The sequence below is a fragment of the Streptomyces aurantiaciflavus genome (genome assembly GCF_049808595.1).
In the GTDB taxonomy this organism is placed as follows: domain Bacteria; phylum Actinomycetota; class Actinomycetes; order Streptomycetales; family Streptomycetaceae; genus Streptomyces.
The window spans coordinates 1-57,671 of record NZ_JBNCAQ010000006.1 but is presented as its reverse complement, the minus strand read 5'-3'; the positions used below and the strand labels follow the sequence as shown (position 1 = coordinate 57,671).

45 protein-coding genes, 3 tRNA genes and 1 pseudogene (1 of these 49 running past the window's edge) are annotated in these 57,671 nt (G+C 71.9%); 22 read left to right on the top strand and 27 right to left on the bottom strand.

What is annotated here, in order from left to right; genetic code table 11:
* The 4 genes from ACPT94_RS08315 to ACPT94_RS08300 all read left to right on the top strand — a co-directional run.
* Positions 1-385: the 3' portion of an Hsp20/alpha crystallin family protein gene (locus ACPT94_RS08315; RefSeq protein WP_425245525.1), read on the top strand. It extends 38 nt beyond the left edge of the window; 385 of the gene's 423 nt are visible here — the last part of the coding sequence; its start codon lies beyond the left edge, outside the window; it ends in the stop codon at positions 383-385.
* A gap of 166 nt (positions 386-551) precedes the next feature.
* Positions 552-944: a DUF2267 domain-containing protein gene (locus ACPT94_RS08310; RefSeq protein WP_425245524.1), complete on the top strand. Its 393-nt coding sequence runs from the start codon at positions 552-554 to the stop codon at positions 942-944.
* A gap of 497 nt (positions 945-1,441) precedes the next feature.
* Positions 1,442-2,002, top strand: a complete 561-nt coding sequence (locus tag ACPT94_RS08305) for a DoxX family protein (RefSeq protein ID WP_425245523.1) — start codon at positions 1,442-1,444, stop codon at positions 2,000-2,002.
* 80 nt (positions 2,003-2,082) lie between these two features.
* A complete protein-coding gene (locus ACPT94_RS08300; RefSeq protein ID WP_425245522.1) occupies positions 2,083-2,556 on the top strand; it encodes a hypothetical protein in 474 nt (157 codons plus the stop codon).
* Positions 2,557-2,619: 63 nt separating this feature from the next.
* On the opposite strand, the gene ACPT94_RS08295 is transcribed toward ACPT94_RS08300, so the two are convergent.
* The 5 genes from ACPT94_RS08295 to ACPT94_RS08275 all read right to left on the bottom strand — a co-directional run bounded on the left by ACPT94_RS08295 (position 2,620) and on the right by ACPT94_RS08275 (position 6,873).
* Positions 2,620-2,931, bottom strand: a complete 312-nt coding sequence (locus ACPT94_RS08295) for a hypothetical protein (protein WP_425245521.1) — start codon at positions 2,929-2,931, stop codon at positions 2,620-2,622.
* 126 nt (positions 2,932-3,057) lie between these two features.
* On the bottom strand, positions 3,058-3,906 hold the full coding sequence (locus ACPT94_RS08290; protein ID WP_425245520.1) for a hypothetical protein: 849 nt from the start codon (positions 3,904-3,906) through the stop codon (positions 3,058-3,060).
* On the bottom strand, positions 3,903-4,616 hold the full coding sequence (locus ACPT94_RS08285; RefSeq protein ID WP_425245519.1) for a ParA family protein: 714 nt from the start codon (positions 4,614-4,616) through the stop codon (positions 3,903-3,905). The genes ACPT94_RS08290 and ACPT94_RS08285 overlap by 4 nt, the downstream gene beginning before the upstream one ends.
* A 182-nt stretch (positions 4,617-4,798) precedes the next feature.
* Entirely contained in the window at positions 4,799-5,371 is a 573-nt protein-coding gene (locus ACPT94_RS08280; RefSeq protein WP_425245518.1) for a helix-turn-helix domain-containing protein, read from the bottom strand.
* Positions 5,368-6,873, bottom strand: a complete 1,506-nt coding sequence (locus ACPT94_RS08275) for a transcriptional regulator (protein ID WP_425245517.1) — start codon at positions 6,871-6,873, stop codon at positions 5,368-5,370. The genes ACPT94_RS08280 and ACPT94_RS08275 overlap by 4 nt, the downstream gene beginning before the upstream one ends.
* A 1,184-nt stretch (positions 6,874-8,057) precedes the next feature.
* On the opposite strand from ACPT94_RS08275, the gene ACPT94_RS08270 reads away from it, so the two are divergent.
* Positions 8,058-11,258, top strand: a complete 3,201-nt coding sequence (locus ACPT94_RS08270; RefSeq protein WP_425245516.1) for a glycosyl hydrolase family 95 catalytic domain-containing protein — start codon at positions 8,058-8,060, stop codon at positions 11,256-11,258.
* A 210-nt stretch (positions 11,259-11,468) separates the two neighbouring features.
* Here ACPT94_RS08270 and ACPT94_RS08265 read toward each other — a convergent pair.
* Positions 11,469-11,987 (bottom strand): annotated as a pseudogene (locus tag ACPT94_RS08265) (aldehyde dehydrogenase family protein); the annotation flags it as partial.
* Complete coding sequence (locus ACPT94_RS08260; RefSeq protein WP_425245515.1) at positions 11,984-13,288, bottom strand: MFS transporter; 1,305 nt, start codon at positions 13,286-13,288, stop codon at positions 11,984-11,986. The pseudogene ACPT94_RS08265 and the gene ACPT94_RS08260, both read right to left, overlap by 4 nt.
* A 142-nt stretch (positions 13,289-13,430) precedes the next feature.
* Here ACPT94_RS08260 and ACPT94_RS08255 point away from each other — a divergent pair, with 142 nt between their 5' ends.
* Positions 13,431-14,654: a PucR family transcriptional regulator gene (locus ACPT94_RS08255; RefSeq protein WP_425245514.1), complete on the top strand. Its 1,224-nt coding sequence runs from the start codon at positions 13,431-13,433 to the stop codon at positions 14,652-14,654.
* Here the strand turns inward: ACPT94_RS08255 and ACPT94_RS08250 are convergent.
* Positions 14,644-16,512, bottom strand: a complete 1,869-nt coding sequence (locus ACPT94_RS08250; RefSeq protein WP_425245625.1) for an alkyl/aryl-sulfatase — start codon at positions 16,510-16,512, stop codon at positions 14,644-14,646. The genes ACPT94_RS08255 and ACPT94_RS08250 overlap by 11 nt on opposite strands.
* A gap of 380 nt (positions 16,513-16,892) precedes the next feature.
* Between ACPT94_RS08250 and ACPT94_RS08245 the strand changes: the two genes are divergently transcribed.
* On the top strand, positions 16,893-17,408 hold the full coding sequence (locus ACPT94_RS08245; RefSeq protein WP_360341187.1) for a VOC family protein: 516 nt from the start codon (positions 16,893-16,895) through the stop codon (positions 17,406-17,408).
* 68 nt (positions 17,409-17,476) lie between these two features.
* Here the strand turns inward: ACPT94_RS08245 and ACPT94_RS08240 are convergent, their stop codons facing one another.
* Positions 17,477-18,307 (bottom strand): endo alpha-1,4 polygalactosaminidase, encoded by an 831-nt coding sequence (locus tag ACPT94_RS08240; RefSeq protein WP_425245513.1) that lies wholly within the window; start codon positions 18,305-18,307, stop codon positions 17,477-17,479.
* 269 nt (positions 18,308-18,576) lie between these two features.
* Here ACPT94_RS08240 and ACPT94_RS08235 point away from each other — a divergent pair, with 269 nt between their 5' ends.
* Positions 18,577-20,628: a phosphocholine-specific phospholipase C gene (locus ACPT94_RS08235; protein ID WP_425245512.1), complete on the top strand. Its 2,052-nt coding sequence runs from the start codon at positions 18,577-18,579 to the stop codon at positions 20,626-20,628.
* A 337-nt stretch (positions 20,629-20,965) separates the two neighbouring features.
* On the opposite strand, the gene ACPT94_RS08230 is transcribed toward ACPT94_RS08235, so the two are convergent.
* The gene (locus ACPT94_RS08230; RefSeq protein WP_425245511.1) at positions 20,966-21,913 is read right to left on the bottom strand and encodes a DMT family protein; all 948 of its coding nucleotides are present in this window, start codon (positions 21,911-21,913) and stop codon (positions 20,966-20,968) included.
* Positions 21,910-22,707, bottom strand: coding sequence for a phosphatase PAP2 family protein (locus ACPT94_RS08225; RefSeq protein WP_360341175.1), 798 nt, complete (start codon positions 22,705-22,707; stop codon positions 21,910-21,912). The genes ACPT94_RS08230 and ACPT94_RS08225 overlap by 4 nt, the downstream gene beginning before the upstream one ends.
* A 192-nt stretch (positions 22,708-22,899) precedes the next feature.
* On the opposite strand from ACPT94_RS08225, the gene ACPT94_RS08220 reads away from it, so the two are divergent.
* Positions 22,900-23,514 (top strand): TetR/AcrR family transcriptional regulator, encoded by a 615-nt coding sequence (locus tag ACPT94_RS08220; RefSeq protein WP_360341172.1) that lies wholly within the window; start codon positions 22,900-22,902, stop codon positions 23,512-23,514.
* A gap of 147 nt (positions 23,515-23,661) precedes the next feature.
* On the opposite strand, the gene ACPT94_RS08215 is transcribed toward ACPT94_RS08220, so the two are convergent.
* Positions 23,662-24,672 (bottom strand): DUF2510 domain-containing protein, encoded by a 1,011-nt coding sequence (locus tag ACPT94_RS08215; RefSeq protein WP_360341169.1) that lies wholly within the window; start codon positions 24,670-24,672, stop codon positions 23,662-23,664.
* Positions 24,673-24,958: 286 nt separating this feature from the next.
* On the opposite strand from ACPT94_RS08215, the gene ACPT94_RS08210 reads away from it, so the two are divergent.
* Entirely contained in the window at positions 24,959-27,682 is a 2,724-nt protein-coding gene (locus tag ACPT94_RS08210; protein ID WP_425245510.1) for an ATP-binding protein, read from the top strand.
* Positions 27,683-27,732: 50 nt separating this feature from the next.
* Here the strand turns inward: ACPT94_RS08210 and ACPT94_RS08205 are convergent, their stop codons facing one another.
* The 8 genes from ACPT94_RS08205 to ACPT94_RS08170 form a co-directional block, all read right to left on the bottom strand.
* Positions 27,733-28,524, bottom strand: a complete 792-nt coding sequence (locus tag ACPT94_RS08205; protein WP_360341163.1) for an SDR family NAD(P)-dependent oxidoreductase — start codon at positions 28,522-28,524, stop codon at positions 27,733-27,735.
* A 127-nt stretch (positions 28,525-28,651) separates the two neighbouring features.
* Positions 28,652-29,773, bottom strand: coding sequence for a bifunctional 3-oxoadipate enol-lactonase/4-carboxymuconolactone decarboxylase PcaDC (pcaDC, locus tag ACPT94_RS08200; protein WP_360341160.1), 1,122 nt, complete (start codon positions 29,771-29,773; stop codon positions 28,652-28,654).
* A complete protein-coding gene (pcaB, locus tag ACPT94_RS08195; protein ID WP_360341157.1) occupies positions 29,770-31,077 on the bottom strand; it encodes a 3-carboxy-cis,cis-muconate cycloisomerase in 1,308 nt (435 codons plus the stop codon). The genes pcaDC and pcaB overlap by 4 nt, the downstream gene beginning before the upstream one ends.
* On the bottom strand, positions 31,074-31,679 hold the full coding sequence (gene pcaG, locus ACPT94_RS08190) for a protocatechuate 3,4-dioxygenase subunit alpha (RefSeq protein WP_360341154.1): 606 nt from the start codon (positions 31,677-31,679) through the stop codon (positions 31,074-31,076). Before pcaG ends, pcaB begins: the two co-directional genes overlap by 4 nt.
* Before the next feature lie 6 nt (positions 31,680-31,685).
* The gene (gene pcaH, locus ACPT94_RS08185; protein ID WP_360341151.1) at positions 31,686-32,459 is read right to left on the bottom strand and encodes a protocatechuate 3,4-dioxygenase subunit beta; all 774 of its coding nucleotides are present in this window, start codon (positions 32,457-32,459) and stop codon (positions 31,686-31,688) included.
* 218 nt (positions 32,460-32,677) lie between these two features.
* The gene (locus tag ACPT94_RS08180; protein ID WP_425245509.1) at positions 32,678-33,880 is read right to left on the bottom strand and encodes a thiolase family protein; all 1,203 of its coding nucleotides are present in this window, start codon (positions 33,878-33,880) and stop codon (positions 32,678-32,680) included.
* 10 nt (positions 33,881-33,890) lie between these two features.
* Positions 33,891-34,535 carry a CoA transferase subunit B gene (locus tag ACPT94_RS08175; RefSeq protein WP_360341143.1) on the bottom strand — a complete coding sequence of 215 codons (645 nt, stop codon included), beginning with the start codon at positions 34,533-34,535 and terminating at the stop codon, positions 33,891-33,893.
* Positions 34,535-35,317, bottom strand: coding sequence for a CoA transferase subunit A (locus ACPT94_RS08170; RefSeq protein ID WP_360341140.1), 783 nt, complete (start codon positions 35,315-35,317; stop codon positions 34,535-34,537). Before ACPT94_RS08170 ends, ACPT94_RS08175 begins: the two co-directional genes overlap by 1 nt.
* Before the next feature lie 224 nt (positions 35,318-35,541).
* On the opposite strand from ACPT94_RS08170, the gene ACPT94_RS08165 reads away from it, so the two are divergent.
* The gene (locus tag ACPT94_RS08165; protein WP_360341137.1) at positions 35,542-36,006 is read left to right on the top strand and encodes a MarR family winged helix-turn-helix transcriptional regulator; all 465 of its coding nucleotides are present in this window, start codon (positions 35,542-35,544) and stop codon (positions 36,004-36,006) included.
* A gap of 56 nt (positions 36,007-36,062) precedes the next feature.
* On the opposite strand, the gene ACPT94_RS08160 is transcribed toward ACPT94_RS08165, so the two are convergent.
* Positions 36,063-37,244, bottom strand: a complete 1,182-nt coding sequence (locus ACPT94_RS08160; protein WP_425245508.1) for a DUF3048 domain-containing protein — start codon at positions 37,242-37,244, stop codon at positions 36,063-36,065.
* Between the two features lie 278 nt (positions 37,245-37,522).
* On the opposite strand from ACPT94_RS08160, the gene ACPT94_RS08155 reads away from it, so the two are divergent.
* Positions 37,523-38,713: a zinc-dependent alcohol dehydrogenase gene (locus ACPT94_RS08155; protein ID WP_360341131.1), complete on the top strand. Its 1,191-nt coding sequence runs from the start codon at positions 37,523-37,525 to the stop codon at positions 38,711-38,713.
* Positions 38,714-38,744: 31 nt separating this feature from the next.
* Here ACPT94_RS08155 and ACPT94_RS08150 read toward each other — a convergent pair whose 3' ends face one another.
* The gene (locus ACPT94_RS08150) at positions 38,745-39,821 is read right to left on the bottom strand and encodes an ATP-dependent DNA ligase (protein ID WP_360341128.1); all 1,077 of its coding nucleotides are present in this window, start codon (positions 39,819-39,821) and stop codon (positions 38,745-38,747) included.
* Positions 39,822-39,895: 74 nt separating this feature from the next.
* Between ACPT94_RS08150 and ligD the strand changes: the two genes are divergently transcribed.
* Complete coding sequence (gene ligD / locus ACPT94_RS08145) at positions 39,896-40,921, top strand: non-homologous end-joining DNA ligase (protein ID WP_360341125.1); 1,026 nt, start codon at positions 39,896-39,898, stop codon at positions 40,919-40,921.
* Here ligD and ACPT94_RS08140 read toward each other — a convergent pair.
* Together ACPT94_RS08140 and ACPT94_RS08135 are read right to left on the bottom strand one after the other, a co-directional pair.
* Positions 40,908-43,121: an OmpL47-type beta-barrel domain-containing protein gene (locus tag ACPT94_RS08140; protein WP_360341122.1), complete on the bottom strand. Its 2,214-nt coding sequence runs from the start codon at positions 43,119-43,121 to the stop codon at positions 40,908-40,910. The two genes, ligD and ACPT94_RS08140, sit on opposite strands and share 14 nt — an antisense overlap.
* Entirely contained in the window at positions 43,121-45,634 is a 2,514-nt protein-coding gene (locus tag ACPT94_RS08135; RefSeq protein WP_360341119.1) for a ThuA domain-containing protein, read from the bottom strand. Before ACPT94_RS08135 ends, ACPT94_RS08140 begins: the two co-directional genes overlap by 1 nt.
* A gap of 189 nt (positions 45,635-45,823) precedes the next feature.
* On the opposite strand from ACPT94_RS08135, the gene ACPT94_RS08130 reads away from it, so the two are divergent.
* Together ACPT94_RS08130 and ACPT94_RS08125 are read left to right on the top strand one after the other, a co-directional pair.
* Positions 45,824-46,813 (top strand): multicopper oxidase domain-containing protein, encoded by a 990-nt coding sequence (locus ACPT94_RS08130; RefSeq protein WP_425245507.1) that lies wholly within the window; start codon positions 45,824-45,826, stop codon positions 46,811-46,813.
* Between the two features lie 222 nt (positions 46,814-47,035).
* On the top strand, positions 47,036-48,079 hold the full coding sequence (locus ACPT94_RS08125; protein ID WP_360341113.1) for a LacI family DNA-binding transcriptional regulator: 1,044 nt from the start codon (positions 47,036-47,038) through the stop codon (positions 48,077-48,079).
* A gap of 82 nt (positions 48,080-48,161) precedes the next feature.
* Here the strand turns inward: ACPT94_RS08125 and ACPT94_RS08120 are convergent, their stop codons facing one another.
* On the bottom strand, positions 48,162-48,953 hold the full coding sequence (locus ACPT94_RS08120) for a VOC family protein (RefSeq protein ID WP_360341110.1): 792 nt from the start codon (positions 48,951-48,953) through the stop codon (positions 48,162-48,164).
* Positions 48,954-49,223: 270 nt separating this feature from the next.
* Here ACPT94_RS08120 and ACPT94_RS08115 point away from each other — a divergent pair, with 270 nt between their 5' ends.
* From ACPT94_RS08115 to ACPT94_RS08090, 6 genes are all read left to right on the top strand, one after another.
* Positions 49,224-49,469, top strand: coding sequence for a WhiB family transcriptional regulator (locus tag ACPT94_RS08115; RefSeq protein ID WP_425245506.1), 246 nt, complete (start codon positions 49,224-49,226; stop codon positions 49,467-49,469).
* A gap of 61 nt (positions 49,470-49,530) precedes the next feature.
* The gene (locus tag ACPT94_RS08110; protein WP_425245505.1) at positions 49,531-51,156 is read left to right on the top strand and encodes an IS200/IS605 family accessory protein TnpB-related protein; all 1,626 of its coding nucleotides are present in this window, start codon (positions 49,531-49,533) and stop codon (positions 51,154-51,156) included.
* Positions 51,157-51,171: 15 nt separating this feature from the next.
* Positions 51,172-51,244, top strand: a tRNA-Cys gene (locus tag ACPT94_RS08105).
* A 9-nt stretch (positions 51,245-51,253) separates the two neighbouring features.
* Positions 51,254-51,325: transfer RNA gene (locus tag ACPT94_RS08100), tRNA-Asp, on the top strand.
* A 38-nt stretch (positions 51,326-51,363) separates the two neighbouring features.
* A complete protein-coding gene (locus ACPT94_RS08095; protein ID WP_360341104.1) occupies positions 51,364-52,878 on the top strand; it encodes an SDR family oxidoreductase in 1,515 nt (504 codons plus the stop codon).
* Entirely contained in the window at positions 52,875-54,146 is a 1,272-nt protein-coding gene (locus ACPT94_RS08090; protein ID WP_360341101.1) for a ribonuclease inhibitor, read from the top strand. The genes ACPT94_RS08095 and ACPT94_RS08090 overlap by 4 nt, the downstream gene beginning before the upstream one ends.
* A gap of 107 nt (positions 54,147-54,253) precedes the next feature.
* Here ACPT94_RS08090 and ACPT94_RS08085 read toward each other — a convergent pair whose 3' ends face one another.
* Together ACPT94_RS08085 and ACPT94_RS08080 are read right to left on the bottom strand one after the other, a co-directional pair.
* Entirely contained in the window at positions 54,254-56,056 is a 1,803-nt protein-coding gene (locus ACPT94_RS08085; protein WP_360341098.1) for an AAA family ATPase, read from the bottom strand.
* 21 nt (positions 56,057-56,077) lie between these two features.
* Positions 56,078-57,484, bottom strand: a complete 1,407-nt coding sequence (locus ACPT94_RS08080) for a vWA domain-containing protein (protein ID WP_425245504.1) — start codon at positions 57,482-57,484, stop codon at positions 56,078-56,080.
* A 90-nt stretch (positions 57,485-57,574) separates the two neighbouring features.
* Here ACPT94_RS08080 and ACPT94_RS08075 point away from each other — a divergent pair.
* A tRNA-Trp gene (locus ACPT94_RS08075) sits at positions 57,575-57,650 on the top strand.
* Positions 57,651-57,671 lie beyond the last annotated feature (21 nt).

The window sequence follows — 57,671 nt, the reverse complement described above, 5'->3', positions numbered from 1 at the left end:
ACCCACCCAGCAGGCGCTCGGTACGAGATCCTGGCCCACCGCCATGCCGATGGAGGCATACCGCGCGGATGGCGCATTCGTGGTCCACTTCGACATCCCGGGCGTCGACCCCGAGGCCATCGACCTCGACGTCGACCGGAACATCCTCACCGTCCGCGTTGACCGCCGCTCGCCGGCACCGGATGCGGCACAGTTGATCGCAGCCGAGCGCCCGACCGGGACGTACAGGCGCCAGCTGTTCCTCGGCGACAGCCTCGACACCGAGCGGATCGACGCCTCGTACGACGCCGGGGTCCTTACGCTCCGCATCCCGGTGGCCGAGCAAGCCAAGTCGCGGAAGATCCAGATCTCGGGTGGCGAGCCTCCGAAGCGGATCGACGCCTGAAACGGGCTGCACCGGCTCCCGGTAGGAGCCCTCGCTTTGTACTGCCGGGGCCGGCAGCCGGCCCCCCTCCTGCATGCACCGTCTGACATCGTCGTCGGCGCCTTTGGCCCGGAGACCGGCGAACAGAATGAAGGAAGGGATACCGGAGATGCGATGGAGTGAACTCGTGGAGGAAGTGCGCGAGCGCGGGGGGTACTCCACCACCAAGGAGGCCGAGCGGATCATAAAGATCGTGCTCTCCACACTGGGCGGGCACCTGACCGGTCCCGCGAAGGCCGATCTGGTCAAGCGGCTGCCTGTCGAGGCCGCCGCGGTCATTGCCGAGCAGGTACCCGTCATCAAACCGCTGACCGGTGCGCAGTTCGTCGACAGTGTGGCGGCCCGGATCGATGGAGCCACTCCCACGACTGCCCGCTGGGACGTCAGCTCGGTCCTGAGCGTGGTGGCGGACGCTGCGGGTGACGAGCTCACAGAGCGCATCATCCGTCTGCTCCCGCCCGGATACGCCCTGCTGTTCGGCCGGGTCCGGCTTGCGGCCTCATCGCCTGTCCGCACATGAGGTGTGCTCGTGCCGAGCAACGGCCAGCGGAGGTGGGTGACCCGGCCTACCAACGCCCAACGGGGCGCATCAGCCCCCACGGGCCTTGCGGTTGTATTCCTCGTCCTTGAGATGGACATTCCTCTCCGAATGGGGTGATGGTGATGTTCCTGTCCGTAGCGTCATCGGTCCTCAAGAGGTGCTGGCAAGCCCTGTTGAGGTGCGGGCAGATCTTCGAGTGGTGGGGGGACGCCTTCGAGAGGTTCGGTAAGCCCGGGACCACATTGGATGACCTGATCACGGATGTGATCCCGCGGCCCCTGCGAGGAAGCCCCGCGCCAGTCAGCACAGTTGGTACCGCGGAGCGGCACCAGACGCCGACACCAGAGCGGCGCATGCCTGGACCGCGCAGGTCTGAGGACCTGATGGCCCGACGCGCGTGACGTTCGCACCCCTCAATCAGGGAATCATTCGCATCCCCGCAATCAGGGAATTATGGGACGTGTGAAGGAGGGGCAATGATGGCTGTCGGACTCTTCCTCATTCGTGTCATCGTCGGAATGCTGCTCATCGGGCACGCCGCCCAGAAGCTCTTCGGCTGGTTCGGCGGGCACGGGCTCGCCGGCACGGGCGCCTTCTTCGACAGCGTCGGCTACCGGCCAGGACGTCGCCTGGCTCTTCTGGCCGGCCTCGCCGAGCTGACCGGTGGCCTGCTGCTGACACTGGGCCTGCTGACCCCGCTCGCCGCCGCCATCATCGTCGGCACGATGACCGCCGCGGCCGCCACACACATGCGAAACGGCCTGTGGGTGCAGAACGGCGGCTACGAGACCCCGCTGCTCTACGCGGTCACGGCGCTCGGAGTCGCGTTCACCGGACCGGGCGGCGTATCGCTCGACCGTTTGTTCGGGCTGAGCTGGCCGTGGCCGTATGGCCTCTACGCCGCGGCGCTCGGCCTGCTGACCGCCCTGCCGTTCGTCATGATGCGCCGACGGCGGCTGGCGAGGGAGCAGGACCAACCGCAGTGGAACGATGCGCGGCATCCGAAGCAGCGCCTGAAGATCCGTATCCCAGTCTGACCACGACCGGGCCCCAGTGCCGTTGGAGTGCGTACGCCCCGGCACCGGGGCCTGAGTCGCGCCGGGAGTTCGCCGTGTGCGTGGCCTGTGAGACCCTCCCGTACCTTCTCCTTGACGTCCGCGGGGGCCGCGGGCTCGCGGTAGATGGTGAAGCTGCCGACGAGCCGTTCCCGCAGCGGGCGGGGGAGGAGGTCGACGAAGGTCGCCGCAAGTGTTGTCCTGCCCGCGACCTTCATCCAACAGGCCGCGGGATTGACCTTCGATATGCGAGGCCCAGCTGGCTCGACTCTGCCGGCGCGCCCATGTTTACCCACTACGAACAACTTGGGAATGACAGCCGGGCGATTCTGGTGAGGAAGGCGTTCCTCCAGAACTTCCTGATGGAGCACGACCTTGAGCTGATCGTGTGGCACTGGTACGAACGAATGCAGCTACGAGACGACTACCACCAAGGCCAACACCCCTATGTCGAATCGAGCGTCATCGCCCGGCTGGGGGCGGACATGAAGATTCGCCAGGGCACCCCGCAGAGGACTGAACGGGACCTGGAGTGATGGGCAGAGCCAACCTCACCGTGACGTACGGTGCCCCAGTGGCTTCCGCTGTGAGACGGCTGGTTAAAGGACTTCCGGCCCCGGCGGTTTGAGATCCGGTGGGTAGCCCTTTGCACGAAGCCAGGCGTCAAGGGCGAGAGCGACGATGTCACCGTGAGGGATGTCGGTGTCGGCGTTGCACCGGCGGATCCGGCGCTGGAACTGAAGAACTTCAGGGACGGCGTGGTTGAGCTGCCCTCGTTTGGTGTGCCGGTCTTTGATGATGTTCAGGGTGTCCTGGTGCGGGGTGAGAGCGTCGTCGGTTGGCTGGAACTCGGCGTCGAGCGCGTCGGCGATTTCGCGCAGTCGGCGGGCGTAGGGGGAGTGATCAGGCACGAGAGCTGCTCCGGTCGGTTCGGCTAGGCGGATAGCTATCCGCCTACTGGGCTATTGGAATAGTCGGCACGAGGGGCGGCCGCACCTCGGCATGGGGCGACCGCCCCTCGTGCACTGCAGTCGGGCTTAGAACCCGCGGGCGGTGAGCCACTCGTCCAGCGCGACCGAGACGATGTCGCCGATGGGCAGGTGATCGAGTTCGTTGTCCAGTGCGAAGCGTTTGATCCGCTTCTTCAGCTTCAGCGCAGCGGGGACCGACGAGTCGAGGCTCTCGCGCGCGATGATGCGCTGGTTGAGAACGACGGCGGTCTCAGGAATGTCCCTGGGACGGCCGGATCCCTGAGCCCACGGTGTTCCTTCGCTGGGCGCTGCCTGTGATCGAGCGTTCTGTTCCTGGTGAGCCCGTGGAACATCGGTCCTCACCGGGAACCCGTTGCCGCCTGCCGCCGGAGGAACTGCCGGGCGAAGCGCCACCTCGGCGCCCGAGGCTGCGCCAGGAGTTGCGGACGGGCTGTGCTGCTCAACAGGTCCGGTCGGCTGCGTCGGCTGGAGCGCAGGTGCTGCACGCTCGGGAGCCGGGACCACAGGTGTCACCTGCCGTTCCACCGGAATCCCCGCGGACTCTGTTCCCGCCTCGGGGGCGACAGCCGGGCGAACTGGCTGACTGGCTGCTGGCTCCAGGACCTGGGCGCTCGGCGAGGCCTCGACGGTTGGCTGGGCGGAGGTCTGCGCCACTTCGGGCGCCGCCTCGGTACGACCCTGCGCCGATGCCCCGACCGGAACGGCGGAAGGAGCGGGCTGTACGTGCGGCTCGCTGGCAGGGGGAGGGCCGTCTCCTTCGGCTGTGGTCTGTTCGGCGGCGTACTGCTCCGGGGTGAGCTCGGCGGCCGGGGGAGGCGGCGGCGGTGCCGTCTTCTTGGCCCCGCCCAGGGTGCGGCCGGTGCGGCGGGTGGGGGGCTTCATGCGCTCGCTCATGCCGTGAGCTCCTTCATCAGTTCGGCGTACTCGCTCAGTTCGGTGGGGATCTCGCCGAAGGCCTCCATGTAGTGGACCCAGGAGTGGATGGTGGTCTCGGCGAGGGGGAAGGGCTCGTCGCGGTCCGGGCCGATGCCTTCGCCCTGGGTGGGCTCCAGCAGGTTGTCCTTGGCGGTGCGGGGCAGGCTGGTGCGGTCGTCGGCCTTGACCATCACGACGTGGGCGGCGACGTCGCGGGTGTTGCGGGCGGCGGCGCGCTCGGCTTCGTCGAAGGTGGCCACGAGCTTGCGGCGTTCGATCTTGGTGGGGGCGACCGGTACGAGCAGCAGGTTCGCCTCGGTGACAGCCTCGTGGAAGATCCGGGCGCTGCCGCCGCCGGCGTCGACCACGATCGCGCCGAACTCGGCGCGCTTGGTACGGATGTACTCGGCGATGTCGTCGAACGGGTACCGCTCGACAACCAGGTTGGCCGGGACCTCGAAGCCGGCGGCCTGGGCGACCTTGAACCAGTCGTAGGCGGACTGGCTGGTCGCGTCGGCGTCCAGCAGCAGCGTGGGCAGGCCGAGGACGACGGCGTAGTAGAGGGCGATGAACCAGGCCGAGGTGGTCTTGCCGGTGCCGCCCTTGAGCATGCCGACGACGATCACGAACGCGTCCCAGACGTGTTCTGTGGCGGCGGCCAGGGTCTTGTGACGGGTGTTCTCGTTCACGTGTGCTTGATCTCCTGAATCGGGAAGGGGCGTTGTCTCGTGCGGAGCTGTTCGGTAGGCACGTCGGCGTGCGGACAGGGGAGGTGCCCGCGCGCCGTGGCTGCAGCCGGGATGGCCTTCGGAGAGGCGGCGCAGCTGAGGAATTTGGTGGGCGGAGCGATGGAGAGCTTGGTCGGGTGTGCTCATGGCCGTTCCCTCTCGCGGGGAGTGGGGCCGTGGCGGTGTTGGGGCCGCATGGGGGTGCCTGCTTGGTGCAGGAGCCGGTAGACGGTGGCGATGGAGTAGCTGCACTCCGTGGCGAGTGCCGGCACCGTGGCTCCGGCCTCGTACCGGGCCCGCAGGGACAGCGCGAGCTTGTGCCGTTCAGTGGCCCGGGCTGCGGCACGTATCCGCAGCGTCTGTTGGGTGGTGCGCACGGTGCCGCCGGCCTCGATCAGCAGGCGCCGGACAGCACGTCTCGTCTCCCCGGCGCCTGCCGCGAGTTCGGTGAGGGTCGCGCCGTGCTGCTCGTAGAGAGTGCGCAGGTGGGCTGCGAGTCGCTTGCGGGCTTGTGGGTCCTGGCGCATCCTGCGGGTCTGCCACGGCGTGCGCATCTCGGTCCCGGCGTCGTGCAGCCGGTTGAGGACGGTGCCGTAGGACAGGCCGCTGGCGGCGACGAGTTCGTCGACCGCGGCACCGGACTCGTACTGCTCGCGCAGGGACTGGGGCGTCACCGCGTCGCTTGCGTCGGAGGTGAGTGGGGGGCGTGGGTTCATGCGACGGACTCCCATTCGCTGAGGGCTTCGGCATGGGCAGCGGCCAGCTCGTCGTAACTGCGCTGGTCTGCGGGGGTGATGAGGATCAGGCGGCCGTCGGTGGCGACCCGCCAGTCGGCGGCCGGATGTCCTGTGGCCGGGTCGAGGACCCGCCCGTCTGGGGCGTCCCACGCTGGCGGGACCTCGTCGGGATGCGGCATGGGTACCAGGACCTGACGGCCGTCGCGGACGATCACGAGAGCCCTGCTGCGGTGTTCCGCAAGCCGGTCCAGTGCCTCCTGGTAGGCCGCCCGCTCGGCCGCGTGCAGGGCCTTGCGCCGCGCCGCGCCGCCCCAGGTGCCGTGTAGCTCGGCGACCCTGTCCCAGCCCTGTGCCGGCGCTGCGGTGTGGCCGGTGTCGGCGTCCGGGAGGCGGATGCCGAATCCCTCCAGCGCACGCGGTGCGAGGGTCCAGGTCTCCCCGGTGTGCTGGACGAGGCCGTGGTCGGCGAGGCGTTTCAGGGTCCGGTAGGTGGTGGCGCGAGAGACCGAGGAGGTACCGACGAGCTCCATGACCGTCTGGTCCGGGCGCACATGCAGGGCGCTGATGATCACGAGGGCGGCGCTGCCGAGGCCGTGGTGGGCGAAGGCGTCGTGGCCCATGAGTCGGCTGAGGACGGTGGAGTCGATGTCGGCCGTTGTGGCCGTCTCAGAGGTGGTCCACTCCCCAAGTGCCGGGTCGGGGGGGAACTGAGTGGACCGGAAACGAGACAACAGAGCCGGGTCAGCGTGACCCGCGATGTTGCCGTCGCCCAGGTACCAGGTCGAGCCCTCCCGGCCATGACCCACCCGCAGACGCCGCAACCACCCTCCCGGCTTCAGGATCGCCTCGTAGACGACCCGTAGCGTCGTGCGGGAGACTCCGGCTTCCTCCGCGGTCTGCCGCTCACTGGAGTGGTGCAGGGGGCCGCCCGCGATCTCGGCGAAGTTCAGGTGCGCCCGCAGCACCCGCAGCGCGGTCCGTCCTCGCTCACCACGCCACGGTGTCGTCTCGATCCGGTCGCGCAGTGATGCGAGGACCTCGTACGCGTCGTGCCGGGAGCTCAGTGCCGCGGTGATGCTGATCGTCTTGGCAGCGCTGGTCCAGACCCGGTCGATGTAGTCCAGGGCGCGTGCCTGCCCGGAGCGCAGCGCGATGCTGCGGGTGTGCCGTCCGCCTTCGTGGTCGGGGTGCAGCAGGAGCTGAGTGAGCTGGTCGATGCTGCCGCCGGCGCGGGCGACGTGGCAGGCGATGGCCGCGGTGATCCGGTGGCCGTGCTCGGCTGCGCCCTGGCGGTCCCCGCGCGGCATCACGGTCCGCCCGTCGGAGGAGAGCCGGCTGTAACTGCCGGTGGCGTAGCGGCCGGTGAGGTCTCCGAGCAGAATGAGATCGGTCGCGGCCGACGGCAGTTGGGCGCGGCCGACAATGCCGCGGAATGCGGTGGAGTTTCGTTGAGAGAGGGCGTGATGAGTGCTGTCTGTCACGGTGGGGTCGTCTCGCAAAGACGTGGACGCCACCCAGGCCCGCTAAAACCACGGGTGGTGTCCGGAACCGACCTCCATCGGCGCCGGCAAGGTCCCCAGGATGGCCGTCCTGGAAGCCCTCGTAAGCCCGGCCCCGAGCGGAGGCAGGCGTCCCCATCGCAGCTCGACCGAGATCGAAACAGAGCACCGCCAAAGTCGCCCACTCGTGATCCACACCGGCCAACTCCGGTCCCTCAAAGGCCAGTTTCAGGGGCTGATGCCTCTGACTGCCTCCGAGCGACCCGGGTCGAACCGGGGTCGAATCAGAGCGATTTCCTCTGACTGCCTCCGAACGCCTCTGCAACCCGTCCTAGCAGGTCACAGCCTCATCGCCTCGCATAAGCGCAGGTCAGAAAGGTCCGCTAGCTGTACCACTGGTTCCTGGCGAAGGCGGTCATGTGAGGCATGGGCGTTCGGCTCCCGTCTTTGGGTCGTGGCGACATCGTCGGGAAGGGCTGCGTGGGGGCGCAATACGGTTTCCGTGTCACGGAAGGGTGGTTGGAAAGTGCCTGGTGGGAGGCGCGATGTGAGGCGTGGTGTCGATGCCCTCTGGCAATGAGGGTGGTAGTCGTGCCCTGTGCTTGCGTCGCCGACCGGTGCCGATCCGCGGTCGATGAATTGCGAGGCATGTCCACATCGGTGCTCCTCTGTCGATTCTTGGCGGGGCCAGCGCTGCGAAGTCGCCAGACACGAGGCCTTCCCCGAGGCGGCGCGCACCCCACGCCGGTACCCGGTTGCGGGCGAAGCTGCGCCGCGCGACCGGCACCATCCGCGACGAGCGGCCGGCGGTCGCCGCTGAACCGGAGGACGGGGAGGAGCGCGGGGCGGCGCCGGGGTCGTGGGCTGTTGGCGTGCGGGCCGGCCCTGGCGTTCATCGGCACGGCCAGTCTAGGTGGCTCGACATCCGATGTATTGGGGGAGCTCCTCGCTGTCCTCTGCTGCTTCCAAACGCAGTCGAGGTGCGGGAAGTTCGTTTCTCATCACGCCAGATGGCTTGTTGTGCTGCCGGTGGAAGTCACATGAGTTGGTGCTGCAGCCCCCTAGACATCCGATCTATGTCGCGGCAAAGATGACGTGCCCCTCGGAGGACTCGAAGAGGTTGCACTTCCCCTCGTGTCGAACACCCATGGCTGGGAGATCTTGCCGTGACCCATGCGTCCCATCCGCAGCGAAGAAGCGTCCTGAAGCTGGGCGGCGCCCTCGCCCTCGCACCCCTGATCACTCAGCTGGCCGGCGGCACCCCAGCGGGGCCGGCCTTCGCCGCCACTTCCGCCGCGGCGGCGGCCGTCCGGTGGCCGGCCCTGTCGCGCAAGGCGCTGAAGTACTCGGTCCCCGCCCTGGACTGGCAGTCGCAGGCCCTGCCGATCGGCAACGGCCGTCTCGGCGCCATGCTGTTCGCCGACCCCGACCAGGAGCGCATCCAGTTCAACGAGCAGAGTCTGTGGGGCGGGGTCAACAACTACGACAACGCGCTCGCGGGCAAGCCCGACAGTGCGTTCGACACCGGTATGACCGGCTTCGGCTCGTACCGGAACTTCGGCGACGTCGTCGTCACCTTCGCCGACCGCGCGAAGGTCACGGCCCCCGGGGGGCCGTACCGCACCTCCTCGTCGGAGGGCGTGGAGAAGTCGTACGACGGCAACGCGAGCACCAAGTGGTGCATCGACGGGCCCGGTTCGAGGGTGCAGTGGCAGGTCGAGCTCCCCGAACCCGGCGCGGTCGCCTCCTACCGTCTGACGAGTGCCAACGACGTGCCGCAGCGCGACCCGCAGGAGTGGACGCTGTCCGGTTCCGCCGACGGCGCCAGCTGGACCACGCTGGACAGCCGCACTTTGGCGGCGCCCTTCGAGAGCCGTTTCCAGACGAAGGAGTTCACCTGCGCCACCAGCGGGTCGTACCGCTTCTACCGGTTCGACTTCGTCCCCAAGGCAGGGGTCAGCCACTTCCAGGTGGGCGAGATCGGCCTGTCCGGCGTCGACCTACAGGGCGCCGCGATGTATCTGTCGTCACCGAGCGGGCATTCCGAGGGATCCGGTGCCGGGGCCGGATCCCAGGCCGCGGACATCTCGTGTTCGGTGGACCGCGATCCGGCGACGGTCTGGCGGGTCGACGCTGCCGCATCGGCGGTCGTCTGGCAGGCCGACCTGCCCCGCGCGGTCGCTGTCACCTCGTACGCGTTGACGGCGGCCCCGGACCGTCCGCAGGACGATCCCCGGCGATGGGCGCTGGAGGCTTCGCAGGACGGACAGGCCTGGGTGACCCTCGACACGCAGAACCCCGGAGCGCCCTTCACCGACCGCGGCGAGACCCGGACGTTCCGGATCACCAACAGCACGGCCTACCGCACCTACCGGCTCACGTTCACCCCCGGCGAGTCGTCCACCGGCTTCCAGATCGCCGAAGTCGCCCTGGAAGGCAGGGGGTTCGACACGCGCACGCAGCGCGCGGTCGTCGACTACCAGCGTGCTCTGGACTTCGTGGATGGTGTCCATGTCACCCGCTTCGGCGCACCGGGGCGGCGCGTCCTGCGGGAGGCCTTCGCCAGCCGGTCCGCCGACGTCATGATCTTCCGATACAGGTCGGAAAGGGAACGGGGACTCTCCGGGGTCATCTCTCTGACGTCCGCGCAGCAAGGCGCCCCGACGACCGTCGATGCCGACGCCCGGCGGATCGCCTTCAGCGGAGTCATGGGCAACGGCCTCAAGCACGCGTGCACCGTCCAGGTCGTGGACACCGACGGACACTTCAGTGCCGACGGATCAATGCTCCGATTCACCGACTGCACCACCCTGACCCTGCTTCTCGACGCTCGCACCGACTACAAGCTCGACGCCGCCGCCGGGTGGCGCGGAACCGATCCCGAACCGGTCATCGCCAGGACACTCGACAGAGCGTCCGCCCGGTCCTACACCGAGTTGCGCGACGAGCACGCCGCCGAGATGCGCGCGCTCATGAACCGAGTCTCCGTCGACTGGGGCACCTCCGACGACGCCGTCGTCGCCCTGCCCACCAACGCCCGGCTGGCGCGTTACGCGTCGGGCGGAGAGGACCCGACCCTCGAACAGGCGATGTTCGACTACGGCCGGTACCTGCTGATCAGTTCCTCGCGTCCGAACGGCCTGCCCGCCAACCTCCAGGGCCTGTGGAACGACAGCAACTCACCGGCCTGGGCCTCCGACTACCACACCAACATCAACATCCAGATGAACTACTGGGGAGCCGAGACGACGAACCTGCCGGAGTGCCACGAAGCACTCATCGAGTTCATCGAGCAGGTGGCGGTGCCCAGCCGCGTGGCGACCCGCAACGCCTTCGGAAAGGACACACGCGGCTGGACCGCCCGCACCAGCCAGAGCATCTTCGGCGGCAACGCGTGGGAGTGGAACACCGTCGCGAGCGCCTGGTACGCACAACACCTCTACGAACACTGGGCGTTCACCCAGGACATGAGGTACCTCCGTACCGTCGCGTACCCGATGATCAAGGAGATCTGCGAGTTCTGGGAGGACCACCTTAAGGAGCGCGAGGACGGACTCCTCGTCGCGCCCAACGGCTGGTCCCCCGAACACGGGCCGCGCGAGGACGGCGTCATGTACGACCAGCAGATCATCTGGGACCTGTTCCAGAACTACCTCGACTGCGAGGCGGCGCTCGAGGCCGACCCCGCCTACCGGGCCAAGGTGGCGGACATGCAGGCACGCCTCGCGCCGAACAAGATCGGCAGGTGGGGTCAGTTGCAGGAGTGGCAGGAGGACATCGACAGCCCCACCGACATCCACCGCCACACCTCACACCTCTTCGCGGTCTACCCGGGCCGCCAGATCACCCCGAAGACACCCGACTTCGCGGCGGCCGCCCTCGTCTCGCTCAAGGCCCGGTGCGGCGAGAAGGAAGGTGTTCCGTTCACGGCCGCGACGGTGTCGGGCGACAGCCGCCGCTCATGGACCTGGCCCTGGCGGGCAGCCCTCTTCGCCCGCCTCGGTGACGGGCAACGCGCCCAGATCATGCTGCGCGGACTGCTGACCTACAACACGCTGCCCAACCTGTTCTGCAACCACCCGCCCTTCCAGATGGACGGCAACTTCGGCATCTCCGGCGCCGTGGCCGAGATGCTCCTGCAGAGCCACGACGACGTCATCCACCTGCTGCCCGCCCTGCCGGACGCCTGGAAGGCCAGGGGTTCCTTCACCGGGCTCCGCGCCCGCGGCGGCTACGAGGTCAGCTGTGAATGGCGGGACGGGAAGGTCACCTCCTACAAGATCGTGGCCGACCGGGCACGGAACCAGGGGAACATCACCGTGCGGGTGAACGGCTCCGACAGGAAGGTGAAGCCGATCAAGCCCTGAAGGCGGCGAGCGGAGACGGCGGCCGCGGGGCCATGACGGCGGACACCGATCCGTTCCCGTCCCGCGCCGTCGCCGTCGCCGTCGCCGTTGCCGTCGTCGGCACGGCCGGTCTCGCGACCGCGCCCTGCCGACCGCCTCCGGACGACGACATGGGGTGGTGTGGTGTGGATGAGGCCGATGGGTCACGTGGCGCGAAGGAACTGTGCGTCAGGGGGCGATCTGGCCGACGACCCCGCGCGGGTGGCGCAGTTCGGTGACGCGCGTGAGGGTCGGCACGGCGCCCCCGTGCCGCTCAGGTAGGACGGCGCCCTGCGGCCGTAGTGGCGGGCGGCGACCGCGACGGCCTGCACCTCCTCGTGGGTGTGCAGGCGGGCCTTGCCGGTCTCCGGCTGGATCAGGTCCAGCACCCCGGCCTGACGCCGAAGGATCAGGTCGCGCAAGCGCAGCAGCACGGTCGCCCGCTGCCGCACCGGCGTCTGCGCCCACAGGCCTGGGCGGCCCGGGCCGCATCGAAGGCCTTGGCCCCGTCCTCGGGGGTGGACTCCGGCAGGTCGGCCGGCTTCCCGCCGGTGAACGGCGTGTGGTGGGCGGTGCGCCCAGAGCCGGTCACGCCCTCGGTGAGCTGGGCCACCAGCTCCGGGGTGTGACCACGTCCGCCGCGGTGCGGACGCCCTCGGGGGCGGGGGCGAGGGGGTTCGTGCCAGTGCCTGTCGCGCCGCCGTTCATCATGCCTTTCCTGATCCGCTCGTGGCCTCCGGAGCCGCGTCGAGGACCCACGACGGCCGGTCTACGTCGGGTGCCCCGTCCGCCAGCCGCCGTCCGTCCCGTTCGGGGCGCAGCCGCCATACGGCCAGCAGCCCGGTCACGGCCAGCAGCGCGGCCGTCAGCAGGAACGCGGCCCGGTACCCGGCTTCCACGGAGGCGGCAGTGTCGACGACCCGGCCGACTGTCCAGGGGGACAGCACTCCGGCGAGGGCGTAGACGAAGGCCAGTGCGCCGAGCACGACGCCGCGCTGCGAGGCGGGTGTGATCCGGGCGCAGGCGGTCTGGGCCACGGTCAGGATGACGTTGGCCAGTGCCATGGGGCCGAGCATCAGCAGCACCTTGAGCCGGACGGCGTCGGTGACGGCGAACAGGGCCACCGCGCCGGCGGCCAGGCACATCAGCGCTCCGGTGCCCGCGCCGAGCGGTGGCCGGCTCCTGCGGCGGGCCAGCAGTCCGTGGCCCACCAGGACCACGCCGTTGGCCAGTGCCGCGAGGGTCACCACGGTTCCGGCCCGGTGCAGGCTCAGCCCGGCGACCTCCTCCAGATAATCCGGCATCCAGGTCAGGCCGGCGCTGAGCATCCAGTACGCGGCGAACGCGCCGAGCGCGGCGCTGAGCCAGGTGCCCGACAGCAGGATGCGCCGGTAGGGCACGACGACCGCGTCCGCACCCGTGCTCTCCTGCGCGCCCGGCGCGTACGGGCCCTCGGCGCCGCGCAGCACCCAGTACCCGGCCCACAACAAGCCCGCCAGCCCGACGGCCCCGAAGGCCCACCGCCAGCCGAAGCGGTCGATGACGAGGGTGAGCGTGGGCGCGGCGACGGCCACCCCGGCGGCGCCGCCGGTCAGCAGCACCGCGGTGGGCAGGGTGCGCTCGCGCTGCTCGAACCATCCGTGCAGATGATGAGTGGCCACCGGCGTGGCCGGTCCCTCGGCGGCTCCGAGCAGCACACGGGTGGCCACCAGCGTGCAGAAACCGGCCGCCGGCCACAGCATCGGCAGCTGGGCGGCCGCCCACAGCAGTGCCAGGACCAGCAGCAGCACGGTCGTACGGACCTTCCGCGTCAGGTACGACACCGCCAGAGCCGACACGCTGAACAGCGCGAAGAAGGCCGCCGAAGCCGTGCCGAATTCCTCGCGGGTCAGCCCGAGGTCGTCCATGATCGGCTGCGCTGCCAGACCCATCACGGCCTTGTCGGCGAAGTTGACCAGCATGAAGCCGAGCAGTGCCCAGGTTGTGCGCCAGGCTGTGGTGTGCTGTGTCATAGGGGGCTGGGGCTCCTTCGCGCAGTCGTGTCACCGGCGTGGCGCCGATCCTGCAAGGTGGGGGCACAGGAGGACACCCATCGGCATCACAGTCGTACGCGCCCGCAACTGTGACGGATCACAATCGGTGGCGAGGTGAGCCATGACGCACGAGGAACGCTCGGAACTGGCGTCCGACGACCGTCCGCCGGGTCTGTCCCCCGCAGCGGCGGCGCTCGCAGCCCGATGCGAGGCGCAGGTCAACGAGCTCGCCCGGCGCATGGCCCGGGGCGTGTTCGAGCAGCTGCGTGGCTACGACGAGCTGCCGGGTGACGTGAAGGACGTGGAGATCGCCGCCACGGCCCGGCACGCCATACGGCTCTTCCTGCGCGGCGCCGCCGAGGGGTCCGGGTGGGACTCGCTGGAGTACTTCCAGGAACGTGCCGCGCAGCGCGCCGAGGAGGGCATGCCGCTCCACCTGCTGCTGCGCACCTACACCCTGGGCTCACGGGAACTGTGGCGGGCCCTGCGGGAGGTGGCCGGCCCCGGCGAACAGCAGGCCCTGGCCGAGCTGACCGAGGCGCTGTTCACGGCCGCGGACCGAGTCGTGGGCGCCGTGGCGGAGAGCTACCTCGACGAGCGGGTTGCCCTCGCTGCCGAACGCCACGAGCAGCGCCGCTCGCGCGCCCGGGCCCTGCTGGACGGCCGGCCCCTCGTCGGCGGGCCCACGCCGGACGGGCCCGTGCTGGTGCTGTGCCTGCGGTTCGGCACATCGACGGTCAGCGGCGGGCTTTCCCCGGTCACCGTCCGGCGGCTGCTGCGGCGCGTTCAGGCGGCACTGGACCGAGCCTTCGGCACGGAGGCGCTCGCCGTGCTCGACGGTGACGGCGGGCATGTCGTCGTTCCGGGAGTGGTCGAACCACCCGGCCGGCTCCGGGAGTTGCTGCGTGAGACGGCGGGACCGGAGGTGCGGCTGGCAGCCGCTGCCGCGACGACGGTCGGTGACATCCCGCGCGCCGCGCAACTGACCGCCGAGGTGGTCCGGGTCGCGGCCGCCTGCGGTGCGCCGCCCGGAGTGCACCGGCTCGATGACGTGCTGCTGGAGTACCACCTGTCCCGCCCGAGCGAGGGCAGCGCCCGCATCGTCGCCGTGCTCGACCCCCTCGCCGACCGCCCCGAACTCGTCGAGACCCTGCGCACCCACCTGGAACAGCGTCAGGACCGTCGGGCCACCGCCCACCTGCTCAACCTGCACCCCAACTCCGTGGACAACCGGCTCGCCCGGATCCAGGACCTGACCGGGCTGGACCTCGCCGACCCCCGGGATGTGGCCCTGGCTCTGGCGGCCCTGCTGCTGCGTGACGCCGACACCGGTGTCACGGAGTGACGATGGCGAAGTCCGGGTCCGGTGATTCCAGCAGAGAGCCGAACGTGATCAGGGCGTGGGCGTCGCCGTCGAGAACCACGGCCCCGCCGAAGATCTCGTCGGCGAAGGTCGTCGCCCCGCCGAGAACCGTGTTGAGGGTGGTGCGGGCCAGCCGCAGCACCACGGCGGGCCGCTCGCCCCGCGGGGCGTCCCCGCGCATCGGGGTGAGCGCGCCGTTGGACAGCAGCAGCGTCCACACCTCGCCGGTGTCGGTGAACTCCCAGCGCAGCAGCAGGCGTCCGGCCTCGGCCGCGCGCGGGCCGTCGACGCGCACGGCCATGGACTGGAAGATCTGCTCTGCCGTCAGGGCGGCCAGGACATCCGGCGCGGTGGGCGTCGGCGTCCCGAGGATGCCGTCGCGCAGCTCGGCGGCGCCCATCAGGTAGAAGTTGCGCCATGGCCCGGACTCGGAGCCGTGGCCGAGCCGCTCGAAGGTGTCGGCCTGCAAGGCGCGGGCCTCAAGGTGGCCGGGCTCGGCGAACAGGACGTGGCCGAGCACTTCCGCGACCCACCTCAGGTCCCCGGCCTCGTGCGACACGCGCGCCTTGGCGACCACCGCGTCGGCTCCGCCCATGAACTCCACGTACCGGACGGCGGCTTCGGTGGGCGGATGCTGCCACAGGTGGGCCGGGTTGCCGTCGAACCAGCCCATGTAGCGCTGGTAGACGGCCTTGGCGTTGTGGCTGAGCGTGCCGTAGTAGCCGCGCGCGTGCCACGCACGGGCGAGCGGAGCCGGGAAGGTGAGCTCCTCGGCGATCTCGGCACCCGTGTATCCGGCGTTGATCAGCCGGACCGACTGGTCGTGCAGATAGGCGTAGGCGTCCCGCTGCTCCTCCAGGAAACGGATCGCGCGCTCCTGGCCCCAGGTGGGCCAGTGGTGGGAGGCGAAGACCGTGTCGGTGTCGTCGGCGAACAGCCGTATCGTCTCGGTCAGATACCGCGCCCAGGCGCTGGGGTCCCGCACCAGTGCCCCGCGCAGGGTGAGCACGTTGTGCAGCGTGTGGCAGGCGTTCTCCGCGACGCACAGCACCCGCAGATCGGGGAAGTGGAAGTTCATCTCCGCCGGAGCCTCCGTGCCCGGCGTGAGCTGGAAGACCATCCGCACTCCGTCGACGGTCTCCACCTGCCCGGTGCGGCTGATGTCGACCGTCGGCGCGATCAGGCCGACGCTGCCGGTCGACGTCGTCTGTCCGAGCCCGCAGCCGATCTGCCCGGCCGGTCCCTTCGACAGCGCGGCGCCGTACATGTAGCCCGACCTGCGGGCCATCGCCGTCCCGGTGAAGACGTTCTCGCTGGCGGCGTGTTCCAGGAACCCGGCCGGGGCGACGACCGGCACCCGCCCGGCCGTGACCTCGGTTGGATCGACGACGCCGCGGACACCGCCGAAGTGGTCGACATGCGAGTGGGTGTAGATCACACCGGTCACGGGCCGCTCGCCGCGGTGCTTGCGGTACAGGGCGAGGGCGGCGGCGGCCACCTCCGTGCTGATCAGCGGGTCGACGACGACGACACCGCGCTCGCCCTCCACGAAGGTCACGTTCGACAGGTCCAGGCCGCGCACCTGGTAGATCCCCGGCACCACCTCGTACAGCCCCTGCCGCGCCACGAGCCCGCTCTGCCGCCACAGCGAGGGATGCGCGGTCGGCGGACACTCCCCGTCCAGGAAGCCGTACGCGTCCGCGTCCCACACGACCCGGCCGTCCGCGGCCCGCACCACGCCCGGCTTCAGCCGGGCGATGAACCCCCGGTCCGCATCGGCGAAGTCCCGATCGTCGTCCCAGGCCAGGCCGCCCCTGGGCTCGTAATCGCTGCTGGTCATGGTCGTCTCGCTGCTGGTCATGGTCGTCGATCCTCACACTCCGGGGCCGACGGCGCCCGATGACGCATCACAGAAGGGCCGTTGACGCGTCACAACCAGCAGCGGCGCGGCAGGCGGCTCACGCGTCCACGGGCGTCGCGCCGCCGAGCGCCGACAGCGGCTGTTCCGCCCAGCTGATCCTTTCCCCCGCGGGTGTGTCGGGTGCCCCGTCAAGGCGAGCCTCGGCTTCCTGCTCTCCGTGACCGCCGCACTCGGCGCGGTCGTCGCCGTCTTCCGACGGGGCTGGCTGGCGCGCGGGCGGTCGCAAGAGCAGAGGGAGCCGGTGTGCGGGAGGATCCTGGTGGGGAGGAGCAGGTGACCGACGCAGGCGGAGGAGAGTCATGACGAGCACCCAGGGGAACGCGCAGCCGGACCGCTCGGCCTTCGAGGCGGAGCGGCAGCGGATCCGGGAGCGGTACCTGCGGCCCGGCGGCTCGCGTCCCGCGTCGTCCGCCCGGGGTCTGCACCACACCGCCCTGATCAGCGGCGACGTCGAGCGGACCGTCCGCTTCTACCAGGACCTGCTGGAGTTCCCGCTGACCGAGCTGATCGAGAACCGCGACTACCCCGGCTCCTCGCACTTCTTCTTCGACATCGGCAACGGCAACCTGCTCGCCTTCTTCGACTTCCCCGGTCTCGACGTCGGCCCCTACGCCGAGGTGCTGGGCGGCCTGCACCACGTGGCCATCTCGGTGGAGCCCGACCGCTGGAGCCATCTCGTCGGCAAGCTCTCCCGCGCCGGTGTCGACCACGTCGTGCACAGCGAGGTCTCCGTCTACTTCCGCGACCCCGACGGCGCCCGTATCGAGCTCATCGCCGACCCGCTGGGCGAGATGTACGGCAACGAGGTGCTGTGACGCTCCCCAGCGCCTCCTGACAGGGCTTGCCGACCGGGCTTGCTGACAAGGCTTGCCGACCGGGCTTGCTAGCAGGGCTCGCGCCACACCCCCAGTTCCGGCTTCTTCAGCATCGACGACAGCTTCAGCCTCCGTGAGTCGGGACAGAACGCGGCCGTCGACCCCGTGTACTCCACGTGGAAGACGGCCTTGCCGGCCTCGATGAACGGGGTCAGCCGGCCGCACTCGTGGTACTGGGCGCACTCCTCGTCGACCGCGAAGTCGAAGTCGGCCAGGAGCTGGGGGATCTGGGGCAGGTCGTTCTTCAGGCCCACCGACAGTCCGCGCTCATGGGCGAGGCCGGCGATCATGCGGTTGTAGCGGAGCTGGTCGCGGGCGGTGAGCGGGAACCCCGTGTCGTTGTCGTAGCCCTCCACCAGGTCGGGCTCCACCGCGTCGAAGCCCTTGTCGCGGCACATGTCGAAGCGGCGCTCCATGATCGGCCGCAGGACGGAGATCCGCCGGATGTCCAGCCATCGCTCGCCCGCCCAGCCGTTGGGCCGGCCGAGCACCGAGGGCGGGAAGGCGTTCTTGTCGGGCCGGAAGTCCTCCCAGGCGCCGACGTTGACGTAGCAGATGACCTTGCGGCCGTCGCGGTGCAGACGGGCGACGTCCGCCGCGGAGTTCTCGAAGCCGTCGATGTCGTAGACCGGCACGTCGGCCGCGGTCGGGTCGACCCTGCCGTCGAGCTGCCACTGCCAGGCCGTACCGGGACGCGGCTGCCACCGCGCCGTCGCCGTCTCGCGCGCCGCCGCGGGCCGGTCCCTGCCGTCCCCGCGGTCCGCGCCGGCACAGCCGTTCAGCGCCCACGCCACCAGCACGGCCTGCAGCGCCGTGTACGCCAGTGCCCTGCTTCGCATCGTCCCGTCTTTCCGTTTTCCGTTCGGCGCGGGCGTCAACCCGTCCCAGGTGGGGGGCGGTTCGCCCGTCACCGGCCAACCGTAGACCAGGTGGCACAGCCGATGCGGCGAGCTCCGGGCCCGTGCGCACCCCCCGTACCGTCGACCTTCACATCGACGCCATCCGGGCCTTCCCTGACGTTCCGTGTCCTTGGAACACTCCTTGCGCGCGCGGTCCGCCACGAACCGGCCGCCCGTCGAACTCCCTCCGCACGAGAGGTCCCTCACCCATGTCCGAAGTCAACCGGCGCAGATTCCTCCAGATCGCGGGAGCCACCACGGCCTTCAGCGCGCTGTCGAGCAGCATCGAGCGCGCCGCGGCCCTTCCGGCCCACCACCGCACGGGGACGATCGAGGACGTCGAGCACATCGTCGTCCTGATGCAGGAGAACCGCTCCTTCGACCACTACTTCGGCAAGCTGCGGGGCGTACGCGGCTTCGGCGACCCGCATCCGGTGAGGCTCGCGAGCGGCAAGTCGGTGTGGCACCAGTCGGACGGCACCAAGGACGTGCTGCCCTTCCGTCCGACCGCCGACGACCTCGGGATGCAGTTCCTGGAGGGCCTGCCGCACAGCTGGCCCGACGGCCAGGCCGCCTACGACGGGGGCCGCTACGACAAGTGGGTGCCCGCGAAGGGCACCACGACGATGGCGTACCTCACCCGTGAGGACATCCCCTTCCACTACGCGCTCGCCGACCGGTTCACGATCTGCGACGCCTACCACTGCTCCTTCATCGGCTCCACCGACCCCAACCGCTACTACATGTGGTCGGGTCACACGGGCAACGACGGACAGGGCGGCGGCCCCGTCCTCGGCAACGACGAGCTCGGCTACGACTGGACGACCTACCCGGAGCGCCTGGAGAAGGCGGGCGTCTCCTGGAAGATCTACCAGGACATCGGCGACGGCCTCGACGCCAAGGGCTCCTGGGGCTGGATCGAGGACGCCTACCGCGGCAACTACGGCGACAACTCGCTGCTGTACTTCAACAAGTACCGGGGCGCCCAGCCCGGCGACCCGCTGTACGACAAGGCCCGCACCGGCACCGACGTCAAGAACGGCGACGGCTACTTCGACGTGCTGAAGGCGGACGTGCGGGCCGGAAGGCTGCCGCAGATCTCCTGGATAGCCGCCCCCGAGGCCTTCTCCGAGCACTCCAACTGGCCCTCGAACTACGGCGCCTGGTACATCGCCCAGGTCCTGGACGCGCTCACCTCCAACCCGAAGGTGTGGGCGAAGACGGCCCTGTTCGTCACGTACGACGAGAACGACGGCTTCTTCGACCACATCGTGCCGCCGCTCCCGCCGCGCTCCGACGCGCACGGCAGGTCCACGGTCGACGTCACCCTGGACCTCTACCCGGGCGACAGCAAGCGGGTCGCCGGCCCCTACGGCCTCGGGCCGCGCGTGCCGATGCTCGTCGTCTCCCCTTGGAGCAAGGGCGGTTACGTGTGCTCCGAGACGCTCGACCACACCTCGATCGTCCGGTTCATGGAGCGCCGCTTCGGTGTCCACGAGCCGAACATCTCGCCCTGGCGGCGCGCCATCTGCGGCGATCTGACCTCGGCCTTCGACTTCTCCCGCAAGGACACCAAGCCGGTCGCGCTCCCCGACACCGACGGCTACGAGCCCCCGGACCGCGAGCGTCACCCCGACTACCGGCCGACCCCGCCGGCCGAGGGCGCCCTGCCCCGGCAGGAGCGGGGCCTGCGACCCACCCGGCCGCTCGGGTACGCCCCCGCCGTGGACGGCGCTGCCGACCCGGCCGCCGGGACGTTCACGCTCACCTTCGCCTCCGGCCCCAAGGCCGGCGCCGCCTTCCTCGTCACCTCCGGCCACCGCACCGACGGGCCGTGGAGCTACACCACCGAGGCCGGCAAGAAGATCTCCGGCACCTGGAACCCGGCGTCCTCCGGCGGCGCGTACGACCTGACCGTGCACGGCCCGAACGGCTTCCTGCGGGTCTTCGAGGGAGCGGGCGGGCAGGCCGGCCCCGAGGTCGTCGCCCGGCACGTCGGCGACAGCCTGGAGCTGACCTTCACCAACCGCGGCTCCGGCACGGCCGAGCTGAAGGTGGCGGACGGGTACGGCGGCCGTACGACGACCGTCAAGGTGCGGGTCGGCGCCGTCCTCAAGCGCACCGTCGACCTGAGCGCGAGCCGGCGCTGGTACGACCTCACGGTCACCTCCGCCGGCGACCCGTCCTTCCTGCGGCGGTTCGCCGGGCACGTCGAGAACGGCAGGCCCGGCGTGAGCGACCCGGCCATCGCCACGGAATGAGCGCGACGCGCGGGTAGCGGCGCGGGAGCACCGCGTCGCGGGCCCGGGGTGAGATGCGGTGGGCTCGGGGCGGTGTGCCCCGGTCGCCCCGGCCCGCGTGTGCGGCGCCAGGGGCGGCAGCGGGCCGGGGTCGCACCGAGCGACCCCGGCGGCGGCACGCCGTCCAGCGAGCCCGGTGCGGCCGCCGCTCCGTCCGCGCGAGCTCGTCCACCGCGGCCCGCGGAGCCACCGCCGGCGGCCCGAGCCGTTCACCGATCCTGGCCGCCGCCACGGCACGGACCGTGGGCGACGCGCTCCGGCGCACGACTCACGCGGCCTCGGACGGCGCCCCGGGCCCTCACAGCGGGGTGAGGTGCCCCGGGCCGGGCGTCGGCCGGGGCAGCAGCGCCGGTTCGGGGGAGGCCGTTCCCGGCTCCAGCGCCAGGACCGCCGCCACCGGGTGCTCCTCCTCGTGCGCGACGTCGGGCCGCGGCGCCGCCCGGGACAGCAGCACCACGCCCCATGCGGCCAGCCCCGCTCCCGCCAGCGCCAGGAGCACCCCTGCCGCCCCGCCCTGGAGCCGCTCGCCCAGCAGCGCGAGGCCGATCACCGCGGCGGCCACCGGGTTGGCCAGCGTCACCACCGCCAACGGAGCGCCCAGGCCGCCCCGGTAGGCGGTCTGCGACAGCAGCAGCCCGGCCGTGGCGAACGCGGCCACCAGCAGCGCCACTCCGATCACCTGCACGCTGAGCAGCGGGCCCGACCGGTCCGTCGCGGCCACCGTCACCGTCTGGGTGAGCGCCGAGGCGACGCCGGAGGCGAACCCGGACGCGGTCGCGTGCCGCAGTCCGGGCCGGGTGCCCGGCCGCGCCAGCAGACCGATCAGCGCGGTCGTCGTCCCCGCCACCGCGAGCGCCTCGGGCACGCTCAGCACGTCCTCCGGCGCCGGTCCGGACGCCGTGACCAGGAGGGCGGCCAGCCCGAGCAGGGTGAACGCCGTACCGCGCCACTCGGCCGCGCTGACCCGGCGGCCCGCGACCCGGGCGCCCATCGGCACCGCCGCGACCAGGGTGAGGGCGCCGAGCGGCTGCACCACGGTGAGCGGACCGTACTTGAGGGCCACGACGTGCAGCAGTGCCGCGCCGCCGTTCAGCCCCACGGACGCCCACCACGCGCCGCTGCCCAGCAGCCGCACCAGACCCGTGCCCGGGGAACGGAAGGCCAGTCGCTCCTGGGCGACGGCGGCGGCCGCGTAGGCGACGGCCGACAGCAGCGACAGGAGGACGGCGACCAGGCCGGCGCTCATCGGGCCGCTCCCACGAGCACCGGCTCCTCGGCGGGCGCGAGCCGCGGTGCCGCGCGTCCCGCCGTGGTCGCCGTGCGCCGCGGGGCGTGGATCACCGCGAGCGCGAGGCCGAGCAGGGCCGCCGCCACGAGGGCGTCGAGCCAGTAGTGGTTCGCCGTCCCCACGATCACCAGCAGCGTCAGCAACGGATGCAGCAGCCACAGCCAGCGCCAGTGCGACCTGGTCGCGACGATCAGGCCGACCGCCAGCATCAGCGCCCAGCCGAAGTGCAGGGAGGGCATCGCCGCGAACTGGTTCGACAGGTGGTCGGTCCGCGGCGGCCCGTACACCGACGGTCCGAACACCCGCGCGGTGTCGATCAGGCCGGTCGCCGCGAGCATGCGCGGCGGGGCGAGCGGGAACAGCAGGTGGAGCACCAGGGCGGCGGCCGTGACGGCGGCCAGCACCCGGCGGGCCCAGACGTAGTGCGCCGGGCGCCGCAGATAGAGCCAGACCAGGAAGGCGGCGGTGGCGGGGAAGTGGACGGTCGCGTAGTAGGTGTTGGCGACCCGGACGAGGGTGTCACCGTGCAGCAGCAGGGACTGCACCGCGCCCTCGCCGGGCATGTGCAGCCACCGTTCCACGTCCCACACGCGGTCCGCGTTGCGGAAGGCCTCGCCGGTGTGGCCCGTGGCCAGTTGCCGGCCGAACTTGTAGACGAGGAAGAGCCCTGCGACCAGCAGGAGCTCCCGGACTATCGGCGGCCGTGCCGGGGCGGCCGGCTCCGCTTCTGCAGGCTCGGTGCGGGCATTCATCCCCCGGCCCCTTCGCTGACGGTGGTGCGTGTGTGCGTGCTGCGGCGCGCCATCGATACGATGTCGTTCCGATACGGCAGTGTACCGATACGGTCCAGTACCGGTACACTGGCGTATCGATTGACTTAGGACACACTGGAACGAGGAATAAGGCCCCGACGGGCCGCCGGACAGGAACGAGGGGAAGCAGTGATGACGTCGCAGGCCGCGGACGGACCGGAGTCGGTCGCCGCCTCGCGCCGCTCCAAGCTCACGCCCGAGCGCGAGCAGGAGTTCTTCGACGCCGTCCTCGAACAGATCCGCGAGTGCGGATACGACGCCGTCACCATGGAGGGCGTCGCCGCCAGCACCCGGTGCAGCAAGTCCACGCTGTACCGGCAGTGGAGGACGAAACCGCAGTTCGTGGTGGCCGCGCTGCGCTCGCGCCGCCGCTCGCGGCTCGCCGGCATCGACACCGGGTCGCTCGCCGGGGACCTGCGCGAGGCCGCCCGGGCCGCGGGCCGCTGGTCCACGCACGACACCAAACTGCTCCAGGCGCTGGGGCACGCCGTCACCGAGGACGCGGAGCTCGCCTGTGCGCTGCGCGAGGCGCTGGTGAACCCGGAGATCGAGGCGCTGCGCCAGATCCTGCGGCGCGGTGTCGAACGCGGCGAGATCCGGTGCGACCACCCGGCGCTGGAGTACGTCCCGGCCCAGCTGTTCGGCGTCGTCCGCGCCCGCCCCGTCGTGGACGGGACCTACGCCGACGAGGACTATCTGCTCCGCTTCGTGGAGGCCGCCGTGCTGCCGGCGCTCGGCCTCACCTAGAGACCCGGGCCGCTGTCCGCGGGATGACCGGACGGCGACCCGCTCGCGCCGCACCGTGGGGACGGGGGCGGCGCGCACCCCCCGGCCGGGTGGGGTTCCCCTTGAGCGGAGGGGCGCCCCACCCGGCCGACCGGTGTGCGGGGCGGCTCAGACGTTCTGTCCGCTGCCGCCGCCGGTCGACACCTTGATGCCCTGGGTGATCGTGTCGATGACCGTCACGCTCTGGTCGGCGTCGACACCGAAGCGCAGCACCACCAGCCTCTTGGTGTCCGCGGGCGCCGGGAACGCCAGGGACTCGACGATGCCGTCGGCGCCCTTGCTGGTGACCGCCTTCCAGCGCACCAGATAGCCCTTCTGGCCGGCCACGGTGACCGCCTTCGAGGCGAGCACCTGGTGCGAGGTGATCGCGCCGTAGGTGGTGCCGCCGTAGGACTCCTTGGCGTTGGCCTCGATGTCCGCCTTCGCGACCTGCTCCGCCGTGTCCCCCTTGGTGCCCAGCGCCTCGGCCGGCGCCGAGTACACGCCCCCCTTGGTGCAGGTCTTCGAGGTGTCGCCGGGGCACTTGTAGGAGGAGTCGGAGGTGATCTGCGCGCCCACCCTCAGCTCCTGCCCGGTCCAGCCGCCCGGGATCGGGATGCTGATCCCGTTGAGCGCGTCGGTCACCGAGCCGCTCCTGATCTTGGGCGGCTCGGACTCGTCCGGCGAGGGCGAGGAACCGCCCGACCCGCCGGACCCACCGGAATCGCCCGGGTCGCCGAAGGGCCCGCCCTGGCCGCCGTTCTGCCCGCCGGAGCCGCCCGGACCGCCCTGTCCGCCCGGCCCCTGCGCCGTACCGGAAGCACCTGAGCCGCCGTCGTCCTTGGTCAGCGCGTACACGCCGACCCCGATGCTCGCGAGGACCGCCACGGCCGCCACGACGGCGATACCGGTGCGCAGCCCGCGCCGCCCACCCGCGCCCGGCGGCGGCGCGGGGTACGCCGGATAGGCCGGATACGCCCCGGCGGCCGGCCCCTGCGCCGGCGGACCCCAGGCTGCGGCCGAGCCCACGGGGCGGGTCTGGTCCGTCCACGCCCTGCCGTCCCACCAGCGCTCGGTGGCGGGACCGTCACTTGTCTGCCCGGGGTCGGGGTACCACCCGGGGGGAGTCACCTGCGTCATGCCCCCACCGTATGAGGCGTCGGTGAAAGCCGGATGAGAGGGAGGGCCGCTTGTCACACGAACCGGCCCGGCACACCGTGCCACTGTGGCGGGAAATCGACGTCAATTCGGCGGGCGTCACCCGCTGTTGACGTTCGGCGCCCTCCCGCGCAGGCCCGTCGGGGCGGCACGCTGTCCCTCCCGTCACCCGGCGGGGCAGCAGACGGCCCGACCGTCCTGTGCGCGGGCCCTCGGAGGGCTACGCTCAAGTCTGTACGTCGTTCGGGCGACTTGGGGAGGTAGCGGGATGACGGAGGTACGGCCGGCGGCGGCCGCCTCGGCTTCCCTGTGGGAGCGCGACGAGGAAGTCGCCGCCATCGCGCGAGCGGTGGAGACACTGCGCGCCGACCGGTCCTCCCCGGGCCAGGTGCACATGCTGCGCGGCGAGGCCGGACTCGGCAAGACCGCCCTGCTGGCCGAGACCCGCCGTATCGCCGAGGCCCGGGGCTGCACGGTGTGGTCCGCGCGCGGCGGCGAGACCCTCAGGTCCGTCCCCTTCAACGTGGTGCGGCAGTTACTGCAGCCCGCGCTGCTGTCCCTGCACCCCGAGGAGGCCCGCGAGTACCTCGGCGACTGGTACGACATCGCCGCCCCCGCGCTCGGGATCGCGGACCCGGTCGAGCGCCAGGCCGACCCGCAGGGCGTGTGCGACGGCCTGGTCGCCGCCGTGACCCGGCTGGCCCGGCGGGACTGGCCGCTCGTCCTGCTGGTGGACGACGCGCACTGGGCCGACCAGGAGACCCTGCGCTGGCTCGCCGCCTTCGTCGAACGCCTCGACGACCTCTCCGTCCTGGTCGTCGTGGCCCGCAGGCCCGGCGAGGTCAAGGGCGACGGCGCCCGCCACCTCGACACCGTCGCCGCCGTCGCCGGGCACTCCGTCACCAGCCTCAGCGCTCTCACTCCGGACGCGGTGGCCGGCCTCACCCGCGCCACCGTCGGCACGCACGCCGACGACCCGTTCTGCCGCGAGGTCTGGGCCGTCACCGGCGGCAACCCCTACGACACCGTCGAGCTCCTCGCCAAGGTCCGCGACAGCGAGCTGGAGCCGAGCGAGTCCTCGGCCACCGAACTGCGCCCCCTGAACCGCTCGGCCCGCGGCGGCGGCCTCGTCGACCGCCTGGAGGAACTGGGCGTCGACGCCACCCGGTTCGCCATGGCGGCCGCCATCCTCGGCGCCGACATCTGCGTCGACGAGGCCGCCCGGCTCGCCGGCATGGACCCCGAGGACGCGCAGCGCTGCGCCGGCCAGCTGCGCGACGCCCGCATCCTCACCGAGCCCGACCCCGCGGTGGGCCCCGTCGCCGACGGCGGCGGCCTGGAGTTCGTCCACCCGCTGATCGCCACCGCCGTCTACAAGTCCATCCCCGAGGGCCTGCGCCGGGCGATGCACGGCATCGCGGCGAAGGTCGTCCTGGACGCCGGCCGAGGCGTCGCGGCCGCCTCCCGCCACCTCCTCCAGGTCCACCCGGACGACGACGAGGAACTCGTCGAGCAGCTGCGCGAGGCAGCCCGCGAACACCTCGCCGTCGGCGCCCCCGACGCGGCCCGCCGCTGCCTGGAACGCGCCCTGAACGAACCACCCGCCCCCGAGGTCCGCGCACACGTCCTCCACGAACTCGGCTGCGCCACCCTCCTCACCGCGCCCGCCCGCACCATCGGCCACCTGCGGGAGGCGCTCGCCCTGCCCGGCCTCGACGGCGACGAACGCGTCGACGCCGTCTACCGCCTCTCCCAGGCCCTCCTGCACAACGACCAGCTGGAGGAGGCCGTCCGCACGGTCGAGGCGGAGGCCGCCCGGCAGGCACCGGGACCGGCGCGGATGCGGCTGCAGGCCGTGCAGTTCATGTGGGAGGGCATCCACGCCGGGGAGACCACCTCACCGGGCCGCTCGGAGAAGCTCGCCACGCTCGCCTCCACCTGCACCGGCCGGGACAACGCCGAGCGCGCCCTGCTCATCCTGCGCGGCTTCGACGCGATGACCCACGGCGAGAACGCCGAGGAGGTCGTCGAGTTCTGCGACCGCGCCCTCGTCAACGGCCGCCTCGCACCCGGCCTGGGCTGGACCGACCCCGAGTGGGGCCTCGAACTGCTGATGATGCTGGCCAGCGCGTACGTGTACACCGACCGGCTGGACCGCGCCGAGTCCCTCTTCAACGAGGCCCTGCGCACCTACGAGTCCTCCGGCTGGAGCGGCGGCCACCTCGCCGTCGCGCACGCCTACGTCGGTCTCGCCCACCGCCGCCGGGGCCGCCTGAAGGAGGCGGAGAAGTCCCTGCGGGAATCGCTGCGCATCGCCGAACGCGTCGGTCGTGGCCTGCCCCTGTACTGGTCGGCGACGTGCAACCTCGTCGACACGCTGCTCGTGCGCGGCCATGTCGACGAGGCGTGGCGGATCGCCGACGAGCACGGCTTCGTCCCGCCCTACCCGTCCACGATCGTCCTGCCCGACCCCCGCTCGGTGCGCGGCCGTCTGCTGCTCGCCGTCGGCCGCACCCAGGACGGCGTCAACGAGCTGGAGGAGGCCGGGAAGGCGGCGGCCGTCCGCGGCCACCGCAACCCGGTGATGGTGCCGTGGGCGGTCGACCTCGCCCGGGCCCTCGCCACCGACGACCCGGCCCGTGCGGCCCGGCTGGCCTCCGACGCCCGCCGCCAGGCCGAACGCTTCGGCACCGACACGGCCATCGGCGAGGCCCTGCGCTGCGCCGCCGCCCTGGAGACCGGTCAGCGCGCGGTCCGGCTGACCGCCCAGGCGATCACCTACCTGGAGTCCTCGCCCTGCCAGTACGAGCACGCCGCCGCCCGCATCGAGCACGGCATCGCCGCCCGCTCCGCGGCCGAACTCAACCGCGGCCTGACACTGGCGCGTTCCTGCGGCGCGGACGGCCTGGTCGCACAGGCACGACGGGCACTGGACCGACTGGGAGCACCACAGGTGGGCCTCGTGCCGGGCCAGGTGCGAGGGGAGAGTTAGGGCGCGTCCGGCGGATCACGCCGCAGACGTGGGGGCCCCTCGAACGTGCCTCAGGCGCCCAGCAGCTCGTCGGTGAGCCGTGTCAACCGCCGCCGTACCGCGGCGTCGTACGTCGCCTCGTGCGCCCGCGCCGGACGCGTCCCGTCGAAGAAGCCGCCCGTGCCCACGTCCCGTGTGGCCGGGACCAGGACGCCGGGCGCGCCGTCGGCGACCGTGCTCAAGGGCGCGACCCCGCCCTCGCGGACCATCGCCGTGTCCATGAAGGTCGCCGGATGCACCACGTTCACCGAGACACCGCTGCCCGCCAACTCCTCGGCGAGGGTGAAGGTGTGGGCGGCGAGGGCGAACTTGCCGCGGCAGTACGCGGCGAAACCGTCGTAGCCGCGGGTGAACTGCGGATCGTCGAAGTCGACCGGCTCCTGACCGATCGAGCCGACGTCGACGATGCGCGCGGGGGTGTTCGCGCGCAGCACCGGCAGCAGGGCACGGGTCAGGGCGACCGGCGCCAGGTAGTTCACCGCCAGCCGCAGTTCGTACCCGTCGGCGCTCACCTCGCGGCCCGCGCCGGGCGCACCGGCGCCCACGCCCGCGTTGTTGACGAGCACATCGAGCCCGGGGTAGGCCTCGGCGACCCGCGCGCCCAACTCGCGCACCTGGGCGAGGGAAGCGAGGTCGGCGACGAATCCCCGGGCCTCGCCCTCGGTGCGCAGCTCGTCGACGAGCCGCTCGGTGCGGCCCGGATCGCGGCCGTGGGCGAGGACCAGGTGTCCGGAGCGGACGAGTTCGAAGGCCACGTAGCGGCCGAGACCGGAGGTGGCGCCGGTGATCAGGACGGTGGACATGTCCCCACCGTAGGCGGGGCGGAGGACATCCGCCTGATCCCGCCGGGACCACGACCGGCGGTGTCACCCTCGGACCGGCGGTGTCGCCCTCGGTCGTCGCGGCCCTCCCCGTCGTCTCCCTCGGTCGTCACCCTCGGTCGTCGTCCTCCTCGGCCAGCACCCGCTGCGCCGTCGCGAACGCCGAGTTCGCCGCCGGGACCCCGCAGTAGACGGCCGTCTGGAGCAGGACGGCGCCGATCTCCTCGGGGGTGAGCCCGTTGCGCCGGGCCGCCCGCACATGCATGGCCAGCTCGTCGTAGTGGCCGTGCGCCACCAGCGCGGTCAGCGTGATCATGCTGCGCTCGCGCCGGCTGAGGGTCGGGTCGGTCCAGATCTCGCCCCAGGCGTAGCGCGAGATGAAGTCCTGGAAGCGGGCGGTGAAGGGGGTCTGCCGGGCCTGCGCGCGGTCCACGTGCGCGTCGCCCAGCACCTGCCGCCGTACCTCCATGCCCCGCTTGGCCCCACCGCCGAAGTGGGCCCGCAGGGCCGTCAGCACCGCCTCGGGGCACTCCGCCGGCGCCAGATGGGAGGCGCCCGGGATCTCCACGAGCGCGGCGCCGGGCACGGCGTCCGCGATCTCCCGCAGATGCGCCGGCGGCGTCGCGGGGTCCTCGCGCCCGGCGATCAGCAGGGTGGGGGAGGTGATCTCGGGCAGCCGGTCCCGCAGATCGAACGCGGCCAGCGCGTCGCAGCACGCGGCGTACGCCTCCGGATCGGCGTCGCGGTGATCGGCGACCAGCTCCGGCACGGTGAATCCGGGGGTGAACCAACGGGCGTTCGCGCTGTCCGCCAGCCCGGCCAGTCCCTCGCGCCGCACCAGCGCGGCCCGCTCCTCCCACGGCCGGGAACCGTTGAAGTGCGCCGACGAACAGATCACGGCGAGCGACGTGACACGCTCCGGGTGGTGCACGGCGAGATGCAGCCCCACCGCGCCGCCGAGCGAGACCCCCGCGTACGCGAACCGCTCGATGCCGAGCGAGTCGGCGAGCGCGAGGACCAGGTCGGCGAGGTCACCGACCGTCGCGCCCGCCGTGATGAGACCGGCCGCCGAGCCGCCGTGCCCCGGCAGGTCCCAGCGGACCACGCGATGGGTGATCGACAGCTCGGGGGCGACCCTGTCCCACAGGGCGCAGGAGGTGCCGAGCGAGGGACCGAGGAGCAGCGGGGGTGCGGAGGCGGGCCCTTCGGCAAGGTGGTCGAGGAGTTTCAACGTCGCTCCAGAGCGCGGTCGGTGAGGGCTTGGGCGGAGCCGGTGTAGTGCGTGGGATCGAGGTCGACGTCCGCCAGCTCCGGTGCCCGGTCGAGCGGGCGCCCCTCGGACGCCAGCCTGGTGAGCAGCTCCTTGGCGCGGGCACGGCCCAGCACCGGGGCCAGCTCGGCGGACAGCCGCTCGGAGACGATCAGCCCGTGGGTGAGATCGAGGTGTTCGCGCATGACGTCGGGCCTGACCCGCAGGCCTTGGGCCAGCTCGACGGCATCCCGCGCGGCCCCGCCGACCAGCCGCAGCAGTTCCCTGAGCGGCTCCCACTCCGCGTGCCAGGCCCCGGCCGGCCGCTCGTCCTCCGCCGCCAGCGACCCGTACAGCGTGGCCGCGAGGTGAGGCGCCCGCCGCGCCGCGGAGGCGATGAGGGTGGACCGTACGGGATTGGACTTGTGCGGCATGGCGGACGAACCTCCGCCGCTGCTCTCCGCGACCTCGGCGATCTCGGTGCGGGAGAGGGTGAGGACGTCCACGGCGAGCTTGCCGAGCGCGCCCGCCGTGAAGGCGAGGCACCCGGCGAGGTCGGCGACGGGCGTCCGCAGGGTGTGCCAGGGCAGGTCGGGTGCCCGCAGGCCCACCTCGCGGGCGTACGCGGCCGGCAGCGCGGTCGGATCGCTCGCTCCGTACGCCCCGAACGCCGCCAACGTCCCTGCCGCGCCCCCGAGTTGGGCGGGCAGTGAGTCCCGTACGGCCGTCACCCGGTCGCGTGCGTCGAGCACCAGCGACCGCCATCCGGCCGCCTTCAGGCCGAACGTCGTCGGTACGGCGTGCTGGGTGAGCGTCCGCCCCGGCATCGCGGTGTCGCGGTGCTCGGCGGCCGGCCCGGCCAGCGCCCGTTCCGTACGGCCGAGGTCGCCGAGGACCAGGTCGAGTGTCCGGACCGCGACCAGCATCGTCGCCGTGTCCATGATGTCCTGGCTGGTCGCGCCCCGGTGGACGTAGGCGCCGTACTCGTCGCCGACCGCCTTCGTCAGCTCCGCGACCAGGGGGATGACCGGGTTCCCGCCCGCGCGGGCCCGCTCGGCGAGGGACCGCACGTCGAAGTGGTGGGCGCCGGCCGCCTCGGTCACCGCTGTCGCCGCCTCGGCCGGGGCGAGACCCAGCGCCCCCTGGGCCCGGGTCAGCGCGACCTCGGCTTCGAGCAGCGCCCGCAGGTAGGCGGCGTCGCTCGTCGCGGTCGCGGCGGGGGAGCCGGCCCACCCCGGGGCGAGCAGGCCGGTGTCGGCTTCGGCGGGGTCGACGGGTGGTGTCACCGGAACTCCAGGAAGACCGTCTCGCCTTCGCCCTGCAGGCGGATGTCGAAACGGTATGTCCCGTTGCCCTGGTCCACCGCGATCAGCGTGTCGCGGCGTTCCGCGTCCAGCCGGGACAGCAGCGGGTCGGCGGCGAGTGCCGCCTCGTCGTCCGGCAGGTAGATCCGGGTGTACAGGTGCACCAGCAGCCCGCGCGCGAAGAGGCACACGCTGAGGTACGGCGCGCTCCGCCCGCGCGCCCCGGGGCGCAGCGTCCGCGCGGTCCAGTGGCCGCCTGCGTCCGTCTGGACGCGGCCCCAGCCGGTGAACTCCACGCCGTTGCGGCCCAGGAAGCCGCCGCTGGCCGGGTCGCGCCGCATGGAGCCGTCGACCTGCGGCAGGTTGCCGTCCGGGTCGGGCCCCCACAGTTCCACGAAGGCGTCCGGCAGCGGGTTGCCCTCGCCGTCGGTGATGAAGCCCTGGAGGGCGATGGTGTCGGGGTGGCCGACCGGGGCGATGTCGCCGCCGCCGGGGAACGGCAGCGCGTGGCCGTAGAAGGGGCCGACCGTGTGCGACGGGGTGGGGAGCACGGTCTCCGGACGACTGGTGTCGATCTTCGTCATGGCAGGTCAGCGTCCTTCTTCGATCCAGGTGGCGTGCGGCCCGTCGAGCACGATGTCCCAGTGGTAGCCCATCGAGAACTCCGGCACCGACAGACTGTGGTCGTACGTCGCGACCAGCCGCTGCCGGGCCGCGTCGTCCGTCACCGACTGGATGATCGGGTCGTACGGGAACAGCGGGTCGCTCGGGAAGTACATCTGCGTCACGAGCCGCTGGGTGAACGCCGTGCCGAAGAGCGAGAAGTGGATGTGGGCCGGCCGCCAGGCGTTGACGTGCTGACGCCACGGGTAGGGGCCCGGCTGGATGGTGGTGAAGCGGTAGAAGCCGCTGTCGTCCGTGAGGGTGCGGCCGACGCCGGTGAAGTTCGGGTCCAGCGGGGCGTCGTGCTGTTCGCGCTGGTGGGCGTACCGGCCGGCCGAGTTGGCCTGCCAGATCTCGATCAGCTGGCCGCGGATCGGGCGGCCGTCGCGGTCCAGGAGCCGGCCCTCGACGGTGATCCGCTCGCCGATGGGCTCTCCGGTGTGCTGCCGGGTGAGGTCGTTGTCGATCTCGGTGATGTCGCGCTCGCCGAAGGCGGGGGAGGACAGTTCCACCAGCTCCGGGTCCTTGGTGACGTCGATGGCGACCGGCGGCTGCTTAGGGTGGCGCAGGACGGAGGAGCGGTAGGGGGCGTAGTCGCGGCGCGGGTGGTGCTCGACGGGGGCGCCGTCGGCGATCCGCTTCTCGTACGCGGCGTGCTCGGCCGCGATCTCCTGGTCGATGTCGTGCTGTGTGAGAGACATGGGGTTTCCTGAGGGTTCCGACGGGCTCGTGGAAGTCGGGGCGCGGGACTGTGTTCGATGTGCGGCTCCGCCGCGACGGAGGTCCCTCCTGCTCATGGGGGTCCCCCGCTCATGGGTCCCCCCTCTGGCGAAGCCGAGAGTGGGGGAGGAGCCGAGAGTGGGGGAGCGGCCGGCCACGGACGGCCCGCGGTGTCCGATCGGCTCTCCCGGCGGAGCGCCTAGCGTTCGAGGACGAGGGCGAGGCCCTGGCCGACACCGATGCAGAGCGTGGCGACACCGGTGCCGCCGCCCCTGCGGGCGAGCTGGTGGGCGACCGTGCCGGCCAGGCGGGCACCGGAGGCGCCCAGCGGGTGGCCGAGGGCGATGGCGCCGCCCTGCGGGTTGAGGATCGCCGGGTCGAACTCGGGCCACTCGGCGACACAGCCCAGTACCTGCGCGGCGAACGCCTCGTTCAGCTCCAGCAAGGACAGGTCGTCGAATCCCCTGCCCGCCTTGGCGAGTGCCCGCTCGACGGCCTCGACGGGGGCGAGCCCGAAGTAGTGCGGGTCGATCGCCGACACCCCGGTGGCGGACACCCGGGCGAGCGGTTCGCGGCCCGTGGCCCTGAGGCCCTCCTCGTCGACCAGGAGCAGGGCGGCGGCGCCGTCGTTGAGGGGCGAGGCGTTGCCCGCCGTGACCGTCCCGCCGGACGTACGGAAGGACGGCTTGAGCTTGGCCATCGCCTCCAGGGAGGCGTCCGGCCGTACCGACTCGTCGGCGGCGAGAACGACCGGGTCGCCCTTGCGGCGGGGGACGGTGACGGGCGCCATTTCGGCGTCGAACAGGCCCGCGGCCTGGGCCTCGGCGGCCTTCCGGTGGCTGCGCAGGGCGAACTCGTCCTGCTGCGCACGGCTGATCTTGTGCTTCTCGGCGATCAGCTCCGCGCTCTCGCCCAGCGGGACGGTCCACTGCGGGTCCATCCTCGGGTTGACCATGCGCCAGCCCAGCGTCGTCGAGTACAGCTCGGCGTGCCCGGCCGGGAACGGCTTGTCCGACTTGGGCAGCACGTACGGTGCCCGGGTCATCGACTCCACGCCGCCCGCCACGGCGACGGAGGCGTCGCCGACGGCGATGGCGCGGGCCGCCTGGACGACCGCCTCCAGGCCGGAGGCGCACAGCCGGTTGACCGTCACCCCCGGCACGGAGGTGGGCAGGCCCGCCAGCAGGGCGGCCATGCGGCCGACGTTGCGGTTCTCCTCCCCGGCGCCGTTGGCGTTGCCGAAGTAGACGTCCTCGATCCGGGCCGGGTCCAACTCGGGTGTACGGGCGAGGAGTTCACGGATGGCGTGGGCGGCGAGGTCGTCCGGGCGCACCGAGGACAGACCGCCGTTGTAGCGGCCGATCGGGGTGCGGACCGCGTCGACGATGTAGACGTCCTTCACATCAGGTCCTTCACTTCAGGTCGTCCGCGACGATCAGCTTGGCATCGGTCTTCGCCGTGATCTCGTCGACGCTCACGCCGGGCGCGGTCTCGACGAGCACCAGTCCGTCGTCGGTCACGTCGAGGACGCCGAGGTCGGTGATGATCCGGTTCACGCAACCCTTGCCGGTCAGCGGCAGCGCGCAGTCGGTGAGGATCTTCGGGGAGCCGTCCTTGGCGGTGTGCGTCATCACGACGATGACGGTGCGGGCGCCGTGGACGAGGTCCATCGCCCCGCCGATCCCGGTGATCAGCTTGCCGGGGATGGCCCAGTTGGCCAGGTCGCCCCGCTGCGACACCTGCATCGCGCCGAGCACGGCGACATCGATGTGTCCCCCGCGGATCATGCCGAAGGACAGCGCCGAGTCGAAGAAGGACGCCCCCGGCAGGACCGTCACGGTCTCCTTGCCCGCGTTGATCAGGTCGGGGTCGACCTGGTCCTCGGTGGGGTAGGGGCCGGTGCCCAGGATGCCGTTCTCCGACTCCAGGACCACCTCGACGTCGTCCGGGAGGTAGTTGGGGATGAGGGTCGGCAGTCCGATGCCGAGGTTGACGTACTGGCCGTCCCGCAGCTCGCGCGCGGCGCGGGCGGCCATCTCCTCGCGTGTCCAGGCCATCAGTCGCTCACCGTCTCTCGTGCCGCAGGCGCGGAAGTCGTGCGCTTTTCTATGCCCTTGTCGGCCGCCTGGTCGGGGCTCAGCACGATGACGCGCTGCACGAAGATGCCGGGCAGATGCACCGTGTCCGGGTCGATCTCGCCCGGCTCGACGAGTTCCTCGACCTCGGCGACGGTGATCCGGCCGGCCATGGCGGCGAGGGGGTTGAAGTTGCGGGAGGACTTGTTGAAGACCAGGTTGCCGTGCCGGTCGCCCCTGGCCGCCCGGACCAGCGCGAAGTCGGTGCGGATACCGCGCTCCAGCACGTAGTCGGTGCCGTCGAACTCCCGCACCTCCTTGGGCGGGGAGGCCAGCGCGACGCCGCCCTCACCGTCGTAGCGCCACGGCAGACCGCCCTCGGCGACCTGCGTGCCCACGCCCGCCGGCGTGTAGAAGGCGGGGATGCCGGCGCCGCCGGCCCGCAGCCGCTCGGCGAGCGTGCCCTGCGGGATCATCTCGACCTCCAGTTCCCCGGCCAGGTACTGGCGCGCGAACTCCTTGTTCGCGCCGATGTAGGAACCGGTCACCCGGGCGATCCGCCCGGCGGCGAGCAGGACCGCGAGGCCGGACTCCATCGCCCCGCAGTTGTTGGAGACGACCGACAGTCCGGTGACGCCCCGCTCGTACAGCGCCCGGATCAGCACGTTCGGCACACCGCTCAGCCCGAATCCGCCCACCGCGAGCGACGCGCCGTCCGGCACATCGGCCACGGCCTCCAGGGCCGTGGCGACCACCTTGTCCATCCGTGAAGCCCCATCCCGTCCGAGCGCCCTCGCGGCCGAGGAGGCCCGCAGTTAGTCAGGGCACTGATTATTTCAGCGAGGTGTCCCTCACGCTGCCATCGGACGCGCGGTGCGTCAAGGTCTCGGAGAAAGCAGAGGTCAGATCGGTGCGAACAAGCCGCAGACAGTCACGGGACCGCCCGGTATTGTTCAGTACACCAACGAACACGACCTCGGGAGCACGCATGGCCGCGGTGGACCTCTCCACCCACCCCGGGCACCTGGCCCGGCGGTTGCAGCAGGCGCACTACCTGCTGTGGAACACGATGGTTTCCGAGGAGATCACCTCACCGCAGTTCGCGGTGCTGAACGCGCTCGTCGCCGAACCCGGCCTGGACCAGCGCACGGTGGGGGAGCGGGTGGGGCTCGACCGCTCCACGATCGCCGAGGTGATCAGCCGCCTCGGCCGGCGCGGACTGCTCGACAAGGTCCGCGACCCGCAGGACGGCCGCCGCTTCCTGCTGCGCCTCACCGACGAGGGGCTGCGCACCCACCGCAAGCTGACCGTGCGCACGGCCCGGATGAACCAGGTGTTCCTGGCCCCGCTCTCCGCCGAGGAGCAGACCGTCTTCTTCGACCTGATCCAGCGCGTCTCGGACGCGGCCGAAGGGCTCCGCAACCCGGCGGAACCCCTCGCCGCCCCCTCCTGAACGCCCCTCACGCGTCTCAACCCCTCACGCGTCTCCGGCCGCCGCGCAGGTCTCGCTCACGCCTTCGCGTACACCACCCACACCTGACCCTCGGCGAAGGCGACCCGCCGGCCGTCCCGGGTCGTGAACTCCGTGCCGTCCATGGCGCTCGCCCGCTTCCAGTTCACGTCGTAGGCGCGCCCGTCGCGCAGCACCTCCGCCCTGCCCGTACCGACCGTCTCCGTGTACGGCGTGGTGTTGCCGAGGAAGTCCTTGAAGGCCGACGGGCGCACGTCGACGTACTGCACGACCACTGTCGCGGGCGCCGGCGGACCCCCGTCGGTCGTCGTGGCCGCTTCGCCGTCCATCGACACCAGCCAGCGGTCCCGGCTCTCGGACCAGCTGAAGGTGAAGCGGGCCGCCGGGTAGCGCACGGTCCGCGAGGTCCGCGGCGTGCCGCCGGAGGGTGCGGGACCGTAGTGGAAGCCGGTGGTCAGTGCGGCCGCGCCCGGTGCGGAGGGGACGAGCCGGTCGGGGCGCAGGTAGAGGTTGTGGGGTGCGGGCCTGTTCCGGTCGCGGTAGTAGGCGCGCTCCGCCTCGTCGGGCGTGACCGCCTCCAGCGGCGCCTTGCCGATCAACGGCAGCAGCTTGCTCTGCGCGCCGGAGAAGGCCAGTACCGGCCGGTCGAACTGGCGCAGCAGCTCCAGATCGGACTCACGGGCGCTGCGCACCGCCCCGACGGCCCGCGGCAGCTTCGTCGCGTACACCGCCATCAGCCGGCTCAGACCGCCCTCGACCTGTTCGACGTACACGATGTCCGCGGCGTTCAGGCCGGTGTGGGGCCGGGCGGCACGGGCGTTGTCGATCTTCACGGCGAGTGGCGGGCCGACGGCGGAGGGGGTCGCGCCGGCATGGGCGAGTGGCGAGCCGGCGGCGGAAGAGGGGGTCACGCTGCCGTCGGCGCGTGGTGAACCGGTGGGGGAGGAGGGGGTGGCGCTGCCGTCGGTCAGGGGCGCACCGGCGGCGGAGGGGCTCATGCCGCCGGCGGCGAGGGGCGGTGCGACGGCGGAGGAGATCACACCGCCGCTGCGGGGCGGCTCCGGATCCCCGCCGCGGCCGTCGTCGGCCGGCCCGCCTCCTGTGGTGCAGCCGGCCGCCAGTGAAACCGTGAGCGCGGCGGCCAGTACGGCCGCGGCGGCCGGCCTCCTGCGCGCTCCTGGTCCCCTGACCGGTCTCGTCGCGGTCGGTCCTGCCGTCACCGGTCTTGCCGTGACCGGCCTTGTCGCGGCCGGACTCTCCCCCGCCGACGCCACGTCCATCGTCGCCACCCCGTTTCATGCCTTGATAGTGCTCTTATCAGATGTTTGCTGGCTATACCCGATCAGTTTCGATAGTTCGCACCGAATAGGCCGATTGGTCCAGGCGGGACCCGGGCGGGGGTTCAGGACCGGGGCGCGCCGGGTACCCGGGCCGCACCCAGGACCCGGCCCCCCGACACGGCGGGACCCCCGGACTTCGGTGGAGGGAGCGCGGCACGATGAAGGCAGTGACCTGGCAGGGGAAGCGGGACGTTCGGGTGGAGACCGTGCCCGACCCGACGATCCAGGAACCGACGGACGCCGTCATCCGCGTCACGTCCACCGGACTGTGCGGCTCCGACCTGCACCTCTACGAGGTGCTCACCCCGTTCATGACCCCGGGCGACATCCTCGGCCACGAGCCGATCGGCATCGTCGAGGAGGTCGGTGCCGGGGTGCCCGATCTCAAGGCCGGCGACCGGGTCGTGGTGCCGTTCCAGATCGCCTGCGGCAGCTGCTGGATGTGCCTGAACTCCCTGCCCACGCAGTGCGAGACCACCCAGGTCACCGGCGAGGGCATGGGAGCCGCCATCTTCGGCTACACCCGCCTGTACGGGGCGGTGCCCGGCGGCCAGGCCGAGTACCTGCGCGTCCCGCAGGCCCAGTTCGGCCCCATCAAGGTGCCGGAGGGCCCGTCCGACGACCGCTTCGTCTACCTGTCCGACGTCCTGCCCACCGCGTGGCAGGCGGTCGCCTACGCCGACGTCCCCCAGGGCGGCAGCGTCGCCGTGCTCGGCCTCGGCCCGATCGGCGACATGGCCTGCCGCGTCGCCCAGGTGCGGGGCGCCGGGCGGGTGTTCGGCGTGGACCTGGTCGGCGACCGGCTGCGCCGGGCCCACGCACGCGGCGTGGAGACGTACGACCTGCGCAACTTCGACAGCGAGAAGGAACTGGTCGCCGCGATCCGCGACGAGACCGACGGCCGCGGCCCGGACGCCGTGATCGACGCCGTCGGCACCGAGGCCCACGGCAGCGCCGCCGCCAAGCTGGCCCAGACGGCCGCGGGCCTGCTGCCCCGCAGGATCGGCGGCCCGTTCGCCGAGCGCTTCAGCGTCGACCGGCTCGCCGCCTTCCACACCGCCATCGAGCTGGTGCGCCGCGGCGGCACCATCTCGCTGTCCGGCGTGTACGGCGGCATGGCCGATCCGCTGCCGATGCTCACCATGTTCGACAAGCAGATCCAGCTGCGCATGGGCCAGGCCAACGTGCGCCGCTGGACGGACGACATCATCCCGTACCTCACGGACGAGGACCCGCTCGGCGTCGACGACTTCGCCACCCACCGGCTGCCGCTGTCGGAGGCCCCGCAGGCGTACGAGATGTTCCAGCACAAGCGGGACGGCGCGGTGAAGGTACTGATGACGCCGTGAGGCATGGCACCGCGCGTCATGAGGCGGTGCGTCACGCCTCGCGGGGAGTCCCCAGGATCTCCGTGAGGTCGTAGCGCACCGGCTCCTCCAGCTGCGCGTAGGTGCAGCTCTCCGCGGTCCGGTCCGGACGCCAGCGGCGGAAGCGGGCCGTGTGCCGGAACCGGGCCCCGCTCTCCATGTGGTCGTACGCCACCTCGGCCACCCGCTCCGGCCTGAGCGGCACCCAGGACAGGTCCTTCCTGCCCGACCAGCGGCTCGGCGCGCCGGGCAGCCGGGCCGTCTCGTGCGCGGCCTCCTCGGACCAGGCGGCCCAGGGATGGCCCTCGACGTCCGCCATGCGCAGCGGCTCCAGCTCCGCCACCAGCTCGGCCCGGCGCTTCATGGGGAAGGCGGCGGACACACCGACGTGCTGGAGGACGCCCCGGTCGTCGTACAGCCCCAGCAGCAGTGAGCCGACCACCGGTCCGCTCTTGTGGAGGCGGTAGCCGGCCACGACCACGTCCGCCGTGCGCTCGTGCTTGACCTTGAACATGGCGCGCTCGTCCTGGAGGTAGGGCAGGGTGAGCGGCTTGGCGATCACACCGTCCAGACCCGCTCCCTCGTACTCCTCGAACCACTGCCGCGCCACCTCGACGTCCGTGGTCGCCGGGGCCAGGTGCACGGGCGGTGTCACCCCGGCCAGCGCCCTGGTCAGCAGCGCCCGGCGGTCGCTCAGCGGCACGTCGAGCAGCGACTCGTCGGCCAGCGCCAGCAGATCGAAGGCGACGAAGGACGCCGGAGTCCGTTCGGCCAGTGTGCGCACCCGGGAGTCCGCCGGGTGGATGCGCTCGGTCAGCGCGTCGAAGTCCAGCCGCCCCTCCCGCGCGATCACGATCTCCCCGTCCAGCACGCACCGCTCGGGCACCCGCTCCCTGAGCGCCCCCACCAGCTCGGGAAAATACCTGGTCAGCGGCTTCCCGGTACGGCTGCCCAACTCGACGTCGGACCCGTCACGGAACACGATCGCCCGGAAGCCGTCCCACTTCGCCTCGTACTGCATGCCCGGCGGGATCGCCGCCACCGACTTGGCGAGCATCGGCTTCACGGGTGGCATCACCGGCAGATCCATGCTCCGATTCTGCGCTTCTTCGCGAGGTGCCGCCCGGTGTGCGCGCCCGGGGAGGTGCGCCTACCGTGGCTCGCATGGGTGAAGCGGTGGAACTGGAGGCGGGCGGCCGCACCGTACGGCTGTCCAGTCCCGACAAGGTCTTCTTCCCGGAGCGCGGCTTCACCAAGCTGGACCTCGCCCGGTACTACCAGGCGGTCGCCCCCGGCGTCCTGCGCGCCCTGCGCGACCGGCCCACCACCCTGGAGCGCTACCCGGACGGCGTGACCGGCGAGTCCTTCTTCCAGAAACGGGCCCCGAAGAACATGCCCGACTGGATCCCGACCGCCCACATCACCTTCCCCAGCGGCCGCTCCGCCGACGAGATGTGCCCCACCGAGGAGGCGGCGGTGCTGTGGGCCGCCCAGTACGGCACCCTCACCTTCCACCCCTGGCCCGTCCGCCGCACCGACGTCGACCGCCCCGACGAACTCCGCATCGACCTCGACCCGCAGCCCGGCACCGACTACGCCGACGCCGTCCGCGCCGCCGGCGAACTGCGCGCGGTCCTCGACGAGTTCGGCGGACTGCGGGGCTGGCCCAAGACCTCCGGCGGCCGGGGCCTGCACGTGTTCGTGCCGATCGAGCCGCGCTGGACCTTCACCCAGGTCCGGCGCGCCGCGATCGCCGTGGGCCGGGAGATGGAACGCCGGATGCCCGAACAGGTGACGATCAAGTGGTGGAAGGAGGAGCGCGGCGAGCGCATCTTCCTCGACTACAACCAGACCGCCCGCGACCGCACCATCGCCTCCGCCTACTCCGTACGACCCCGCCCGCACGCCCCCGTCTCGGCGCCCCTGCGCTGGGAGGAGGTCGGCGAGGCCAGCCCCCGCGACTTCGACATCGCGACGATGCCGGACCGCTACGCCCGCCTCGGCGACGTGCACGCCGACATGGACGACCACGCCTACTCCCTGGAAGCGCTGCTGGAGCTGGCCGCGCAGGACGAACGCGACCACGGGCTCGGTGATCTGCCGTACCCGCCCGAGTATCCGAAGATGCCGGGGGAACCCAGGCGGGTACAGCCGAGCCGGGCCAGGAAGGAGCCGCCTACAGCTCCTTGATCCGGACGTCCCGGTACGACACCACGTCCGTCGTGCCGTGCACCTGGAGCCCGATGTAGCCGGAGGCGAACCGGCGCCCGTCCGTGCCCGGGTCGTCCGAGCGGGGCGGGGCGAAGTCCAGGCCGCCGATGTTGTCGAACTCGTTGATCAGCACACCGTTGCGGTAGACCGAGTAGTGCTGGTCGACCACGCGGATCTCGTAGTCGTTCCAGGTGCCCTTCTGCGTCACGCCCGCACCGGCGAGCCCGACCCGGTCGAAGCCGTAGACCGAGCCGGTCTTGTACATGTCGCCGTCGGGCCGGTCCAGCACCTGCACCTCGTGCCCGTACTTGATGGCGACCCACTCCGGACGAGACTCCTCGGGATGGCCGTGGACCCACGGGAAGCGCACGAACACACCGGAGTTGGCGTTGCCGGCGCCCGGAGCGTCGTCACGCCACTGGAGCCGCAGCGAGAAGTCGCCGTACTTGCGCTGCGGGAACCACAGCATGCCGAGGCCGGGCTTCGTGGTGCCCGAGGTGATCGATCCGTCGGCGTTCAGGGCGAAGGATCCACCGCCCACCTGCTCCCACCGGGCGAAGGACTCCGCGCTGCCGTCGAGGATCGTGCGGTAACCCTCGGTCTGCCCGGGTGTGCCGACGCCGGACGCGCGGGCGGCCTCGAGGACGGCGTCGTACTCGCGCTCGTCGACGACCCCTTCCCTGAACAGCCGGTCCAGGACGGTCTTCACGTGCTTGAGGAAGAGCGCGTGGGACGTCCACTCCTTCTCGTCCTCGATCAACTCGTTGATCCGGCAGCGGTTGTCGGTCACCCGGTTCGGCACACCGGTGTCGACCGTGCCGACGATCACGGTCAACCGTTCGTCCCACTCGGGGCAGTTGGGCGCGGGCACACCGCCGCCGGCCACCACGGTGAAACTCACGGTCCGCGCCTCGGACGTGTTGCCCGCCTTGTCGCTCGCCCGGTAGGCCAGCGTGTGCGTACCGGTGCGGTCGACGACGACGGGGATGGTGTATGCGATGTACGGTCCACCGTCGAGCGAATACTCGATCCTGTCCACACCCGAACCGTGCGCGTCCGTCGCGCTGACGGTCACCTTGGCGTTGCCGACGTACGCCCCGTCGGAGTTGCGCGTGCCGTCGACCGTCACGCCCGTCACCGGGGGAGTGGTGTCCTGCGGGGGCGCGGAGACGACCGTGAACGTGACGCTCCTCTCGGCGGAGACGTTGCCGGCCTTGTCGGTGGCGCGGTAGCGGACGGTGTGGGTGCCCAGCTGATGGAGCATCACGGGGGCGGTGTACGGCATCCAGTCACCCGCCGAGCCGACCGCGTACTGTATACGGTCGACCCCCGACCCCGTATCGGATGCGCTGACCGTCACGGTCGCCATGTCGATGTACGCCCCGTCGGCGTTCTGCTCCCCGCTCACCGTCGCCGACGTCTCCGGCGGCGTCGTGTCGTTCGTGGGCGGCGCCACGACGGTGAACTCGACGCTCTTCTCGGCTGACACGTTGCCGGCCTTGTCGAAGGCCCGATGGCGGATCTTGTGACGGCCGATCCCCTCCACGACGACCGGGGCCGTGTACGGCATCCAGTCGCCCGTGTCGCCGACCGCATACTGGATCCGGTCGACCCCCGACCCGCCCTCGTCGTCCGTCGCCCCGATCGCGACGCTCGCCGACCCGACGTACTCACCCTGCGCGTTCTGCGCCCCGCTCACCTGAGCCGACGTCTGCGGCGCCGTCGTGTCCTCGCCGCCGCCCTCGGTCACCACCAGGATCCCCTGCATCTGCCCGTGACCGGGGATCGTGCAGTGGTAGAAGTAGCGGCCCGGGGTGAGGGTGACCTCGGCGGTGTGGCGGCCGCCCCGGTCGTCCGCCGGGTTGGCGAGGATGTTGAGCTGGACGTCGCTGTTGAACTCGGGATCGGACGTCACGAACGTCAGCGTGTGCGGCATCCCCGTGGTGTTGCCGGTCGCCACGCTGTTCTCGAAGACGATCGTCGCCGGTCCCGCCACCGCCGTCGCGGGCGCGGAGGTGTACTTCGTGATGTCGTCGCCGGCGGTCCAGGTGAGCACCTGGGCGGCGGCCGGGCCAGGCGGATCGCTCTGCCCGGCGGCGGGCACCGCCTGGAGGCCGAGCACGGCCAGCAGCCCCGCCAACAGGGTCGCAAGAATTCTTCGTCGACGCAGCAGACGCATCACCGGACTCCCCTCGCCAGCTGGTCGGCGGCCGGGGTCGCGGCGCCGCCCGTGTAGGTCACCCGCCACAACGCCGACTTGGCGTCGGAGGTGAAGAAGCCGCGTCCGTAGTCGAGGACGTACAGGGCGCCGTCCGGACCGAACTTCCAGTCCATGAGGTTCTTGATGCCGTCGTTGCCGACCGGCACGATCCTCTTCAGTGACTCCGAGTGGACGGGCAGCCCGCCGTCGCCCTGGGTCGCCGGATTCATCAGCACCGCGTTGCGCGGCTGGTCGGCGTCGTAGAAGTCGCCGACGAACCACTTGCCGTCCCAGTACGCGGGCCACTTGGCCGCGCTCGCGCTCGCGGCGTCGTAGCGGTAGACGGGCCCGTTCATCGCGGCCTGCCCGCCGCCCTTGAGCCACGGCAGCCGGTAGGTGACCTCCTCCTTCTTGTACGAGGGGACGCCGTTCGCGTCGCGCGGGTAGTCGGGGGCGCCGCCCTGGGGCGAGTACCAGATGTTGTTGCCGGTCACCGGCGGCAGGTTGACCAGGCCGTCGTTGTTGGGCGACTCGTTCCTCGGGTGGTCGCAGTCGTACCAGCCGAGCGGCTGTGACGGATCCGGCAGGTTCCGGTCCCGGTAGGGCTGCTTGTTGCCCATGCAGTACGGCCAGCCCCGGTTGCCCGCCTCGGTGATGACGGCGAACGTGTCGTACTTCGCCGGTCCCCAGGTCGGTGACGGTTCGCTCGCGTCCGGGCCGACCCAGCCCGCGTACAGGACGTCGGTCGTCCGGTCGACGAAGATGCGCGCGGGGTTGCGCACGCCCATCACATAGATCTCACCGCGGGTCTTCCCGCCGCCCTCTTCGGTCTCCCGGCCCGTGAAGAGGTTCCCCTCCGGGAGCGTGTACGTGCCGTCGGGCTCCGGATGGATGCGCAGGATCTTGCCGTTGAGGTTGTTGGTGTTGCCGGCGGTGCGGCGCGCGTCGGCGAAGGAGACGCCCCGGTAGTTCGGCTGGGGGTTGTTGCCGGAGTAACCGCCGCTGAAACCGCTGGAGTTGTTGTCACCGGTCGCGATGTACAGGTTGCCCTTGGAGTCCCAGGCCATCCCGCCGCCGGCGTGGCAGCAACTGTGCACCTGCACCGGCCACCTGAGCAGCACCTTCTCGCTGCCGAGGTCCAGTTTGTTCGTGGCGCGGTCGACGGTGAAGCGGGAGACGCGCCGCTCGGCCGTCCGCGTGTCGCGGTTCACCCCCGAGTGCGGTGTGTAGTGCAGGTACACCCAGCCGTTCTGCTCGAAGCGCGGGTCGAGCTCGATACCGAGGAGACCCTCCTCCACCTTGACGAGCTCGTCGCCGCCGCCCTTGTTGCCGAAGACGGTCAACTCGCCCGCCAGGGTGACCTTGCGAGTCTTCGGGTCGTAGACGTGGATCTGGCCCCTGCCCTTGCCGATGTCCGGGTTGTTCCAGTCGGTGATCACGGGCTGGGAGGCGTCGGCGCCGCCGCGGCCGATGTAGAACACGCGGCCGTCGGGGGCGGTGACCAGCCCGTGCGGCTCGCCGATCTGATCGTTCTGCCCGGGCTGGTTGGGCGGGGTGAGTCGCTCGGCCTTGTAGTGGGCCGTGATGGTGGCCTTGCAGTCGGCCCGCGCCAACCGGGTCGTCCACAGCAGCGCGCCGCGCAGATGCGCGCGGAAGTCCGTCTCGTCGTACGAGGAGACCGTGCCGCCCATGCCCGTGTAGAAGGAGCGGCCGCCGTCGTAGTCGCGGCACCAGCTGATGGGATGGTCCCAGCCGTTGGCGCCCGCTCCGGGCCGGTAGGTCGACTCCCGCACCCGTGCGACGGTGTGCACCGAGCCGGAGGGGTTGCGCACCCAGTTCGGCCACTGGTCGGGGCGTTTCCACTCCACCGGCACGTCCTTGGTGGCCGGGTGCAGCCGGTCCCCGACCTCGACGACCGCCCGCTGCACGGCCGTCGGGCTGGAAGCGGCCGGGCGGGCGCCGATCAGGCCGGTGAACCAGTCCGAGTACGGCTCCGCGCGCGCCGCGTCATGGATGCCGACGAAACCGCCGCCCGCCTCCATGTAGGCCTCCAGGCCCGCCTCCTGCTCCGGGTCGAGGACGTCACCGCCGCCGGTCAGGAAGACGACGGCGTTGTAACGGCCCAGCCGGGTGCCGTCGGTGAAGACCGAGGCGTCGTCCGTGGCCTCGACGCCGAAGCGCTGGTCCGCCGCACCGGACAGGCCGATCCGCTCGATCGCCTCGATCCCGGCGTTGACGACGGGCGACTCCTCCCCGGCCGCCGCCGACCCGTGGAAGACCAGTACCTGTACATCGGCGCCGCCCGGCGGCGACTTCACGGACATCGTTGTCAGGGGTGGTTCGGGGAACGGGCGGGCGTTCGCGGCCGGGCCCGACAGCAGGCCGGCGGCGACGGCCCCGGCAGCCGCGGTGGCCACCCAGACCCGTCTTCTCGTCCGTCCCCTACCGCTCGCGCTCGGCGCGCGTGTTGTGCTCAACCCTCGTAAGTGCATGAGCGCCTCCTCGGTCACAGCGACAGCGCCAAGGAAGCTAGACCCTTTCGCGGCACCCGCCAATAGCTATGACCGCAATGGCACGAACTTTGTCCTGGGTGTGGATGAACGGCGGAACGGCCGGTACCGTCGCACAGGTTCATCACAGGTACGCCTCCGCAAGTTCCTTGTCAGGGTGGGGAGTTCCGCATGGACAGACGCAGTTTCAACCGACGGGTGCTGCTGGGCGGCGCGGCGGCCGCGACATCGTTGTCCCTGGCCGCCGAGGCCGCCGGCGCGGACGCACCGGCCAGGACGGCCCCTCCCGGGGGCCAGGTCAGACACCTCAAGCTGTACGCCGAGAAGCTCCCCGACGGGCAGTTGGGCTACGGCTTCGAGAAGGGCGGCGCGACGATCCCGGGACCCCTGATCGACATCACCGAGGGCGACACCGTCCACATCGAGTTCCAGAACACCCTCGACGTGCCGGCGAGCCTGCACGTGCACGGCCTGGACTACGAGATCTCCAGCGACGGGACGAAACTGAACCACAGCGACGTCCAACCCGGCGGCACCCGCACCTACACCTGGCGCACCCACGCCCCCGGCCGCCGCGCGGACGGCACCTGGCGCGCGGGCAGCGCCGGCTACTGGCACTACCACGACCACGTCGTCGGCACCGAACACGGCACGGGCGGCATCCGCAAGGGCCTGTACGGCCCGGTCGTCGTCCGCCGGAAGGGCGACGTCCTGCCCGACGCGACCCACACGATCGTCTTCAACGACATGACGATCAACAACAGGCCGGCCCACACCGGCCCCGACTTCGAGGCGACGGTGGGCGATCGCGTCGAGTTCGTGATGATCACCCACGGCGAGTACTACCACACCTTCCATCTGCACGGTCACCGCTGGGCCGACAACCGCACCGGCCTGCTCACCGGCCCCGACGACCCGAGCCAGGTCATCGACAACAAGATCGTCGGCCCGGCGGACTCCTTCGGCTTCCAGGTGATCGCGGGGGAGGGGGTGGGCGCCGGAGCGTGGATGTACCACTGCCACGTACAGAGCCACTCCGACATGGGGATGGTGGGCCTGTTCCTGGTGAGGAAACCGGACGGCACGATCCCGGGCCACGAGCCGCACGATCCGCATGGGACCCACGCATCCGACGGGACGCGGGAGACGCACGGCCACTGAGGGACGGTGGAGGACGGACGCCCGCACGGCGGTCGGAACGGCGAACTCCTCGCGCCGCCGGACTCCGCCACGGTCACCGCATGGCGGACCGGCCTCGCGGGGACGCGACCAGCGCGCCCGGCACCCCCTTGCGCAAGCCCCTTCCCGCTGCGAGAGCGCTCTCATCCCCTCTCCTGCCGCGGCTATCCTGATCCGCACCCGGCCAGGAGGAGGATCCCCGCAGTGACCGAGACAGCGTCGCGTCCCACGTTGGAGGCCGTGGCCGCGCGGGCCGGGGTCTCCCGGGCCACCGTCTCGCGGGTCGTCAACGGCGGGGACGGGGTCAGGGAGCCCCTCGTCGCGCGGGTGCGGCGGGCCGTGGAGGAGCTCGGGTACGTCCCCAACCAGGCCGCCCGCAGCCTGGTGACCAAAAGGCACGACGCCGTCGCCGTCGTCATCGCCGAACCGGAGACCCGCGTCTTCGCCGACCCCTTCTTCGCCCTCCAGCTCCGGGGCATCAGCAAGGAGCTGACGGCCCACGACAACCAACTCGTGCTGCTGCTCACCGAGGGCCGCGACGACCACGCCCGCGTCGCCCGCTATCTCGCCGGAGGCCATGTCGACGGCGCCCTCGTCTTCTCGCTGCACCTCGACGACCCGCTGCCCGGCCTCATCCAGGGCGCGGGAGTGCCGACGGTGTTCGGCGGCCGCCCCGGCTGGAGCGACGGCACGCGTGACGTCGTGTACGTCGACAGCGACAACCGCGGCGGCGCCCGCGCGGCCGTGCGCCACCTGGTGGGCCTGGGCCGCACCCGTATCGCGCACCTCACCGGCCCCCTCGACCAGACCTCCGCGGCGGACCGCCTCGAGGGCTTCCGGGACGTCAGGGGCGACGCCGATCCCCGGCTCGTCGTGGAGAGCGACTTCACCCCCGGCGGCGGTGAGCGCGCCATGCGTGAACTCCTCGACCGCTGCCCCGACGTCGACGCCGTGTTCGCCGCCAACGACCTGACCGCCTCGGGCGCCCTGCGCGTCCTGCGCGAACGCGGACGCCGCGTGCCCGAGGACGTGGCCGTGGTCGGCTTCGACGACATGCTGCCCGTCGCCGAACAGACCGACCCGCCGCTGACGACGGTCCGTCAGGACATCGAGGAGATGGGCAGGATCATGGCCCGCCTCCTCCTGCGCGGCCTCGACCGCCGTACGACCACGACCGACGACGCACCGGACGCCTCACCGCCCGGCGTGGTCCTGCCGACCACCCTGGTGCGCCGAGCCTCCGCCTAGGGCCTGTTGCGAAAGTGGCGTCGTCGCCCGAAGGGCGGCAGGCGCCACTTTCGCAACAGGCCCTGGTTCCTGTCCTGCCGCCTCACGTGGACTGCGGGGCGGGCTCGATCACCGCGAAGCGTGCCCCGTACGGGTCGGCGAGTCTGGCGATCCGGCCGACGCCCTCGATGTCCGTGGCGGCCAGGCGGACCGTGCCGCCCAGCTCCTCCGCCCGTGCGACCACCGCGTCCACGTCGGTGACCGCGAAGTACGGCAGCCAGTACGCCCCCGACTCCGCCTCCGTCGGATCGTCGGCCAGCGGGACGACCCCGCCGAACATGGCGTCCTCCCCGGCGCCGGCCGGGTTGACGGAGGTGTAGGTGCCGCCTGGGAAGGAGACGGCCGAGGTCTCCAGGCCCAGTGCGGCGTGGTAGAACGCGGCCGCCGCGGCCTCGTCCGGGGTGTACAGCTCGACCCAGCACAGCGATCCCAGCTCGCCGGCGACGTCCACTCCCTTGTTCCGTCCCGGCTGCCAGATGCCGAAGGGCACGCCCGCCGAGTCGGCGAGGATCGCCATCGTGCCCTGGCCCATCACGTCCATGGGCGGGAACAGCACTCTGCCGTGCGCCTGCTCCGCCGCCCGGCAGGTGGCGTCCGCGTCGGACGACTGGAAGTACACTGTCCACGACGGCGGCCCCTGCTCGGGCGTGGTCTGCATGGCGCCCGCCGCGGTCCTCCCGTCCAGCTGGAAGAAGCCGTAGCCGCCGGCGTCGGGCCCCGCCGACTCGAACCGCCAGCCGAACAGGGCACCGTAGAAGGCGGAGGCGCGGTCGATGTCGGTCGTGCCGATGTCGATCCAGTTCGGAGCGCCGTCGACGAAACGGGTGGTGAGCATCTTCGCCCTCCTGGTCGCAGTCCCGTCCTGTGCACTGCCGAGTCTCGCACCGCCCACTGACAATCGCTGCCGGAACACGGCGGCGGGCGCCCCCGGGCCCGGGGGCGCCGTCGGTCACGGGCACGGATCTCCTCGTCCACGCCCCTCCCGCGCGCCGCCGTGCGCCGTGGCCCGTTGCCGGGGCACCATCGGGGCGGCCGGAGGCCCTGCCCCGCCCGCGTATATCCGGCGTTGATCGAACGTTTTTCGCCGCGCGGCACGCTTCTCGCCATGTACACCGACACGATCCCCACGCCCGACCTCGCCTGGCAGCGGGAGGCGCTGTGCGCGCAGACCGGGGCGGACTTCTTCTTCCCCGAGCCCGGCAGCTCGGTCCGGGAGGCCAAGCGCATCTGCGGCATGTGCCGGATGCGCTCCGCCTGCCTCGAGTACGCCCTGGCCCACGACGAGCGCTTCGGCGTGTGGGGCGGCCTCTCCGAGAAGGAACGACTGCAGCTCCGGCGCACCTCGCAGTGAGCCCGAACCCGCACATCCGAGCGACCGCATCGCGGGGGTGGAGGGATGGGCGGGCTGCGAGATGGCGGCACCGTTCGTCGCGCTGGGCCCGTCCGGTGTGGCGGTCCGTGACCGGCTGAGGCACCTGAGTGCCCAGGACGAGAAGGTTCTTCGTCTGGTCGGTGATCATCTGGGCATGCTCGCCTCCCGCGATCTGAAAGCCCGTTGTGCGGCCGGATCGGACCATGACAGCGAGCAGTGGGCCGCGCGCAAGCGTGCCCTGACGCAGGCGTCTTCCTCCCGCTGGGCCGGGTCGGTCACCAAGGCCACACATGATCAGTGGGCGCTCGCCCGGCGCGGGCAGCTCGCGCACATCCAGGGTCTGCAAGCGGGTATCGCGGCGATCGCGCACCGGCTGTCCCTGCCGGTCGGACAGAAGGGCGCCAAGCGGGCTCTGGGCGGCTACGCGAGCAGGCAGGAGTGGTTCGCCAAGACCCGCCGTCTGCACGTGCTCGAAGACCGACTGAAGGCAGCACGCGCGGACTGGGAGGCCGGGCGCGTGCATGTGGTGCGGGGCGGCAAGCGGCTGCTGAACACCCGCCACCACCTGGACGCCGCACAGCTCACCGAGGAGCAGTGGCGTATGCGGTGGCAGGCCGGGCGTCGCTTCCTTCAGGCCGACGGCGAGTCGGGTAAGCGGTTCGGCAACGAGACCATCCGCGTCACCTGCGACGGTGAGGTCTCTGTCAAGCTTTCGGCGCCGCTGGCTCATCTGGCCAACGCGCGGCACGGCCGGTACGTGCTCGCCTCGAAGGTGGCGTTCGCGCACCGGGGTGAGCAGTGGCGTGACCGCGTCCAGGCGAACCGGGCCGTCGCCTACCGCATCCATGAAGACACCACACGCGGCCGCTGGTACCTCACCGCGTCGTGGACGATCCCCGCGGTGCAGACCGTGCCCCTGGCGGCGGCCCGCACAGGCGGCTTGGTCGGCGTCGACACCAACGCCGACCACCTGGCCGCCTGGCGCCTGGACCCACACGGCAACCCCGTCGGCGCACCGCTGCGCTTCGGCTACGACCTGTCCGGCACCGCCACCCACCGCGACGCCCAGGTACGGCACGCCCTGATCCGTCTGCTGCACTGGGCCAAACGCCACCACATCGCGATCGCGATCGAAGACCTCGACTTCCAAGCGGAGAAGACCCGCGAGAAACACGGCCGCCGCAGACGTTTCCGCAAACTGATCTCGGGCATGCCCGTGAGCAGACTGCGGGCCCGCCTGGTGTCGATGGCGGCCGAACTCGGCATCACCATCGTCGCCGTCGACCCGGCCTACACCAGCAAATGGGGCGCCCAGCACTGGCAAAAGCCCCTCACCTCAAAGACCACAAAGACCACCCGCCACGACGCGGCCGCCGTGGCGATCGGCAGGCGCGCCCTGGGACACCCGATCCGGCGACGGACGGCACCGCCCCGTAACGACCAGAGCGATCGTTACGGGCATCGGACCGTCCAGGCCGGACCGGGTACCCCGGGGCGTGAGGAACCCCGCCCCCGCATTCCCGGACCACGGACACGATCCGTGCGCGCCAGACGCGGAGCGAAAGCGGGCGACCAGCGTGTCCAGTACCGTTCGGGGCACGCGGCTGAGCACGAGTCCTGGCAACAGGACCCACTCCCGCTCAGTCTTCAAGAACGGTGCGGTTAAGATCCGGAGGCGCGTCCGGACGTAGCGCAGAGGCAGGCGCAGCGCCCTGCACAGGCGCATGACGTCGGTTCGAATCCGACCGTCCGGGCGCGTGCGAGGTCCCGTAGAGCAGAGGCAGACTCGCCGCCTTGTCAGGGCGGATACGCCGGTTCGAATCCGGTCGGGACCGCGGAACGGCGAGCACGGGGCGGGTCGGGGCGGGGACGCATGGGCGAGGAGAGCAGCGGGGCGGTCGCGGGGGCGGCCGTCGGGCCGGTCACGGGCGCGGCGGTCACGGTCCCAGCGGTCACGGGTTCAGCGGTCGACGACGCGCAGGTCATGGGCGCGGCGGTCACCCGGCCGACGGGCCCGGTCACGGACGCGGTCCGCCAGCCGACGGGGCCGGGCGCCGAGTCGGTCTCCGAGGCGGAGCTGGCCGCCTTCCACCACATCGTGGGCAGACTGCGCGCCCTGCCCGTCGACGATCCCGTACGGCTGCGCGCCGAGCAGGTCGCCGCGTCCTTCGCCCGCGACGGGCGGCTGCGGCGGCGCAAGGCGCGCGGCGCAGAGACCTCGGCCGCCGACGCCGCCGCGATGGCCGCGACCGCGACCGGCGCCCTGGACCGTCGCGAGGACGCGCCCCTGACCGACACCGGCAGCGGCGGCGTCTTCCACCGGCCGCGCACCTGCTACGTCTGCAAGTCGCCCTATCGACAGGTCGACACCTTCTACCACCGCCTCTGCCCCGCCTGCGCCGCCGACAACACCGCCCGGCGCGCCCTGAGCACCGACCTGAGCGGCCGCCGGGTCCTGCTGACGGGCGGCCGGGTGAAGATCGGCTTCCAGCTGGCGCTGATGATGCTGCGGGACGGCGCCGAGGTCCTCGTCACCTCCCGCTTCCCGCACGACACCGTGCGCCGCTTCCGCGCCGCGCCGGGCAGCGGGACATGGCTGGACCGGCTCACCGTCCTCGCCGTCGACCTGCGCGACCCACGCCAGGTGCTGGGCCTGTGCGAGGAGCTGCGTCAGGAGGGCGAACCGCTCGACATCCTCGTCAACAACGCGGCCCAGACGGTACGCCGCCCTCCCGAGTCGTACGCCCTGCTGGCCGACGGCGAGTACGACGCACTGCCCGAGGGGGCGCGCCGCGCGCCGGGCTTCACACCGATGCGGATGCTGGAGGGCCTCGGCGGCTCCGTCTCCGCTCTCCCCGCCGCCCTGCGCGAGGCCGACGAGGCGGGGCTGCTGCCCGACCCGTCCCCGGAGAACTCCTGGTCGGCCCGGCTCGGCGCCCTCGATCCGGCCGAGGTCCTGGAGACTCAGCTCGTCAACGCCCTCGCCCCCGCCCTGCTGTGCGACCGGCTGCTGCCGCTGCTGCTCGCCTCCCCGCACCCGCGCCGGTACGTCGTCAACGTCACCGCCGTCGAGGGCCGGTTCGCGGTGCGCAACAAGCAGCCCGGCCACCCGCACACCAACATGGCCAAGGCCGCCCTCAACATGCTCACCCGCACCAGCGCCGCCGAACTCGCCGGACAGGGCGTCCACATGTGCGCCGTCGACACCGGCTGGATCACGGACGAGAACCCGGCGCCCAAGAAGGCCCGTATGGCGGACGCCGGCTTCCGCACGCCGCTCGACATCGTCGACGGCGCGGCCCGGGTGTACGACCCGATCGTGCGCGGCGAGGCCGGTGACCCGGTGTCGGGCGTGTTCCTGAAGGATTACCGGGAGGCCGAGTGGTGACCGAGGATCCCGAACCGCAGACCGGGCCCGAACCGCAGACCGGGCCCGAACCGCAGACCGGGTACGAGCCTCACACTGAGGCGGAGTCGCACACCGAGGCCGAGTCGCCCGGCTTCGCCGGCGTGCCCCATGTCGTCCCCCGTCCCCTGGCCGACCTCGCCCCCCTCCTGGACTGGTTGCGGGCCGGCCGCCCGGCGGGGGAGCGGCTGGACTTCGCGGCGGGCACGGCGCTGCCGGACGGGCGCCTCGACCTGTGCAAGCAGGGACTCGGCGCGCAGGGCGCCGCTCTGGTCGCCGAGGCCCTGGCCGACGGCCCTTCGCCCGTACGGCACCTGTTGCTCGGCACGGACGCCCTCGGCGACGAGGGCGCCGCCGCCGTGGCCGGGACGGACGCGCCGGTGGAGACGCTCTACCTCGGCTGCAACGGCATCACCGCGGGCGGCGCCTGCCGGATCGCCGACCAGCTGCGGGCCTCGCCGCAGGTCGTCACCGGCGTGTGGCTCAAACGCAACCCGCTGGGCAGCGGGGCGGGCCGGGCAGCCGCCGAACTCGTCGAGTCCGCCCGGACGTTGCGCACCCTCGACCTCGTCCAGACCGGCCTCGACCCGGCCGGCGTCGCCGTCCTCGCCGACGCCCTGCTGGCCGCCGCCGGCAACGGCCGGCGCATCGAGCGCCTCTTCGCCGGCGGCAACGCGCTGGGCGAGGCGGGCGCGGAGGCCCTGGCCGAGGTGATCGCCGCCGGAGCGATCGACGAACTGTACGTCTCCGCCGCCCGGTTGGGCGACGCGGGCGCCCTCCGCCTCGCCGCCGCGCTCGAACGGGCACCGTACGGACGGCTCACCCGTCTGTCGGTCGCCAGCAACGGCATCGGACCGGGCGCCGCGGCCCGGCTGGTCGGCGCGGCCACCGCGGCCGGAGTCACCCTGCTCGACCTCGGCCGGGTCCGGGCGGCCGCGGTGCTCGGCGCGACGGACAACCGGCTCGACCTGGCGGCCGCCGAGACCATCGGGCACGCCCTGGCAGCCGGCGAACACCGCCTCCACCACCTCGTCCTGCGCCACGCCGGTCTGCGCAGCCGCGAGGCCCACCGCCTCCTCGACCACGCGCCCCGCGCCACCACCCCCACCCGCTTCGTCCTCGGCCAGGGCGTCGCCGCCAGCATCAAACGCCGGCTGACGGCCCTCAGCGCCCACGTCCCGCCCCCGACCGTCCCCGCCGACGTGGCAGCCGTACGCAGCGTGCACCGCACCGCCCCGCCCGAGGACTGAAGCGACCCCCTGGCCGCCCAATCCCTGACCGCCCGATCCCCGGCCGCCCGATCCCCGGCCGCCCACCCCCTGGCCACCAGGGCGTGGGCCGCCCACGCCCCGACCGCTCAGCGCCGCATCTCCGTGAACACCCCCATCCAGAACCTCTGCTGCTGCTCCGACGCCCCCACCAGATACGTCGCCCGAAGCTTCGCCGGCAGATGGGCCACCAGACGGGTCACCACCGCGCGGTACCTCTTCAGCTGGGACAGCTCCGCGTTGGCGAGGATCTGGTGGACCACGTCGCTGTCGTTGCCGCCCTCGTCGGACCGCTCGGCGGCGCGGCGCAGCCGGGCCTCCCACAGGTCCGCGTCCCGCGCGAGCTCACGCAGGCCCGTCACCGGGCGGCCCCGGAGCCGGTCGATCAGGGCGGACAGCGGCACGGGCGCGTACTCGCCGTCGCCGAGGTAGACCGTCGCCATCTCCAGCGGCAGCCCACGCCGGTGCAGCTTGATCAGCCGCTCCAGGGTGCGCTTGGTGATCCAGGCACGGCCCTCCTCGTCGATGTCGTGCTTCCACCACTCCAGCACCGTCTCGGCGTCCGCCCCGTACCGCGCGATCAGCCACTCGTTGGCCGGGATGTCCTCCGGCGCCACCTCCAGCGAGGCCGTGAACCGCGTGGCCTGCGCGATGTTGTTCCGGGACACCAGCAGCTTGCGGCCCAGGTGGTACGGCGGGTTCTGCACGGCTATCTGCGCCCGCAGGTTCTCGATCCGCCGCCCCGCCAGCGACCACTCCTGAGTGATCTCCATCAGCTTGGCGAACGCGGCCTTGTCCTTGGGCCGGTTGTACTCGTCCCACACGATCGCCTTGGGCTCCGGCCCGGTGAACTTCGCGGCGAGGAGGTTGTCCAGCGTGCCGTCCGGCGACGGCACCGGAGCGCACAGGTCCTCCACGTTGGTCACCGGCAGCGAGAAGTACAGGGCGTCGCGGCCCAGCCCCTCCCGCACCGTCTCCCGCACCAGCTCCGTCTTGCCGCACCCGGGCGGCCCCTGGAGCAGCACCGTCCAGCGGTTGCGCAGCGCCGCCCGCACCACCTGCCGTACCGGGTCGGGAAGGGTGGCCGGGTTGGGCACGCCGAGGGCCTGGGCGATGCGGTCGAGGATCTCGGCGGTGCGGTTCTGGCCCGGTCTGCCGTCCGGGCCGGGCTCGGCCAGCCGCAGCCGCTCCCCGTCGACCAGGGGCAGGCCCCAGCGCAGCGGGAAGCCCTCGCGGGCGTTGGCCAGGACGTGGTCGAGCGTGCGCGGCGACAGCAGCTCGCGCAGCGCCGGGGAGAGCGACGCCCACAGGGAGAACACTGGACGCAGGTCCCACGGGCGGTACTTGGCCGCGAGGTGCCGCCGCCAGGACGTGTCGTTCGCGGTGATCCGCATCGTCACCATGCGGTCCAGCAGCGCCAGGTCCCCGCGCCGGGCCGACGTCTCCGCGAGCGACTCGTTGTCCGTGAGGAAGACGCCGACGCAGCCCAGGGCGCGCAGATCGTGCTCACCGAGCGTCCAGTTGCAGGCGATCTGCATCAGCTGCGACTGGATGGTGTCCCCGGCCTGCAGCGAGTCGTCGATGAGCAGCACGAACGGCCGACCGGGCTTCAGCTGGCTCATCACCAGCTGCCGCAGCACCAGTTCACCGGACTGCGGGTCCCGCACCGGCGCGTTGACCAGCAGGTCGTCCGGCGTCAGGTTCGCCGCCGGCACGTACACCAGCGTGGTGTCCGGGCGGGACCGCGCGACGTACGAGAAGAACGTCGCCGTCTTGCCGATGCCGTGCTCGCCGAAGATCTGCCCGGTCTGCCCCAGGTCGATCATCGCGTCGATGAAGGCCTCCAGACGCGAGACCTCGGTGCGCTCCTGCTGGGCGGTCGGGGTGTTCATCTGCCGTGTCTCCGGGGTCGTTTACCGCGAACCTGTGGTGACGCGATGGCAGGCCATCGCCGGTGTGTGCGTCTCGGGCCACTCGCTGCCGCCCTCGGTGATCAGCCAGATCCATTTCTCCGGCTCGGCGGGCGTGATCGGCGGCGCGTACCCGTCGGTGAGGACGACGACCGCGTCCGGACGCACGTCGAACAGCCGCCCGTTCACCTCTGTGCGCCCCTCCACGTAGTCCGAGACGGCCTGGAAGCTCGTGCCGCCACCGCCGTACACACGCTCGCCCGGCGTGAACGGCATCACCACGGCGTCGAAGGACAGCCAGTGCGCCTCCACGCCGTCGATCCGGCCGACCAGGTCGGTGAGCCAGCGGATCACATGGTCCGGCATCGATCCCGACGTGTCGTACGCGATCACCAGCACCTTGTCGCGGACCGGGCCGCGCCGCGCCAGCATCGGGTCCTGGCCGAGGGCCGCGAGAAGCGCGCCGCGCTTCTTCGGGTACACCAGCCGCTCGCCGTCGCGCAGTTTCGAGCCCAGCACGTCGACCAGCCAGCGCTGCCACCAGTCGACCGTCCGGGTGCGCGTCGTCTCGCCCCGCAGCGCGCCGGCGCCGAGATCGCCCCAGAGCCGGGCGGCCCGCGCCGAGCCCTCCTCCGTACGGCCCATCAGGTCGAGCAGCTCCCGCTCCGCGCCGGTGTGCCCGCGCCGGGCCGCCAGCAGGGAGTTGAGCAGCGCCGAGGACGTCACCGTGTCGATCGTCTCCTGGTCGGCGGGGACCGCGCCCTCCCCCAGGTGCACGCACAGCCGCTCGTCGGGGACCGGCGGGTGGTGCATCCGCTTCAGCTCCCCGTACACCCGCATGTCCGTCTCGGTGAACACCTCGTACGACACCGGCTCCAGTCCGTGCGTCGTCAGGTCCTCGACGTAGGCGTCGTACACCTGCCGCGGGTCGACTCCCGTGGGCCGGCCGTCCAGCAGGGGCAGCTCCTCGCGGCCGAGCCGGACCAGCGCCACATGGTTGACGGCCACCTCGGCGGCCAGCGTGAACACCGGGTCGTCGCGCAGCTCCGGGTCGGCGAGCAGATGCCGGTGCACGAGGTGACGGGCCTCGTGGAACAGGACGAACTTCACGCCCGCCAGGCCCAGTCCGACGAAGAAGTGCGGGTTGTACAGCAGCAGGCAGGTGCCGTCGCCGGAGGCGACCAGGGCCGCCGTGTCCACCGCCGTCGTGGGGATCTGGTGATGGCACTTGGCGTACAGCCAGGACGCCACCGCCGACTCCGTCAGCCCGAAGTCCAGCAGCGCGGCCTCCTTCAGCTGCCGCGCCTCCTGCGCGACCGCCGGATCCGCCGGACGGTACGCCTCCAGCGCCCTGCGGTCGGCGAGGTCCACCACCGGCGGACGCCGCCGCCCCTGCTCCCCGTACCCCATGCCTCGCCCCCCGTGCCGTGCTTTCCCCCCGTGCCTCATTGGTACCAGGCCCCACTGACAACGGGCCAAGGCATTACGCTCTGCCGCAGGGCGGGGTCGTAGCGCAGAGGCAGGCGCACCGGTCTCCAAAACCAGAACACGCTGGTTCGAATCCAGCCGCCCCGCCCGTCCCGAGGACATCGCACGG

Coding starts and splice junctions, on each gene's coding strand:
- ACPT94_RS08305 (WP_425245523.1), top strand. CDS start 1,442: ATGATGGCTGTCGGACTCTTCCTCATTCGTGTCATCGTCGGAATGCTG.
- ACPT94_RS08290 (WP_425245520.1), bottom strand. CDS start 3,906: ATGAGCGAGCGCATGAAGCCCCCCACCCGCCGCACCGGCCGCACCCTG.
- ACPT94_RS08280 (WP_425245518.1), bottom strand. CDS start 5,371: ATGAACCCACGCCCCCCACTCACCTCCGACGCAAGCGACGCGGTGACG.
- ACPT94_RS08260 (WP_425245515.1), bottom strand. CDS start 13,288: ATGACACAGCACACCACAGCCTGGCGCACAACCTGGGCACTGCTCGGC.
- ACPT94_RS08255 (WP_425245514.1), top strand. CDS start 13,431: ATGACGCACGAGGAACGCTCGGAACTGGCGTCCGACGACCGTCCGCCG.
- ACPT94_RS08250 (WP_425245625.1), bottom strand. CDS start 16,512: ATGACCAGCAGCGATTACGAGCCCAGGGGCGGCCTGGCCTGGGACGAC.
- ACPT94_RS08245 (WP_360341187.1), top strand. CDS start 16,893: ATGACGAGCACCCAGGGGAACGCGCAGCCGGACCGCTCGGCCTTCGAG.
- ACPT94_RS08240 (WP_425245513.1), bottom strand. CDS start 18,307: ATGCGAAGCAGGGCACTGGCGTACACGGCGCTGCAGGCCGTGCTGGTG.
- ACPT94_RS08235 (WP_425245512.1), top strand. CDS start 18,577: ATGTCCGAAGTCAACCGGCGCAGATTCCTCCAGATCGCGGGAGCCACC.
- ACPT94_RS08230 (WP_425245511.1), bottom strand. CDS start 21,913: ATGAGCGCCGGCCTGGTCGCCGTCCTCCTGTCGCTGCTGTCGGCCGTC.
- ACPT94_RS08225 (WP_360341175.1), bottom strand. CDS start 22,707: ATGAATGCCCGCACCGAGCCTGCAGAAGCGGAGCCGGCCGCCCCGGCA.
- ACPT94_RS08220 (WP_360341172.1), top strand. CDS start 22,900: ATGACGTCGCAGGCCGCGGACGGACCGGAGTCGGTCGCCGCCTCGCGC.
- ACPT94_RS08215 (WP_360341169.1), bottom strand. CDS start 24,672: ATGACGCAGGTGACTCCCCCCGGGTGGTACCCCGACCCCGGGCAGACA.
- ACPT94_RS08210 (WP_425245510.1), top strand. CDS start 24,959: ATGACGGAGGTACGGCCGGCGGCGGCCGCCTCGGCTTCCCTGTGGGAG.
- ACPT94_RS08205 (WP_360341163.1), bottom strand. CDS start 28,524: ATGTCCACCGTCCTGATCACCGGCGCCACCTCCGGTCTCGGCCGCTAC.
- pcaG (WP_360341154.1), bottom strand. CDS start 31,679: ATGACGAAGATCGACACCAGTCGTCCGGAGACCGTGCTCCCCACCCCG.
- pcaH (WP_360341151.1), bottom strand. CDS start 32,459: ATGTCTCTCACACAGCACGACATCGACCAGGAGATCGCGGCCGAGCAC.
- ACPT94_RS08175 (WP_360341143.1), bottom strand. CDS start 34,535: ATGGCCTGGACACGCGAGGAGATGGCCGCCCGCGCCGCGCGCGAGCTG.
- ACPT94_RS08170 (WP_360341140.1), bottom strand. CDS start 35,317: ATGGACAAGGTGGTCGCCACGGCCCTGGAGGCCGTGGCCGATGTGCCG.
- ACPT94_RS08165 (WP_360341137.1), top strand. CDS start 35,542: ATGGCCGCGGTGGACCTCTCCACCCACCCCGGGCACCTGGCCCGGCGG.
- ACPT94_RS08155 (WP_360341131.1), top strand. CDS start 37,523: ATGAAGGCAGTGACCTGGCAGGGGAAGCGGGACGTTCGGGTGGAGACC.
- ACPT94_RS08150 (WP_360341128.1), bottom strand. CDS start 39,821: ATGGATCTGCCGGTGATGCCACCCGTGAAGCCGATGCTCGCCAAGTCG.
- ligD (WP_360341125.1), top strand. CDS start 39,896: ATGGGTGAAGCGGTGGAACTGGAGGCGGGCGGCCGCACCGTACGGCTG.
- ACPT94_RS08140 (WP_360341122.1), bottom strand. CDS start 43,121: ATGCGTCTGCTGCGTCGACGAAGAATTCTTGCGACCCTGTTGGCGGGG.
- ACPT94_RS08135 (WP_360341119.1), bottom strand. CDS start 45,634: ATGCACTTACGAGGGTTGAGCACAACACGCGCGCCGAGCGCGAGCGGT.
- ACPT94_RS08130 (WP_425245507.1), top strand. CDS start 45,824: ATGGACAGACGCAGTTTCAACCGACGGGTGCTGCTGGGCGGCGCGGCG.
- ACPT94_RS08120 (WP_360341110.1), bottom strand. CDS start 48,953: ATGCTCACCACCCGTTTCGTCGACGGCGCTCCGAACTGGATCGACATC.
- ACPT94_RS08115 (WP_425245506.1), top strand. CDS start 49,224: ATGTACACCGACACGATCCCCACGCCCGACCTCGCCTGGCAGCGGGAG.
- ACPT94_RS08110 (WP_425245505.1), top strand. CDS start 49,531: ATGGCGGCACCGTTCGTCGCGCTGGGCCCGTCCGGTGTGGCGGTCCGT.
- ACPT94_RS08095 (WP_360341104.1), top strand. CDS start 51,364: ATGGGCGAGGAGAGCAGCGGGGCGGTCGCGGGGGCGGCCGTCGGGCCG.
- ACPT94_RS08085 (WP_360341098.1), bottom strand. CDS start 56,056: ATGAACACCCCGACCGCCCAGCAGGAGCGCACCGAGGTCTCGCGTCTG.
- ACPT94_RS08080 (WP_425245504.1), bottom strand. CDS start 57,484: ATGGGGTACGGGGAGCAGGGGCGGCGGCGTCCGCCGGTGGTGGACCTC.